Source organism: Kitasatospora sp. NPDC088779, from assembly GCF_040685395.1.
Lineage (GTDB): Bacteria > Actinomycetota > Actinomycetes > Streptomycetales > Streptomycetaceae > Kitasatospora.
The window spans coordinates 56996-114078 of record NZ_JBFBHW010000001.1; the positions used below are offsets into that span (position 1 = coordinate 56996).

The 57083-nt window shown below is 73.2% G+C and carries 50 protein-coding genes (2 of these 50 running past the window's edge); 34 read left to right on the top strand and 16 right to left on the bottom strand.

Annotation, left to right across the window (positions count from 1 at the left end; translation table 11 throughout):
* The 9 genes from tatC to AB0P03_RS00315 form a co-directional block, all read left to right on the top strand.
* Positions 1 to 939: the 3' portion of a twin-arginine translocase subunit TatC gene (tatC, locus tag AB0P03_RS00275; protein ID WP_363618122.1), read on the top strand. The gene continues 3 nt to the left of window position 1, outside the view; the window shows 939 of its 942 coding nt (coding positions 4-942); its start codon lies off the left edge, out of view; the stop codon is at positions 937 to 939.
* Between the two features lie 163 nt (positions 940 to 1102).
* Positions 1103 to 2272, top strand: a complete 1170-nt coding sequence (locus AB0P03_RS00280) for an FAD-dependent oxidoreductase (protein WP_363583884.1) — start codon at positions 1103 to 1105, stop codon at positions 2270 to 2272.
* A 114-nt stretch (positions 2273 to 2386) separates the two neighbouring features.
* Positions 2387 to 2701 carry a (2Fe-2S)-binding protein gene (locus AB0P03_RS00285; protein ID WP_363583882.1) on the top strand — a complete coding sequence of 105 codons (315 nt, stop codon included), beginning with the start codon at positions 2387 to 2389 and terminating at the stop codon, positions 2699 to 2701.
* Positions 2682 to 4136: an NAD(P)/FAD-dependent oxidoreductase gene (locus AB0P03_RS00290; protein ID WP_363627444.1), complete on the top strand. Its 1455-nt coding sequence runs from the start codon at positions 2682 to 2684 to the stop codon at positions 4134 to 4136. The genes AB0P03_RS00285 and AB0P03_RS00290 overlap by 20 nt, the downstream gene beginning before the upstream one ends.
* A 129-nt stretch (positions 4137 to 4265) precedes the next feature.
* Positions 4266 to 5129, top strand: coding sequence for a dihydrodipicolinate synthase family protein (locus AB0P03_RS00295; RefSeq protein ID WP_363627538.1), 864 nt, complete (start codon positions 4266 to 4268; stop codon positions 5127 to 5129).
* Positions 5130 to 5244: 115 nt separating this feature from the next.
* Entirely contained in the window at positions 5245 to 6249 is a 1005-nt protein-coding gene (locus AB0P03_RS00300; protein WP_363627445.1) for a proline racemase family protein, read from the top strand.
* A 75-nt stretch (positions 6250 to 6324) separates the two neighbouring features.
* Entirely contained in the window at positions 6325 to 7695 is a 1371-nt protein-coding gene (locus AB0P03_RS00305) for an aldehyde dehydrogenase family protein (protein ID WP_363627539.1), read from the top strand.
* A complete protein-coding gene (locus AB0P03_RS00310; protein ID WP_363583874.1) occupies positions 7695 to 8723 on the top strand; it encodes a proline racemase family protein in 1029 nt (342 codons plus the stop codon). Before AB0P03_RS00305 ends, AB0P03_RS00310 begins: the two co-directional genes overlap by 1 nt.
* Before the next feature lie 68 nt (positions 8724 to 8791).
* Complete coding sequence (locus AB0P03_RS00315) at positions 8792 to 9721, top strand: ornithine cyclodeaminase family protein (RefSeq protein WP_363627446.1); 930 nt, start codon at positions 8792 to 8794, stop codon at positions 9719 to 9721.
* A gap of 3 nt (positions 9722 to 9724) precedes the next feature.
* On the opposite strand, the gene AB0P03_RS00320 is transcribed toward AB0P03_RS00315, so the two are convergent.
* Positions 9725 to 10009 carry a hypothetical protein gene (locus tag AB0P03_RS00320; protein ID WP_363627447.1) on the bottom strand — a complete coding sequence of 95 codons (285 nt, stop codon included), beginning with the start codon at positions 10007 to 10009 and terminating at the stop codon, positions 9725 to 9727.
* A gap of 263 nt (positions 10010 to 10272) precedes the next feature.
* On the opposite strand from AB0P03_RS00320, the gene AB0P03_RS00325 reads away from it, so the two are divergent.
* Complete coding sequence (locus tag AB0P03_RS00325) at positions 10273 to 10983, top strand: GntR family transcriptional regulator (protein WP_363627448.1); 711 nt, start codon at positions 10273 to 10275, stop codon at positions 10981 to 10983.
* 109 nt (positions 10984 to 11092) lie between these two features.
* On the top strand, positions 11093 to 11689 hold the full coding sequence (locus AB0P03_RS00330; protein WP_363583869.1) for a Uma2 family endonuclease: 597 nt from the start codon (positions 11093 to 11095) through the stop codon (positions 11687 to 11689).
* A 1-nt stretch (position 11690) separates the two neighbouring features.
* On the opposite strand, the gene AB0P03_RS00335 is transcribed toward AB0P03_RS00330, so the two are convergent.
* Together AB0P03_RS00335 and AB0P03_RS00340 are read right to left on the bottom strand one after the other, a co-directional pair.
* A complete protein-coding gene (locus AB0P03_RS00335; RefSeq protein WP_363627449.1) occupies positions 11691 to 12371 on the bottom strand; it encodes an ABC transporter ATP-binding protein in 681 nt (226 codons plus the stop codon).
* The gene (locus AB0P03_RS00340) at positions 12368 to 13444 is read right to left on the bottom strand and encodes an ABC transporter permease (protein ID WP_363627450.1); all 1077 of its coding nucleotides are present in this window, start codon (positions 13442 to 13444) and stop codon (positions 12368 to 12370) included. Before AB0P03_RS00340 ends, AB0P03_RS00335 begins: the two co-directional genes overlap by 4 nt.
* A 164-nt stretch (positions 13445 to 13608) precedes the next feature.
* On the opposite strand from AB0P03_RS00340, the gene AB0P03_RS00345 reads away from it, so the two are divergent.
* Genes AB0P03_RS00345 through AB0P03_RS00355 form a run of 3 tightly spaced genes read left to right on the top strand, consistent with a single transcriptional unit; the run spans position 13609 to position 16604 of the window.
* Entirely contained in the window at positions 13609 to 14808 is a 1200-nt protein-coding gene (locus tag AB0P03_RS00345; RefSeq protein ID WP_363583863.1) for a sensor histidine kinase, read from the top strand.
* 56 nt (positions 14809 to 14864) lie between these two features.
* Positions 14865 to 15530 carry a response regulator transcription factor gene (locus AB0P03_RS00350; RefSeq protein ID WP_363618140.1) on the top strand — a complete coding sequence of 222 codons (666 nt, stop codon included), beginning with the start codon at positions 14865 to 14867 and terminating at the stop codon, positions 15528 to 15530.
* A gap of 48 nt (positions 15531 to 15578) precedes the next feature.
* On the top strand, positions 15579 to 16604 hold the full coding sequence (locus AB0P03_RS00355) for a nitronate monooxygenase (protein WP_363627451.1): 1026 nt from the start codon (positions 15579 to 15581) through the stop codon (positions 16602 to 16604).
* Positions 16605 to 16621: 17 nt separating this feature from the next.
* On the opposite strand, the gene AB0P03_RS00360 is transcribed toward AB0P03_RS00355, so the two are convergent.
* The gene (locus tag AB0P03_RS00360; RefSeq protein ID WP_363627452.1) at positions 16622 to 18091 is read right to left on the bottom strand and encodes an aminopeptidase P family protein; all 1470 of its coding nucleotides are present in this window, start codon (positions 18089 to 18091) and stop codon (positions 16622 to 16624) included.
* A gap of 213 nt (positions 18092 to 18304) precedes the next feature.
* Here AB0P03_RS00360 and AB0P03_RS00365 point away from each other — a divergent pair, with 213 nt between their 5' ends.
* The 5 genes from AB0P03_RS00365 to AB0P03_RS00385 are packed head-to-tail and all read left to right on the top strand — an operon-like array spanning position 18305 to position 23984.
* A complete protein-coding gene (locus AB0P03_RS00365) occupies positions 18305 to 20056 on the top strand; it encodes an ABC transporter substrate-binding protein (RefSeq protein ID WP_363583855.1) in 1752 nt (583 codons plus the stop codon).
* A gap of 13 nt (positions 20057 to 20069) precedes the next feature.
* Positions 20070 to 21029: an ABC transporter permease gene (locus AB0P03_RS00370; protein ID WP_363627453.1), complete on the top strand. Its 960-nt coding sequence runs from the start codon at positions 20070 to 20072 to the stop codon at positions 21027 to 21029.
* On the top strand, positions 21026 to 22012 hold the full coding sequence (locus AB0P03_RS00375; RefSeq protein ID WP_363583851.1) for an ABC transporter permease: 987 nt from the start codon (positions 21026 to 21028) through the stop codon (positions 22010 to 22012). The genes AB0P03_RS00370 and AB0P03_RS00375 overlap by 4 nt, the downstream gene beginning before the upstream one ends.
* Complete coding sequence (locus tag AB0P03_RS00380) at positions 22012 to 23010, top strand: ABC transporter ATP-binding protein (RefSeq protein WP_363583849.1); 999 nt, start codon at positions 22012 to 22014, stop codon at positions 23008 to 23010. The genes AB0P03_RS00375 and AB0P03_RS00380 overlap by 1 nt, the downstream gene beginning before the upstream one ends.
* Complete coding sequence (locus tag AB0P03_RS00385) at positions 23007 to 23984, top strand: oligopeptide/dipeptide ABC transporter ATP-binding protein (RefSeq protein ID WP_363583847.1); 978 nt, start codon at positions 23007 to 23009, stop codon at positions 23982 to 23984. The genes AB0P03_RS00380 and AB0P03_RS00385 overlap by 4 nt, the downstream gene beginning before the upstream one ends.
* 119 nt (positions 23985 to 24103) lie before the next feature.
* Here the strand turns inward: AB0P03_RS00385 and soxR are convergent, their stop codons facing one another.
* The 3 genes from soxR to AB0P03_RS00400 all read right to left on the bottom strand — a co-directional run bounded on the left by soxR (position 24104) and on the right by AB0P03_RS00400 (position 29586).
* Positions 24104 to 24679 (bottom strand): redox-sensitive transcriptional activator SoxR, encoded by a 576-nt coding sequence (soxR, locus tag AB0P03_RS00390; protein WP_363627454.1) that lies wholly within the window; start codon positions 24677 to 24679, stop codon positions 24104 to 24106.
* A gap of 240 nt (positions 24680 to 24919) precedes the next feature.
* Positions 24920 to 27292: an immune inhibitor A domain-containing protein gene (locus tag AB0P03_RS00395; RefSeq protein ID WP_363627455.1), complete on the bottom strand. Its 2373-nt coding sequence runs from the start codon at positions 27290 to 27292 to the stop codon at positions 24920 to 24922.
* Between the two features lie 203 nt (positions 27293 to 27495).
* Complete coding sequence (locus AB0P03_RS00400; RefSeq protein ID WP_363583843.1) at positions 27496 to 29586, bottom strand: prolyl oligopeptidase family serine peptidase; 2091 nt, start codon at positions 29584 to 29586, stop codon at positions 27496 to 27498.
* 82 nt (positions 29587 to 29668) lie between these two features.
* On the opposite strand from AB0P03_RS00400, the gene AB0P03_RS00405 reads away from it, so the two are divergent.
* A complete protein-coding gene (locus tag AB0P03_RS00405) occupies positions 29669 to 30841 on the top strand; it encodes an aminotransferase class V-fold PLP-dependent enzyme (protein WP_363583841.1) in 1173 nt (390 codons plus the stop codon).
* A gap of 56 nt (positions 30842 to 30897) precedes the next feature.
* On the opposite strand, the gene AB0P03_RS00410 is transcribed toward AB0P03_RS00405, so the two are convergent.
* Positions 30898 to 31275, bottom strand: coding sequence for a metalloregulator ArsR/SmtB family transcription factor (locus tag AB0P03_RS00410; RefSeq protein WP_363583839.1), 378 nt, complete (start codon positions 31273 to 31275; stop codon positions 30898 to 30900).
* A 29-nt stretch (positions 31276 to 31304) separates the two neighbouring features.
* Positions 31305 to 31679 (bottom strand): hypothetical protein, encoded by a 375-nt coding sequence (locus AB0P03_RS00415; protein WP_350877952.1) that lies wholly within the window; start codon positions 31677 to 31679, stop codon positions 31305 to 31307.
* Positions 31680 to 32023: 344 nt separating this feature from the next.
* On the opposite strand from AB0P03_RS00415, the gene AB0P03_RS00420 reads away from it, so the two are divergent.
* Positions 32024 to 34876, top strand: a complete 2853-nt coding sequence (locus tag AB0P03_RS00420; RefSeq protein WP_350878048.1) for a DEAD/DEAH box helicase — start codon at positions 32024 to 32026, stop codon at positions 34874 to 34876.
* Positions 34877 to 35292: 416 nt separating this feature from the next.
* Here AB0P03_RS00420 and AB0P03_RS00425 read toward each other — a convergent pair whose 3' ends face one another.
* The 4 genes from AB0P03_RS00425 to AB0P03_RS00440 all read right to left on the bottom strand — a co-directional run bounded on the left by AB0P03_RS00425 (position 35293) and on the right by AB0P03_RS00440 (position 39081).
* Entirely contained in the window at positions 35293 to 35595 is a 303-nt protein-coding gene (locus tag AB0P03_RS00425; protein WP_363583836.1) for a hypothetical protein, read from the bottom strand.
* Between the two features lie 574 nt (positions 35596 to 36169).
* A complete protein-coding gene (locus AB0P03_RS00430) occupies positions 36170 to 37072 on the bottom strand; it encodes a 5'-3' exonuclease H3TH domain-containing protein (protein ID WP_363583963.1) in 903 nt (300 codons plus the stop codon).
* A 58-nt stretch (positions 37073 to 37130) separates the two neighbouring features.
* Entirely contained in the window at positions 37131 to 38198 is a 1068-nt protein-coding gene (locus AB0P03_RS00435; protein ID WP_363583834.1) for a cation diffusion facilitator family transporter, read from the bottom strand.
* Positions 38199 to 38352: 154 nt separating this feature from the next.
* On the bottom strand, positions 38353 to 39081 hold the full coding sequence (locus tag AB0P03_RS00440; protein ID WP_363583832.1) for a gamma-glutamyl-gamma-aminobutyrate hydrolase family protein: 729 nt from the start codon (positions 39079 to 39081) through the stop codon (positions 38353 to 38355).
* Positions 39082 to 39233: 152 nt separating this feature from the next.
* On the opposite strand from AB0P03_RS00440, the gene AB0P03_RS00445 reads away from it, so the two are divergent.
* The 4 genes from AB0P03_RS00445 to AB0P03_RS00460 all read left to right on the top strand — a co-directional run bounded on the left by AB0P03_RS00445 (position 39234) and on the right by AB0P03_RS00460 (position 44112).
* Entirely contained in the window at positions 39234 to 40619 is a 1386-nt protein-coding gene (locus AB0P03_RS00445) for a glutamine synthetase family protein (RefSeq protein ID WP_363583830.1), read from the top strand.
* Between the two features lie 5 nt (positions 40620 to 40624).
* Positions 40625 to 41992 carry an aldehyde dehydrogenase family protein gene (locus AB0P03_RS00450; protein WP_363583828.1) on the top strand — a complete coding sequence of 456 codons (1368 nt, stop codon included), beginning with the start codon at positions 40625 to 40627 and terminating at the stop codon, positions 41990 to 41992.
* A gap of 6 nt (positions 41993 to 41998) precedes the next feature.
* The gene (locus tag AB0P03_RS00455; protein WP_363583826.1) at positions 41999 to 42787 is read left to right on the top strand and encodes a 3-oxoacyl-ACP reductase; all 789 of its coding nucleotides are present in this window, start codon (positions 41999 to 42001) and stop codon (positions 42785 to 42787) included.
* Positions 42788 to 42915: 128 nt separating this feature from the next.
* Positions 42916 to 44112 carry a DUF2510 domain-containing protein gene (locus AB0P03_RS00460; RefSeq protein ID WP_363583824.1) on the top strand — a complete coding sequence of 399 codons (1197 nt, stop codon included), beginning with the start codon at positions 42916 to 42918 and terminating at the stop codon, positions 44110 to 44112.
* Positions 44113 to 44266: 154 nt separating this feature from the next.
* On the opposite strand, the gene AB0P03_RS00465 is transcribed toward AB0P03_RS00460, so the two are convergent.
* Positions 44267 to 45190: a lytic polysaccharide monooxygenase gene (locus tag AB0P03_RS00465; protein WP_363583822.1), complete on the bottom strand. Its 924-nt coding sequence runs from the start codon at positions 45188 to 45190 to the stop codon at positions 44267 to 44269.
* Positions 45191 to 45482: 292 nt separating this feature from the next.
* A complete protein-coding gene (locus AB0P03_RS00470) occupies positions 45483 to 46706 on the bottom strand; it encodes an alanine racemase (protein ID WP_363583820.1) in 1224 nt (407 codons plus the stop codon).
* 91 nt (positions 46707 to 46797) lie between these two features.
* Here AB0P03_RS00470 and AB0P03_RS00475 point away from each other — a divergent pair, with 91 nt between their 5' ends.
* Positions 46798 to 47571 (top strand): SseB family protein, encoded by a 774-nt coding sequence (locus tag AB0P03_RS00475; protein ID WP_363583818.1) that lies wholly within the window; start codon positions 46798 to 46800, stop codon positions 47569 to 47571.
* Between the two features lie 76 nt (positions 47572 to 47647).
* Here AB0P03_RS00475 and AB0P03_RS00480 read toward each other — a convergent pair whose 3' ends face one another.
* Positions 47648 to 48025, bottom strand: coding sequence for a DUF1844 domain-containing protein (locus AB0P03_RS00480; protein ID WP_350877933.1), 378 nt, complete (start codon positions 48023 to 48025; stop codon positions 47648 to 47650).
* Positions 48026 to 48507: 482 nt separating this feature from the next.
* Between AB0P03_RS00480 and infC the strand changes: the two genes are divergently transcribed.
* The 8 genes from infC to AB0P03_RS00520 form a co-directional block, all read left to right on the top strand.
* Positions 48508 to 49269: a translation initiation factor IF-3 gene (gene infC, locus AB0P03_RS00485; RefSeq protein WP_363627540.1), complete on the top strand. Its 762-nt coding sequence runs from the start codon at positions 48508 to 48510 to the stop codon at positions 49267 to 49269.
* Between the two features lie 141 nt (positions 49270 to 49410).
* Positions 49411 to 49605 carry a 50S ribosomal protein L35 gene (rpmI, locus tag AB0P03_RS00490; protein ID WP_030055648.1) on the top strand — a complete coding sequence of 65 codons (195 nt, stop codon included), beginning with the start codon at positions 49411 to 49413 and terminating at the stop codon, positions 49603 to 49605.
* Between the two features lie 109 nt (positions 49606 to 49714).
* Positions 49715 to 50110, top strand: coding sequence for a 50S ribosomal protein L20 (gene rplT / locus AB0P03_RS00495; protein ID WP_030055649.1), 396 nt, complete (start codon positions 49715 to 49717; stop codon positions 50108 to 50110).
* A gap of 104 nt (positions 50111 to 50214) precedes the next feature.
* Complete coding sequence (locus AB0P03_RS00500) at positions 50215 to 51081, top strand: RNA methyltransferase (RefSeq protein ID WP_350877932.1); 867 nt, start codon at positions 50215 to 50217, stop codon at positions 51079 to 51081.
* Positions 51082 to 51191: 110 nt separating this feature from the next.
* Complete coding sequence (locus AB0P03_RS00505; RefSeq protein ID WP_363583816.1) at positions 51192 to 52295, top strand: ATP-binding protein; 1104 nt, start codon at positions 51192 to 51194, stop codon at positions 52293 to 52295.
* Between the two features lie 369 nt (positions 52296 to 52664).
* Entirely contained in the window at positions 52665 to 53786 is a 1122-nt protein-coding gene (gene pheS, locus AB0P03_RS00510; RefSeq protein ID WP_363372880.1) for a phenylalanine--tRNA ligase subunit alpha, read from the top strand.
* On the top strand, positions 53786 to 56287 hold the full coding sequence (gene pheT, locus AB0P03_RS00515) for a phenylalanine--tRNA ligase subunit beta (protein WP_363583814.1): 2502 nt from the start codon (positions 53786 to 53788) through the stop codon (positions 56285 to 56287). The genes pheS and pheT overlap by 1 nt, the downstream gene beginning before the upstream one ends.
* Before the next feature lie 206 nt (positions 56288 to 56493).
* On the top strand, positions 56494 to 57083 hold the 5' portion of the coding sequence (locus AB0P03_RS00520; RefSeq protein WP_363583812.1) for a chitosanase. The gene runs 253 nt beyond the window's last position; the window shows 590 of its 843 coding nt (coding positions 1-590); the start codon lies at positions 56494 to 56496; its stop codon lies beyond the right edge, outside the window.

Consider the following 57083-nt stretch of genomic DNA (forward strand, 5'->3'; position numbering starts at 1 on the left):
AGCAAGCTCTCCAAGGCGTCGAAGGCGTCCAAGGATCCTGAGGGGCGGATGGCCCTCACCGACCACCTGCGGGAACTGCGCAACCGCGTGGTCAAGTCGGTCCTGGCGATCGTGCTGATCACCATCGTGGCGGCGATCTACCACAGGCAGATCGAGAACTTCCTGCTGGAGCCGCTGCCGCGCTGCACCGTGGAGACTGCCGACCACTTCAAGGGCAAGTGCGCCCAGGTCTCCAACATCGGTCTGACCGCCGGTTTCACCTGGATGCTCAAGGTGTCACTGACGGCCGGTGTGGTCGCGACCGTGCCGGTCTGGCTCTACCAGGTCTGGGCCTTCGTGGCACCCGGTCTGCACCGGCACGAGAAGAAGTACGCCGTCATCTTCATGCTGTGCGGGGCGCCGCTCTTCCTGGCCGGCGTGGGCTGCGCCATCCTGGTGCTGCCGACCACCGTCGACGTGCTGATCTCGTTCACCCCGGACAAGACCACGCCGATCCTGCCGCCCGAGGACTACCTCGACATCGCCACCCGGATGGTGCTGGTCTTCGGCCTGGCCTTCGAGTTCCCGCTGCTGCTGGTGATGATGAACATGGTCGGCATGGTCACCGGCAAGCGGCTGCTCGGCTGGTGGCGCGGCATGGTCATGGGCATCACGGTCTTCGCCGCCTTCGCCACCCCGAGCGCCGATCCGGTGAGCATGCTCACGCTGGCCGCGCCGATCTGGGCGCTGTACTTCCTCGCGGTGGGCATCGCGATCTTCAACGACAGGCGCAAGGAGCGCCGCGACCCCGATGCCGGACTGAGCGACGAGGAGGCCTCGGAGCTGGACCTCTCGGTGCAGCCGGTGGCCGGTACGGAGATGGTCCAGGCCTCGGCCGCGCCGACGGCGGGCGCCCCGGTGCCGGCGGCCCGTCACGAGCAGATCGACGACATCACCTGAGCCGGTAGCGCACCCTGAGGCCCCGGCCCGCCGCCCGACGCGGTGGGCCGGGGCCTTTGCGCTGCTCCGGCCCGGTGAGCCCGGGCTTTTGTGCTGCTCCGGCCCGGTGCGGGATTCGGCGGGTGGTCTTGGCAGGGTGGATGGCATGTGACATATTACTGACGTGCTCAAGACCCAGAGACCTCCCCTGGATGTCGTCGTGGTCGGCGCCGGCGTGGTCGGCGCCGCCTGCGCCTACTACGCGGCCCGCGCCGGGCTCACCGTCGCCGTCGTCGACCGCGGGCCGGTGGCCGGCGGCACCACCGGCGCCGGCGAGGGCAACCTGCTGGTCTCCGACAAGGAGCCCGGGCCCGAACTCGACCTCGCCCTGCTCAGCACCCGGCTCTGGCACGACCTCGCCGAACACCTCGGCGCGGCCGTGGAGTACGAGCCCAAGGGCGGCGTGGTGATCGCCTCCACCCCGGCCGGGCAGGACGCCCTGCGGGCCTTCGCCGTCGGCCAGGCCGCCGCCGGCGTCACCGCCGAGGAGATCCCCGCCGAGCGGCTGCACGAGCTGGAGCCGCACCTCGCCCCCGGCCTCGCCGGCGGCTTCCACTACCCGCAGGACGCCCAGGTCCAGCCCGCCCTCGCCGCCGCCCACCTGCTGCGCGAGGCCCGCCGGATGGGCGCCGAGCTGATCACCGGCGAGACCGTGACCGCCGTGCACCGGGGGCCGGACGGCGCCGTACGTGGGGTGCGGACCGACCGCCGCCGACTCGACGCCCCCGCCGTCGTCAACGCGACCGGCACCTGGGGCGGCGAACTGGCCGGGCTGGCCGGGGTGCACCTGCCGGTGATGCCCCGCCGCGGCTTCGTCCTGGTCACCGAGCCGCTGCCGCGGATCGTCCGGCACAAGGTCTACGCCGCCGACTACGTCGCCGACGTCGCCAGCGGCTCGGCCGGGCTCCAGACCTCCGCCGTGGTCGAGGGCACCCCCGGCGGGCCCGTGCTGATCGGCGCCAGCCGCGAACGGGTCGGCTTCGACCGCACCCTCTCCCAGGAGGTGCTGCGGCGGCTCGCCGCCCAGGCCGCGGCGCTCTTCCCGGTGCTCGCGGACGTCACCGTGATGCGCACCTACCGGGGCTTCCGTCCGTACCTGCCGGACCACCTGCCCGCCATCGGCGAGGACCCCAGGGTGCCCGGGCTCTACCACGCCTGCGGGCACGAGGGCGCCGGCATCGGGTTGGCTCCGGCGACCGGCCTGCTGATCAGCGAGCAACTGACCGGCAAGCAGCCGGAACTGGACCTCGCGCCGTTCCGCCCGGACCGCTTCCCGTCGGACGCCGGGGCCTGAGCCCGGGCTCCTCGACCACCGCTGCCCGCCTGCCGACCACGCTCGTTCGTCGACCGCCCCCGCCGTGTCGACCGCCCTCGTTCGTCGACCAACCCCGGAACGGAGAAGCCGCCGATGCGCCGCACCCCCGCCGACCTGGTCCGGGCCGAACCCGGCCCCGCCCACCACATCGAGTTCGACGGCCGACCCGTCCCGGCCCTGCCCGGACAGTCGATCGCCGCCGCGCTCTGGGCCGACGGCGTGCTCGCCTGGCGCACCACCCGGGTCGGCGGCCGGCCGCGGGGGGTGTTCTGCGGCATCGGCGCCTGCTTCGACTGCCTGGCCACCGTCGACGGCCGCCCCAACCAGCGCACCTGCCTGCTCCCCGCCGAACCCGGCACCACCGTCACCACCCAGGAGGGCCACGGCCGTGCCGACCTCGCCGTCTGACAGGGCCGCCGCCGAAGCGGCCCGACGCCCCGACCTCGCGGTGATCGGCGCCGGCCCGGCCGGGCTCGCGGCCGCCGTGACCGCCGCCGACCTCGGGCTGCGCTGCGTCCTGCTGGACGCCGGCCACAGCACCGGCGGGCAGTACTACCGGCACCCCGCCCCCGGCCTCGGCGCCGCCCGCCCGGACCGGCTCCACCACGGCTGGTCCGTCTACACCGGACTGGCCGACCGGCTCGCCGCGCACGAGCGGGCCGGGCGGGTCCGCTTCCTCGGCGGCCACCAGGTGTGGGCGCTGGAGCGGACCGGCGACGGCTTCGCCGTACACGTCACGCGCGGCCCGGAGGCCACCGACCGGGCCACCGTCCCGGCCGCGTCCGTGCTGCTCGCCACCGGTGCGTACGAGCGCCAGCTGCCGTTCCCCGGCTGGACCCTGCCCGGGGTGGTCACCGCGGGCGGCGCGCAGGCGATGCTCAAGGCCGGGCTGGTGCTGCCCGGGAGGCGGATCGTGGTGGCCGGCAGCGGGCCGCTGCTGCTCGCGGCGGCGTCCTCGCTGGTCACCGCCGGGGCCGAGGTGCCCGCGGTCGTCGAGGCCACCGACTACCTCGGCTACGCCCGGCGCCCCGGCGCCCTGGCGGCCGTCCCCGCCAAGCTCGTCGAGGGCGCCGGGCACGGGAGCACGCTGCTGCGGCACGGCGTACGGCTGCGCCCGCGCAGTGCCGTCGTCGAGGCGCACGGGACCGAGCGGGTCACCGCCGTCACGGTGGCCCGGCTGGACACCGACTGGCGGCCGGTGCCCGGCACCGAACGCCGGATCGCCTGCGACGCCGTCGCCGTGGGCCACGGGCTGCTCCCGCAGATCGACCTGGCCACCGAACTGGGCGCGGCCACCAGGACCGCCCCGGACGGCGCCGTCGGGCTCCGGGTCGACGCCCGGCTGCGCACCACCGTGCCCGGCCTCTGGTCGGCGGGGGAGACCAACGGCGTCGGCGGCGCGGACCTCGCGATCGTGGAGGGCGAACTGGCCGCGCACGCCGTGGCCGACCGGGTGCCGAAGCCCGCACTGTTGCGCAGCCGGGCCCGGCTGCGGAACTTCGCCGACCTGATGGCCGCGGCCCACCGGCCCGGCCCCGGCTGGACCGGCTGGCTGCGCCCGGACACCGACGTCTGCCGGTGCGAGGAGGTGCCGGTCTCGGCGATCCGGGAGGCCGTGGACGAGCTGGGCGCGGGCGATCCGCGCACCGTCAAGCTGCTCACCCGGGCCGGGATGGGCTGGTGCCAGGGCCGGATGTGCGGTCCGGCCGTGGCCTGCCTGGCCGGCTCGGGTGAGCCGGTGCCGGACCGGCGGCCGCTGGCCTGCCCGGTGCCGTTGTCGCAGCTGGCGGCCGGGCCGTCCGGGTCGTCCGGGTCGTCCGGTGAGGACGCCGATACGGCCTGAGGTCCGTCGAACATGCGGGCCGGGGACTCTTGTCTCCGGCCCATCTCTTCTAATAAAATGTCACACCTCACCAAGGAGCTCATCGTGCCCAACACCCCACACGACACCGCCCGGCCCTGGCGCGGCATCATGGTCGCCACCACGATCCCGCTGCGCCCGGACCTCTCCGTCGACTACGACGCGTACGCCGAGCACGTCCGCTGGCTGATCGAGTCCGGCTGTGACGGCGTCGTCCCCAACGGCTCGCTGGGCGAGTACCAGACGCTCACCGCCGAGGAGCGCGCCCGCGTCGTCGAGGTGGCCGTCGAGGCGGCCGGCGACGGCTCCCGGGTGATGCCCGGCGTGGCCGCCTACGGCAGCGCCGAGTCCCGCCGCTGGGCCGAGCAGGCCGCCGAGGCCGGCGCCGGCTCCGTGCTCCTGCTGCCGCCGAACGCCTTCCGGGCCGACCACGCGTCCGTCCGGGCGCACTACGCCGACGTGGCCAAGGCCGGACTGCCCGTCGTCGCGTACAACAACCCGATCGACACCAAGGTCGACCTCGTCCCCGCGCTGCTCGCCCAACTGCACGGCGAGGGCTCGATCGTCGCGGTCAAGGAGTTCAGCGGCGACGTCCGCCGGGCCTACGAGATCGCCGAACTGGCCCCCGGGCTGGACCTGCTGATCGGCGCCGACGACGTGCTGCTGGAGCTGGCGCTGGCCGGCGCGGTCGGCTGGATCGCCGGCTACCCGAACGCCCTGCCGGAGGCCAGCGTCGCGCTGTACCGGGCCGCCGTGGCGCAGGAGCTGGACACCGCGCTGCCGCTGTACAAGTCGCTGCACTCGCTGCTGCGCTGGGACTCCAAGACCGAGTTCGTCCAGGCCATCAAGCTGTCCATGGACATCGCCGGGCGCGCCGGCGGCCCGGTCCGCCCGCCGCGGCAGCCGCTGACCCCGGACATCGAGGCGGCCGTCCGCGCGGCCACCGAGAAGGCGCTGGCCGAGGGCCTGGCGTAACCGGGAGACTTCGTCACCAGGCCGGCTGAGGGGGCAGCCGGCCCGGCCCCACCCACCCGATCCCGCGTACGGTCAGCTCCTCCGTACGCCCACTCCGACGGGAGTCGTCAGAGCCATGCGCAGCCGTCACGTGTTCCACGCCGTCGACTCGCACACCGAGGGCATGCCGACCCGGGTCATCACCGGCGGCTTCGGCGTCATTCCCGGCGCCACCATGGCCGAGCGCCGGGTGCACTTCCAGCAGCACCTGGACCACTTCCGCACCCTGCTGATGTACGAGCCGCGCGGCCACGCCGCGATGAGCGGCGCCATCCTCCAGCCGCCGACCCGGCCGGACGCCGACTTCGGCGTGCTCTACATCGAGGTCTCCGGCCTGCTGCCGATGTGCGGGCACGGCACCATCGGCGTCGCCACCGTGCTGGTCGAGACCGGCATGGTGCCGGTGGTCGAGCCGGTCACCACGGTGCGGCTGGACACGCCCGCCGGGCTGGTGATCGCCGAGGTGCGGGTCGAGGACGGCGCCGCCACCGCGGTGACCATCCGCAACGTGCCGTCCTACTCGGCCGCGCTGGACGCCAAGATCGAGGTGCCCGGGTACGGCACGATCGGCTACGACCTGGCGTACGGCGGCAACTTCTACGCCGTCCTGCCGCTCGCCGAGTTCGGGCTGCCCTTCGAGCGCGAGCGCAAGCAGGACATCCTGGAGGCCGGACTGGCCCTGATGGCCGCCATCAACGCGAGCCCCGACCGCCCGGTGCACCCGGAGGACCCGTCCATCCACGGCTGCCACCACGTCCAGCTGCTCGCCCCCGGCTCCACCGCCGAGCACTCCCGGCACGCGATGGCCATCCACCCCGGGTGGTTCGACCGCTCGCCCTGCGGCACCGGCACCTCGGCCCGGATGGCGCAGCTGCACGCGCGCGGCGAACTGCCGCTGGGGCGCGACTTCCGCAACGACTCCTTCATCGGGACGACCTTCATCGGGCGCCTGGTCGAGGAGACCGAGGTGGCCGGTCTGGCCGCCGTGGTGCCCACCGTCACCGGGCGGGCCTGGGTCACCGGCACCGCCCAGTACTTCCTCGACCCGCGCGACCCGTTCCCGGCCGGGTTCCTGTTGTAGAGCTGTTTGAAAGAGGAGCCGGCCTCTGGGGGAGGGGCCCGCTCCGACGTCCGCTGAACCACCTTCGAAGGGCTGCTGGTCGTGACCATCACCTCGTACAACCCCGCCGACCCCGCGGACCTCGTCGTCGCCGTGGAGGAACCCGGCGCCGAAGCCGTCCGGGCCGCCGTCGCCCGGGCCCGGGCAGCCCAGCCCGGCTGGCTCGCGGCCGGCGCGGGCGCCCGGTCCGCGGCGCTCGGCCGGATCGCCGAAGCGGTCGAGGCGCACGCGGACGAGCTGGCCGGGCTGATCGTGCGCGAGGTCGGCAAGCCGCTCGCCGAGGCGCGCGGCGAGGTCGCTCGCACCGCGGCGATCTGGCGCTACTACGCGCAGGCGCCGTTCGCGCCGTCCGGGGCGGTGCACGAGACCGCCGCCGGGCCCGGGCTGCTGCTCACCCGGCGCCGCCCGTACGGCGTCGCCGGGCTGATCGCGCCGTGGAACTTCCCGCTGGCGATCCCCACCTGGAAGGCCGCGCCGGCGCTGGCGGTCGGCAACACCGCGGTGCTCAAGCCGGCGCCCGAGGCGACCGCCTGCGCGCTGCGGCTGGCCGAACTGGCCACCGGGGCCGGGCTGCCGGAGGACGTGTTCACCGTGCTGCCGGGCGGCGCCGAGGAGGGCGCGGCGCTGGTCGACACGGCCGACGTGGTCTCCTTCACCGGCTCGACCGGCGTCGGTCGGGCCGTGGTGCGGGCCGCCACCGAGCGCGGCGTGCCGGTGCAGGCCGAACTCGGCGGGCTGAATGCCGCGCTGGTGCTGCCGGACGCCGACCTCGCGCAGGCCGCCGCCCACCTCGCCGCCGCCATCGCCGGGTACGCGGGGCAGAAGTGCACCGCCACCAGCCGGGTGATCGCGGTCGGCGCCGCGTACGAGCCGCTGCGCGACGCCCTGGTCAAGGCGTTGGAACTGGTCGACGACGCGGCCTGCGGGCCGGTCATCAACGCCGCCGCCCGGGACCGGCTGACGGCCGCCGTCGACTCGGCCGTCGCCGTCGGGGCCACCCTGCTCACCGGCGGCCGGGCACCCGAGCGGGACGGCTGGTACGTCGAACCGGCCCTGCTCACCGACGTGCCGGCCGAACACCCGCTGGCCCGCGAGGAGTTCTTCGGCCCGATCGCGCTGCTGCACGCCGCGGCCGACCTCGACGAGGCGATCGCGCTCGCCAACGACACCCCGCACAGCCTCGCCACCTCGGTGCACACCCGCAGCCTGGACGTGGCGCTCGCCGCTGCCGACCGGCTGGACGCGGGCATGATCCGGGTCAACGCGCCGTCCAGCGGCGTCGACTTCCACCTGCCGTTCGGCGGTGCCAAGGGCGCGAGCCACGGCGAGCGCGAGCAGGGCCAGGCGGCGCTGGACTTCTACACCGTCAGCCGCACCGTCAGCGTCCTGCCGGGCGGTGGCGCGTGATGCCCGTCCGCACCGTCGACTACCACGCGGCCGGCGAGCCGTTCCGGATCGTGCTGGACGGCGTGCCCGCGATCCCCGGCGACAGCGTCGCCGAACGGCGGGCCATCGCCCTCGGCGCCGGCGGCAGCGCGACCGCGCCCCGGCCGAGCGCGCTGGACGACGCCCGGCAGCTGCTCAGCCGCGAACCGCGCGGCCACGCCGGGATGTACGGCGGGTTCCTGGTGCCGCCGGACGACGACGAGGCGCACTTCGGGGTGCTGTTCTGGCACAAGGACGGCTACTCGACGGCCTGCGGGCACGGCACCATCGCGCTCGGCGCCTGGGCGGTGGACTCCGGGCGGGTCGCGGCCCCCGCCGACGGCGTGGCCCGGGTGCGGATCGACGTGCCGTCCGGCCGGGTCACCGCGCTGGTGCACCGGGCCGGCGGGCGGACCACCGGCGTCACCTTCCGCAACGTGCCCACCCGGGTCGCCGCTCTGAAGTTGCCGCTGGCCACTTCACGGGGCACCGTGGAGGTCGCGGTGGCGCACGCGGGCGCCTGCTACGCCTCGGTGCCGGCGGCCGCCCTCGGCCTCGCGGTCGAGCCCGCGCAACTGCCCGAACTCACCGCCGCCGGGCGGGAGATCAGGGAGCTGCTGGCCGGCGCGGCGGCGGTGGCGCACCCGAGCGACCCGCTGCTGTCGGGGGTGTACGGGGTCATCCTGTTCGACGAACTCGTCTCGGAGGACGGCGTGTTGAACCAACGGAACGTCACCGTCTTCGCGGACGGGCAGATCGACCGCTCACCCTGCGGCTCCGGGACCTCCGCCCGGCTCGCCGTCCTCGCCGCCGAGGGCCGGCTCGCGCCGGGGGAGGAGCTGCGGCACGAGTCCGTCATCGGGACGGTCTTCACCGGCCGCGTCCTGCCCGGCGGCGACCCGCTGGACGGCGGCGTCGTCACCGAGGTCACCGGCAGCGCGCACCGCACCGGCGAGCACGCGTTCGTCCTGGAACCGGACGACGACCTGGGCGCGGGGTTCCTCCTGTGACCGCTCCCGCGAACCCTCCCGCGAACCCTCCTGTGGACCCTGCTGCGCCGCCTCCTGCGTCGCCTCTTGTGCCGCCCGGTACGGCGGCTGAGCCGCTCCAGTACGCCGTGCCGGGCGTCGGCGGGGTCGGGCCCGCGGCTGCGGTGGCGGCGATCGAGCGGGTGCTGCTCGACGGGTTCGACCCGGAGTCGGCACCGGCCCGCTCGGCCGTCCCCGTCCCGGCCGGCGAACTGCTGATGATGCCGGCCGCCGCCGGCCCGTACGCCGGGGTGAAGATCGCCGGGGTCGCGCCCGCCAACCCCGGGCGCGGACTGCCCCGGATCACCGGCAGCTACCTGCTGCTCGACGGGCCCACCCTGCAGCCGCTCGCCCTGCTCGACGGCGCCGCGCTCACCGCGCTGCGCACACCCGCCGTCACCGCCGTCGCGCTGCGCCGGCTGGCCGCGCCGGACGCCGAGCACCTGGTGCTGTTCGGCTCCGGGCCGCAGGCGTACGGGCACCTGGACGCGCTGCTGGCCGTTCAGCCGCTGACCCGGCTCACCGTGGTGGCGCGGGACGCCGGACGGGCCGAGGCCCTGGCCGCGTACGGGCGGGGGCTCGGGCTGGCAGCCGGGGTCGGCGAGCCGGGGGCGGTCGCCGGGGCCGACCTGGTGGTCTGCTGCACCACCGCGCGCACGCCGCTGTTCGACGGCGCCCTGGTGCCCGCGCACGCCGCCGTCGCGGCGGTCGGCTCGCACGAGCCGGACGCGCGGGAGGTGGACGAGGTGCTGGTCGGGCGGGCCGAACTGTACGTGGAGGCACGGACGGTGGCGGCCCGCGAGGCCGGCGACCTGATCATGGCGGGCGTGACCGGCCGACAGGTGTGGAACCTGGCCGAGCTGGTGCGCGGCGACGCGCTGGTGCCGGCGGGGCGGCCGCGGTTCTTCAAGAGCGTCGGCATGGCGTGGGAGGACCTGGCGGTCGCGGCGGAGGTGTACCGGAGCACCGGGGCAGGCTGACCTTCAGTCCCCGAGGAAGTGGAGCCAGCTGCCCGGGGTGGCGGCGCAGTGGGCGAGCAGGACGGTGGCCTCCTCGAAGGCGGCGCCGGCGTCCTGCTCGTTGAACCGGGTGTCGCCGTACGGGTCGATCCGGCCGAGCCGTCCGGGCCGGTGGTCGACCGGCCCGGCGTGCGCGGCCAGGGCGGCGGCGAGGGCCGGGCCGTGGTCGACCGAGAGGTGCAGCAGGGTCGGGACGGACCGGCCGCCCTTGTTGGGGTGGTCGTCGTACAGGGCGATCTCGATTCCCAAGTCCGTTGCTCCTGGCGGGTGTCGGGGGCTATGAAGCGGGAGTCGGCCCGGCGGGAAGGGATCCCCTGCCGGGCCGGCTCCGTATGAGCAGGGCGGGCGACAGGTCGTGCGCCGCCGGCCGTTGTCACGGCCGCCGGCCGCTGCCACCATGGGTTTCGGCCGGGGCCTCGGGTGCTGAGGGACCGTTCGAATCGTGGAATGTTGCGCACTCAACGTAACGTGACATTGTACGCTGGTGTTCTGCACCCACCCGGAGGAACACCATGGCCGACCTCAAACCCCGCACCCTGATCTCCGTACAGGAGCGGCTTCGCGACCAGGTCGCCCACGCGCTCCGGGCAGCCCTGATCTCCGGCGAACTGCGCCCCGGCGTCGTCTACTCCGCACCCGCGCTCGCCGCCGACTTCGGCGTCTCCGCCACCCCCGTCCGCGAGGCCATGCTCGACCTCGCCCGCGAAGGCCTCGTCGAGGCCGTCCGCAACAAGGGCTTCCGGGTCACCGAGCTCACCGAGCGTGACCTCGACGACTACACCGAGATCCGCGCCCTGATCGAGGTCCCCACCGTCGGCCGGGTGACGCGCACGGCGACCAAGGAGCAGCTGGAGCGGCTGCGCCCGCAGGCCGAGGAGATCGTCGCGGCCGCGCGCAAGCACGACCTCATCGGGTACCTGGAGGCCGACCGGCAGTTCCACCTGGACCTGCTGGGGCTGGCCGGCAACGCCCGGCTGGTCGACGTCGTCAGCGACCTGCGGAAGCGCTCGCGGCTGTACGGCCTCAACCGGCTCGACGAGCGCGGCGAGCTGACCTCCTCGGCGGAGGAGCACCTGGAACTGCTCGACCTCATGCTGGCCGGCGACGCCGACGCGGCCGAGGCCTGTATGACCCGCCACCTCAGCCACGTCCGTTCGCTGTGGGCGGGGCAGGACGAGGCGGCCGAGGAGGCCCGCCCGGCGCTGAAGCTGCGGGCGCGGTAGGGCTAACCGGGGCTAAACCGCCCGTTCGGGTGAAGACTGGGGATCGGGCGTCGGAATGCGTTCGCGCCCTACGATGATGTTCTCGACATCGGCAGCCAGGAGGAAATCCATGTCCGCCGCAGCAGTGGAAGAGCCCATCGAGCAGCCGACGCTGCTCGAAGTCGCCGAGCTGATCTCCAACCAGTTCGCCGGGCACCGGGTCGAGATCGTCGGGAGCCAGATCACCGTGACGCCGCCGCCGAATGCTTCGCACGGCAAGTCGCTGAGCCGCCTCATGCGTGTGCTGTTCGCCGCCGGCCTCGACGGGGATGAGGTCGACGTCATTCAGGGCGTTGGCATCTGGTTGCCGGACGGGCCGTCGGACTACGCCGTTCCCGACCTGGCGATCGTCGATGCCGACATCGATGACCACTTGATCGAGTACAACTGTTACGACCCGGCGGTCTTCCGGCTCGTGTTGGAGGTCACGTCGTCCAACCTCAGCGACGACCTGAAGCGGAAGCCCTTCGTCTATGCCGCCGCTGGAGTACCCGTCTACGTGATCGTGGACCGGACGAACCAGCGGGTCATGGTGCTCACTGACCCGCAGGACGGCGAGTACCGCGTGCACGCCGTCCACCACCCGGGGCAGTCGTTCACCCTGCCGGAGTCGATCGGGGCGGCGGTGACGCTGTCGGTGGACGACGTGCTGGCGGCGAAGAAGTAGCTCAGGCAGCCGCGGGCACTGTCAGGCGGCCGTCGTGGACTTCGGCGATCTGGTCGACGGCCGTCAGGTGGGTGCGGTCGTGGGTGACCAGGACGGTGGCGGTGGCGCGGCGGTGGGTGAGGTCGGTGATGAGGTCGAGGACGGCGGCGCCGCGTTCGTGGTCGAGGGCGCTGGTGGGTTCGTCGATCAGCAGGACGGTGGGGTCGTTCATCAGCGCGCGGGCGATGTTGACGCGCTGGCGCTGACCGCCGGAGAGCTGGTGCGGGCGGCGGGCGGCCTGGTCGCGCAGGCCGACGGCGGCCAGCAGGTCCAGGGCCCGGGGGAGGGCGGTGCGCGGGGAGCGGCCGTCCAGGTGGGCCATCACCTGGAGCTGTTCGACGGCGGTGAGCGAGGGCAGCAGGTTGGCCTGCTGGAAGACGATGCCGATCCGGGTGCGGCGCAGCGCGGTCAGTTCGGCGCGGCCGAGGCCGGTGGTGTCGGTGCCGTCCAGCACCACCCGGCCGGAGTCCGGGGTGATCAGGGTGGCGGCGACCGCCAGCAGGCTGGACTTGCCGGAGCCGGACGGGCCGACGACGGCCGTGATCGAGCCCTTGGGGACGGTCAGCGACACGTCGTCCAGCGCCGTGAGCCGGCCGTCGCCGTCCGGGTAGGTGAGGGTGATGCGGTCGAGGACGAGGCTCATCGGGCGCTCCCCAGGGCGGTCAGCGGGTCGACGGAGGTGATCCGGCGGATGGACAGGCCCGCGCCGACCGCGCCGAGCGCGATCATGACGGCGGCGGGGAACAGGACGGTCGGGGCGTCCAGGACGAAGGGCACGGTGGAGCCGACCAGGGCCCCGACGCCCGCCGCGAGCGCGGTGCCGGCGGCGGTGCCGAGCACCAGCAGCAGGACGGCCTGGCCGAGGGCGTCGCGCAGCAGGTAGCGGGTGGAGGCGCCGAGCGCCTTCAGCACCGCGATGTCGCCGCTGCGCTGGATCGTCCAGACGGTGAAGAAGGCGCCGATCACCAGGGCCGAGATGGCGAACAGGAAGCCGCGCATCAGCTGGAGCGAGCCGTTCTCGGAGGTGTAGGAGCCGATCGCGGCGAGGGCGTCGTCGCGGGTGCGGGTCTCGGTGCCGTGGCGGGCGTCGGCGCCGTGCAGGTCGGCGCCCTTGGCGGTGGTGAGCGCGATGACGGTCGCGTGGCCGGCGCCGCCGGGGACGGCCTGCTGCCAGTCGGTGAGGCTGGTCCAGATCACCGGGGTGTGGCTGTACGCGGCGTCGCCGTCGACGGCCGCGACCCGGAGGCGGTGCCCGGCCAGGGTGAAGTCGGCGCCGGGGGCGAGGCCGCCCAGGTTCTTGGCGGCGGTCTTCGACAGGACGGCCTGACCGGGGGCGATCCGGGCGCCCTGCGGGGCCAGCGCGGAGCCGTCCGGGACGCCGAAGGCGGACAGCGCCGTGGTGCGGGTCCCGGCGGCGGCCTTGGTGGTGGTGATGCCCAGTGGCTGGGCGGAGGTGACGCCCGGCTCGGCCGCCCAGGCCTGCCACTGCTCGGGGGTGACCTGGGAGTCGGTGAAGGAGAGCTTCTGCCCGTCGGCGGGCTCGCCGAACACCAGGTGGTCGGCGGGCAGGCCGGTGATCGCGGAGATGTTCTGCCGGCCGAGTCCGGCGGTCAGTCCGGACAGCAGGCCGACCAGTACGGTGATCAGCACGATGACGGTCCCCATCAGGGCGAACCGCCCCTTGGCGAACCCCAGATCCCTCCAGGCGACGAACACGGTGGGCCTTCCTGCTGAACGAGTGTTTCCGACGCTTCCACCGTGCCGGAGAAGGGGCCCCGCGGGCATCGCACCGCGGATTGCATCCTCGGCATCAAAGGGCAGAAGCGGAGTTCAACCTTTTGATTGATGCCGGGGCCCGGTTCGGAACCTAGGCTGGACGGATGGCGACCGAACGATCCCGCACCACCCCCGTCGCCCGCGTCCTCCAGGTCTGCCTGCACCTGCTCGTGGCGGGCCTGCTCGCCCTGGCCGTCGCCCGTGCCGCCGTCGGCCGGGACGGCGACCCGGTGCCCGTCGCCGCCGCGGCCACCGCGATGGCCGCCGTGTACGCCGTCGGCCCCCGGCTGGCCGCCGTCCGCCGCTCGCGCCGGGCCGCCGCGCTCTGGCTGGCGCTGCTCGGCGTCACCTGGGTGGGCGTGCTGATCGCCACCCAGGACGGGGTGTGGCTGGCGTTCCCGCTGTACTTCCTGGAACTGCACCTGCTCGGGCGGCGCGGCGGCCTCACCGCCGTCGGGCTGACCGCCGCCACCGCCATCGCGGCCTGGTCCTGGCACCAGCACACCTTCAGCCTGCCCGCCGCGATCGGACCCGCGCTCGGCGCGGCCGTCGCCACCGCCACCGTGCTCGGCTACCAGGCGCTGTACCGGGAGAGCGAGGAGCGCCGCCGGCTGATCGACGAACTCACCGCCGCCCGCGCCGACGCCGCGGCCGCCCACCACACCGCCGGGGTGCTCGCCGAACGCGAGCGCCTCGCCCGGGAGATCCACGACACCCTCGCGCAGAGCCTCAGCTCCATCCAGCTGCTGCTGCGGGCCGCCCAGCGGGCCCTGCCGGAACGCACCGAGGCGGCCTCCGGGTACGTCGAGCAGGCCCGGCAGGCCGCCCAGGACAACCTGGACGAGGCCCGGCGGTTCGTCCGCGCGCTCACCCCGCCCGCGCTCGACGGAGACCCGCTGCCGGTCGCGCTGGAACGGCTGTGCGCCACCACGGCGGCGCACAGCGGCCTGCCGGTGAAACTGCACGTCTCCGGGGACCCGGTACGGCTGCCGGTGCCGCAGGAGGTCGCGCTGCTGCGGATCGCGCAGTCCGCGCTCGGCAACACCGTCCGGCACGCGCACGCCTCGCACGCCGAGGTGACGCTCAGCTACATGGAGGGCGAGGTGGCGTTGGACGTGTTCGACGACGGGGCCGGATTCGATCCGGCGGCGGTCGCCGGGCGCAGCGGAGGGGACGGCGGGTTCGGGCTGCCGTCGATGCGGGCCCGGGCGCGGGCGCTCGGCGGCACCTTCACGGTGGAGTCGGCGCCCGGCGGGGGCACGGCGCTCGCGGTGCAGCTGCCGGTGACGGAGGGCGGGGCGTGAACGGGCGGAGCGACGGCGTACGGGGCGTGAACGGACGGAGTGACGGAGGTCAGGGCGTGAACGAGCGCAGTGACGGCGGGCGCGGGAGCGGCGCGGTGATCCGGCTGCTGCTGGCGGACGACCACCCGGTGGTGCGGGCCGGGCTGCGGGCCGTCCTGGAGGGCGAGCCGGACTTCACCATCGCCGCCGAGGCCGCGACCGCCGAACGGGCCGTCGAACTGGCCGCGGCGGGCGGGGTCGACGTGGTGCTGATGGACCTCCAGTTCGGGCCCGGCTCGGCCATGAACGGCGCCCAGGCGACCGCCGCGATCACCGCCCGGCCGGGCGCGCCCCGGGTCCTCGTCGTCACCACCTACGAAACCGACGCCGACACCCTGCCCGCGCTGGAGGCCGGCGCCACCGGCTACCTGCTCAAGGACGCCCCGCCGGAGGAACTGGCCCAGGCCGTCCGGGCAGCCGCCGCGGGCCGCTCGGCGCTGGCACCGAGCGTCGCCGACCGGCTGCTGGAACGGATGCGGACGCCGGCGGCGGCGCTCAGCGCGCGGGAGACCGAGGTGCTGGGGCTGGTCGCGGACGGGCTGACCAACCAGCAGATCAGCCAGCGGCTGCACCTGAGCCAGGCCACGGTGAAGTCCCATCTGGTGCACGTCTACACCAAGTTGGCGGTGGACTCGCGGACGGCGGCGGTGCGGGCGGCGCGCGGGCGGGGACTGATCCGCTGAGCGTAGGGTGGGCCGGGTCCGAACCGTTGCCCGGAGTGGAGGACCCCGATGGCCGTGCGTCTCGATGAACTTTCCGTGCCGGTGATCGGCGCGCCGATGGCGGGCGGGGCGTCCACCCCGGAGCTGGTGGCGGCGGTGAACCGGGCCGGCGGGCTGGGTTTCCTCGCCGCCGGGTACCGGAGCGCCGCCGCGATGGCCGAACAGGTCGCGCTGGTCAGGGAGTTGACCGGTGGGCCGTTCGGCGTGAACCTGTTCGTCCCGGCCCCGCCCGGCGATCCGGCGGCCGTCGCCGCCTACCGGGAGCGGCTGCGGCCCGAGGCCGAGCGGTGGGGCGTGGCGCTGCCCGAGGAGATCGGGCCGGACCGGGACGACTGGGAGGCCAAGCTCGCCGTGCTGCTGGCGGACCCGGTCCCGGTGGTCTCGTACACCTTCGGCCTGCCGACGCCGCAGGAGGCGGCGGCGGTCCGCGCGGCCGGGTCGTTCCAGGTCGGCACCGTCACCACGCCCGCGGAGGCGCGGGCGGCGGAGGCGGTCGGGATGGACGCGCTGTGCGTGCAGGGCCCGGAGGCCGGCGGGCACCGCGCCACCCACCGGATCGGGGACGAGCCCGGTGACGTCCCGCTGCTGGAGCTGCTGCCCGCCGTCCGGGCGGTGACGGCGCTGCCGCTGATCGCGGCCGGCGGGCTGGGCGACGGTCCGGCGGTGGCGGCGGCGCTGCGGGCCGGGGCGGCGGCGGTGCAACTGGGGACGGCCCTGCTGCGCGCCGACGAGGCCGGCACCTCGGCCGCGCACCGGGCGGCGCTCACCGAACTCCCGGAGACGGCCGTCACCCGGGCCTTCACCGGCCGCCCGGCCCGCGGTCTGCGCAACGCCTTCATCGACCGCCACGGCCCGTACGCCCCGCCCGCCTACCCCGAGGTGCACCACCTCACCCAGCCGCTGCGCGCCGCCGCGACCCGCCGCGCCGACCTCCAGTCCATGCACCTCTGGGCCGGCACCGCCCACCACCTGGCCCGCACGGGCCCGGCGGCCGACCTGATCGCGGAGCTCTGGGCGGCGGCACGGGCGGTGTGAGCGGCCGCTCCCCGGGCTCAGCCGAGGAGGTCGGCCATCCAGGATTCGATGGCGGGGGCGGTGCGGGGGAGGGCGTGGGACATGAGGTGGGCGCCGTCGGGGGTGATGACGAGGTCGTCCTCGATGCGGATGCCGAGGCCGCGGAGTTCGAGGGGGAGGGTTTCGTCGTCGGGCTGGAGGTAGAGGCCGGGTTCGACGGTGAGGACCATGCCGGCTTCCAGGGTGCCGTCGAGGTAGCGGTCGGCGCGGGCCCTGGCGCAGTCGTGGTAGTCGAGGCCGAGCATGTGGCCGCTGCCGCAGAGGGTGTAGCGGCGGTGGAGGCCGTTGTCCTCGGCGAGGGACTGTTCGGCGGGGATGCGTAGGACGCCCCAGTCGGCGAGGCCTTCGGCGATGACCCGCATGGCGGCGTGGTGGAAGTCGCGGAAGCGGGCGCCGGGGCGCAGCGCGGCGATGCCGGCGCTCTGGGCGGCGAGGACGAGGTCGTAGGCCTGCCGCTGGACGGGGGTGAAGGTGCCGCTGAGCGGGAGGGTGCGGGTGATGTCGGCGGCGTAGAGGGTGTCGGTTTCGACGCCGGCGTCCAGCAGGAGCAGGGAGTTCGGGTCGAGGGCGCCGTCGTTGCGGATCCAGTGCAGGACGCAGGCGTGGGCGCCGGAGGCGGCGATGGTGGTGTAGCTGGTGCCGTTGCCTTCGGCGCGGGCGCGCAGGTCGAAGACGCCCTCGATCCAGCGTTCGCCGCGGGGGTGGCGCAGGGCGGTGGGCAGGGCGCGGACGACGTCCTGGAAGCCGGTGACGGTGTGGTCGACGGCGAGTTGGAGCTGGCCGATCTCCCAGGTGTCCTTGACCAGGCGCAACTCGGCGAGGACGGCGTCGAGTTCGCCGTCCCGCGTGGTGTGGGCGCCGGGGCGTCCGGTGCATTCGTCGACGAGGGGGTCGGTGCCGGCGAGGACGCGGGTGGGCGGCTGGGGGCCGGCGAGGAGTTTGTCGAGGTCGTCGAGGTGTTCGGTGCGCAGTCCGGTGAGCGCGGCGGCTTCGGCGAGGTCGGGGCGGCGGCCGACCCAGAACTCGCCGTAGCGGCGGTCGCGGTAGAACTCGGTGCCGTTGGCGTGCTGCCGGCCGCGGGGGGAGCGGGGGCGCAGGTACAGGACCGGCTCGTGGCCGTGGGGGCCGGTCGGTTCGAGGACGAGGACGTGGTCGGCCTGGTCCTCGCCGGTGAGGCCGGTGAGCCAGGCGTAGGCGCTGTGCGGGCGGAAGCGGTGGTCGAGGTCGTTGCAGCGGACCTTCAGCCGGCCGGCGGGGACGATCAGCCGCTCGCCGGGGAAGGCGGCGGAGAGGCGGGCGTGGCGGCCGGGGAGGCGGTCGTGGCCGGGGACTCGTTGGTCGGCGGGGAGGGGGGTGGCGGCCCAGCGGGTGCCCATGAAGGCGTCGAGGGCGGGGGAGACGGGGAGGTCGTGGCTCCCGGTGTTGAGGCCGGTCTGTCGGAGGGGCACCGGTGAACTCCTAGGTGGGGAGGGGGTGGTGTGGCCCGGACACAGCTCGGTAACGGGGGGCGTCACCTCTTGTGCAGTGCAATTTCACATTACTATGTTACGGGTCACACCGCGGAGCGGCCAGACCTCGAAGGTCGCCTCCCGGTCGGGCCCCGGATCACCTCCCGGGGCGGACACGGGCTTCACGGCAGGCCCCCCACAGCGGAGTTGCACATGACCAGGCGCACCCACGCCGCCCTCGCGGCGGTCCTCGCGGCGACCCTCACCCTCGGCCTCGGGGCCTGCAAGAACGACAAGAGCGACAGCGGAAGTGACGCCGCGCCTTCCAACGGCCAGGGCCCGGGCGCCGCGTCCGGTTCGGTCATCGGCGGCACCCCGGTCAAGGGTGGCACCCTCAACGTCCTGACGAACCAGGACTTCGCCCACCTCGATCCGGCCCGCAACTGGACCGTGCCGCACATGGACTTCGGCACCCGGCTGATCTACCGCACCCTGACCACCTTCAAGTCCGAGCCGGGTGCGGCGGGCAGCGAGATCGTCCCGGACCTCGCCACCGACCTCGGCAAGTCCAGCGAGGGCGGCAAGGTGTGGACCTTCACCCTGAAGGACGGCCTCAAGTACGAGGACGGCACGCCGATCAAGTCCGCCGACATCAAGTACAACGTCGAGCGGTCCTTCTCCCCGGACCTCACCGGCGGCCCCGACTACGCCGTCCAGTACCTGGCCGGCGGCGAGAACTACAAGGGCCCGCTCACTGGCGAGCACCTGGCGAGCATCGAGACCCCGGACGACAGGACCATCGTCTTCCACCTGAAGCGCCCGGTCGCCGAGTTCTCGGACACCGTCACCCTCCCGACCTTCTCCCCGGTGCCGCAGTCTCAGGAGAAGGGCACCCAGTACGACTCGCGGCCGTTCTCCTCCGGCCCCTACAAGATCGACACGTACGACCGGGGCAAGCAGCTGACGCTGGTCCGCAACACCAACTGGGACCAGTCCACCGACACCGTCCGCAAGGCGTACCCCGACAAGATCGTGGTCACCCAGGGCATCAAGGGCGGCCAGGCCGACGACCGGATCATCGCCAGCGACGGCGCCGACGCCAACGCGATCGAGATGCCGTGGATGGCCCACGAGTCCGTCTCCAAGGTGCTGACCAAGCCGGACGTCAAGGCCCGCATGGCGGCCGAGCAGACCGGCTGTACGGACATGCTGTACCTGAACACCGCCAAGGCGCCCTTCGACGACCCGAAGGTGCGCGAGGCGATGATGTGGGCGGTCGACCGCGAGGCGCAGGTGACGGCCTTCGGCGGCCCGGCGATGGCCGACGTGGCCACCTCCTACCTCCCGCCGTCGCTGACCGGCGGCGCCAAGGCGGACCCGCTGAAGATCCCGGCCGCCGGCGACCCGGAGAAGGCCAAGGCGATGCTCAAGGACGCGGGCAAGACCGACCTCAAGGTGTCGATCACCGTCTCCCTGGGCGACAAGACCCGCGCCGAGACGATCCAGCAGTCGCTGGCCAAGGCCGGTGTTCAGGTCACCGTGAACACCGTCGACCCGTCCGCCTTCACCGACACGCTCGGCGACACCAAGAACGCCCCCGAGCTGACCATCAACGGCTGGTGCCCGGACTACCCGTCCGGCGCGACCTTCCTCCCGTTCATCTTCGACGGACGGACCATCAAGGAGAAGGGCAACCAGGGTAACTACAGCCAGTTCAAGGACCAGGCCACGATGGACCGGATGGACCAGATCGCGGCCATGACGGACGTCAACGAGGCCAACAAGGCCTGGCAGCAACTGGACGAGGACCTGCTGAAGAAGGCCCCGGCCGTCCCGTTGATGTGGCAGCGCCGCCCGCTGCTGGCCGGCACCAACGTGGCCGGCGCGTTCGGGAACTCCGGCTACGCCGGCATGATCGACCTGGCCGTGGTCGGCCTCAAGGACCCCGCCAAGGGCAAGGGCTGAGGGGCCGTCGGCGATGAGTACAACCACTGAGCCCGTCGCCGTGGACTCCACGGCGACGGGCCCCGCGAAGGCCACCGGGCGCGGCCCGTGGCGGCTGGTCTGGGACCAGCTGTGGGCCAAGGGATCGGCCCGCTTCGGCCTGATCACGGTCGGCGCCTTGCTGCTGCTGGCCGCCCTGGCCGGCCCGCTGAGCTCGCTCGGCGGCTGGTCCCCCGAGGAGTTCGACAAGCGCGCCATCGACCCGTACCTGGGCGGCATGCCTCGGGGCGACTTCGGCGGCATCAGCGCCCGGCACTGGCTGGGCGTCGAGCCGATCACCGGGCGCGACCTGTTCGCCCGGGTCCTGCACGGCGGGCAGGTCTCGCTGCTGATCGCGTTCACCGCGACCGCCGTCGTCGTCATCACCGGCACCCTGGCCGGCATCGCGGCCGGCTACTTCGGCGGCCGGACGGACACGCTGCTGTCCCGGCTGATGGACCTCACCATGTCCTTCCCCTCGCTGATCTTCATGATCGCGATGATGTCGGTGGCCAAGGACGTCAACCGGATCCTGCTGATCACCCTGGTGATCGGCCTGTTCACCTGGCCCGGCATCGCCCGCGTCGTGCGCGGCCAGACCCTCTCGCTCAAGCACCGCGAGTACGTCGAGGCCGCCAAGGTCGGCGGGGCGCGCTCCTGGCGCATCCTCACCCGGGAGATCCTGCCGAACGTCTCCGGCCCGATCATCGCCTACACCACCCTGCTCATCCCCGGCATGATCGCCACCGAGGCCGCGCTCAGCTACCTCGGTGTGGGCGTCCGCCCGCCGACCTCGTCCTGGGGCCAGATGATCGCGGAGAGCATCGTCCACTACGAGACCGACCCGACGTACTTCCTGATCCCGACGGCTTTCCTGTTCGTCGCCGTGCTCGCGTTCACCCTGCTCGGGGACGCGCTGCGCGACATCCTCGACCCCCGGGGAGGCCGGTCGTGATCCTCTACCTCGGCCGCCGACTGCTCGGCGTGGCGGGCATCCTGCTCGCCATCTGCGCCATCACCTTCACCATCTTCTACCTGCTGCCGAACGACCCGGCGGCGGCGGCCTGCGGCAAGACCTGCAGCCCGGAGCGGCTCGCCGACGTCAAGGCGGCGATGGGCCTGAACAAGCCGATCTGGGAACAGTTCCTCGCCTACCTGGGCGGCATCTTCGCCGGTCGCGACTACGGCAGCGGCCCGAGCGCCGTGCACTGCGGCTTCCCCTGCCTCGGCTACTCGTACGAGTACGGGCTGCCGGTCTGGGACCTGCTCGTCGACCGGCTGCCGGTGTCCATCTCGCTCGCCGTCGGCGCGGCGGTGCTCTGGCTGGTCCTCGGCCTCGGCGCGGGCGTCACCTCGGCGCTGCGCAAGGGCAAGGCCTCCGACAAGACGCTGATGGTGCTCTCGGTCGGCACCGCCTCGTTGCCGGTCTACTTCACCTCGATCATGCTGATCTGGGGTGTCGTCCGTACGGCCGGGCTGCTGCCCTACCCGGCGTACCACAAGTTCACCGAGAACCCCTTCGAGTGGGCCTCCAACCTGCTGCTGCCGTGGATCGCCCTGGCCCTGCTGTACGCGGCCATGTACGCCCGGCAGAGCCGCAACTCGATGATCGAGGCGATGGCCGAGCCGTACATCCGCACCGCCCGGGCCAAGGGCCTGCCGTCGCGGACGGTCACGGTCAAGCACGGGCTGCGCGCCGGGGTGACGCCGATCCTCACCATCTTCGGCATGGACCTCGGCGGCCTTCTGGCCGGTGCGGTCATCACCGAGTCCATCTTCGGCCTGCCCGGCGTCGGCCGGCTGTTCTACGACGGTCTGGGCCGCTCCGACCAGCCCGTGATCCTCGGCGTCACCCTGCTCGCGGCCTTCTTCATCGTCGCGGCGAACCTGCTGGTCGACCTGCTCTACGCGTTCGTCGACCCACGAGTGAGGTACTGATGACTCTCTTGGAGGTCGAGGACCTCAAGGTCTCCTTCGACACGCCCCGCGGCACCGTCCGGGCGGTGGACGGCATCTCCTTCGCCGTCGACGCCGGGCGGACCCTCGGCCTGGTCGGCGAGTCCGGCAGCGGCAAGTCCGTCACCTCGCTCGCCGTCATGGGCCTGCACCGCGGCGCCGCCGTCACCGGCTCGATCCGGCTCGACGGGATGGAGCTCAACGGGCTCGGCGAACGGGAGCTGGGCACCGTCCGGGGCCGCCGGATCGCGATGATCTTCCAGGACCCGCTGTCCAGCCTGCACCCCTTCTACACCGTCGGCGAGCAGATCGCCGAGCACTACCGGGTGCACTTCAAGGCCAACCGCAGGGCGGGCCGCGCGCGGGCGGTCGAGATGCTGGCCGAGGTCGGCATCCCGGAGCCGGCCCGGCGGGTCGACGAGTACCCGCACCAGTTCTCCGGCGGCATGCGCCAGCGCGTCATGATCGCCATGGCGCTCGCCTGCGAACCCGAACTGCTGATCGCCGACGAGCCCACCACGGCCCTCGACGTCACCGTCCAGGCGCAGATCCTCGACCTGATCGCCCGCATCCAGCAGGAGCGCGGCCTCGGCGTCGTCATGATCACCCACGACCTCGGGGTGGTCGCCCGGGTCGCCCACGAGGTGCTGGTCATGTACGGCGGCCGGGCCGCCGAACAGGCCCCGGTGGACCGGCTGTTCGCCACCCCCGGGCACCCGTACACCCGCGGCCTGCTGGACTCGCTGCCGCGCCTGGACGACACCGACGACGCCCCGCTGCGGGCCATCCCCGGCAGCCCGCCGTCGCTGATCGCCCCCGCCCCCGGCTGCTCCTTCGCGCCGCGCTGCGCCCGCACCAGCACCGCCACCGCCGAGGAACACGCCCGCTGCCTGGCCGACCGACCCGAGCTCGGCCCGCTCGGCCCCGGCCACCAGGCCGCCTGCCACCTGCCGCTGGTACCGGAAGGAGCCCGGCCATGACCGAGAACCTGCTGTCCGTACGGGACCTGGTGAAGACCTTCCCCGGCCGACGGAGCCGCACCGGCCGGCCCGGCGCCCCGGTCCGCGCCGTCGACGGCGTCAGCTTCGACGTCGGCAAGGGCGAGACGCTCGGCCTGGTCGGCGAGTCCGGCTGCGGCAAGTCCACCACCGGGCGGATGATCGTCCGGCTGCTCGACCCGACCTCGGGCACCGTCACCTTCGACGGCACCGAGATCGGCGGGCTCTCCCAGGCCCGGCTGCGGCCGCACCGGCGGCACCTGCAGATGGTCTTCCAGGACCCGTACTCCTCGCTCAACCCCCGGCAGACGGTGGCCCGGATCATCTCCGAGCCGCTGCTGCTCCAGGGGTCGAGCGCGGCCGACGCGCGCCGGCGGGCCGGCGAGCTGATGGAACTGGTCGGGCTGATCCCCGAGCAGATCGACCGCTACCCGCACGAGTTCTCCGGCGGCCAGGCGCAGCGCATCGGCATCGCCCGCTCGCTCGCCACCTCGCCGAAGCTGGTCATCGCCGACGAGCCGGTCTCCGCGCTCGACGTCTCCATCCAGGCCCAGGTGGTCAACCTGATGGAGCGGCTCCAGCAGGAGCTCGGCCTGGCGTACGTGTTCATCGCGCACGACCTCTCGGTGGTCAAGCGGGTCTGCGACCGGGTGGCGGTGATGTACCTCGGGCGGATCGTCGAGATCGGCGACAAGGCCGAGGTGTACGGCAGCCCGGCGCACCCGTACACCAAGGCGCTGCTGTCCGCCGTCCCGCTGCCCGACCCGGCGGCGGAGCGCGCGCGGGAGCGGATCGTGCTGCTCGGCGACCCGCCGAGCCCGGCGAACCCGCCGTCCGGTTGCACCTTCCACCCGCGCTGCCCCAAGGCGCAGGAGATCTGCCGCACGGACCGTCCGCTGCTGCAGATCGCCGGGGCGGGTAGCCGGCAGGCGGCCTGCCACTTCCCGGAGGCCTGAGGCCGACCACATAGAGCCGCCGTACCGCCCAGTTGCCCCCACGCCGGGCGGTACGGCACCCAACGGGCGAGGGACGCGATCCCTCGCCGCAGACGCCCGGTCGGGCGCGGCGGGGAACCTCACGAGGGCCGCGTCCGACCGGGTTCCACCGTTTTCACGGTCCGGTTCACGGTCCGGTTCATGGTCCTGCCGTTCTCATGCTCCGGCCTTTCTCGCGGTCCGGACGGCCCGCCCGCCTCGCCCGCCGTGCCCGGCAGCAGCCGGCGCGGGCCGGGCCCCTCGGCGGCCAGTTCGTCCCCGGGGTTGAGCACCCGGCAGCGGCGCAGCGACACGCAGCCGCAGCCGATGCAGCCGGTCAGCTCCTCCTCCAGCCGCTCCAACTCGGCCCGCCGGGCGCGCAGTTGTTCGGCCCAGCGCCGCGAGATGCGGTCCCAGTCGTGCTTGCCCGGCATCCGGTCCTCGGGGAGCCCGGTGAACACCTCGGCCACCTCGGAGAGCGGGATGCCGAGCCGTTTGGCGACCAGGATGAGCGAGATCCGGCGCAGCACGTGCCGCCGGTAGCGGCGTTGGTTGCCCGGCGACCGCTCGGAGGAGATCAGCCCCTGGTCCTCGTAGAAGCGCACCGCCGAGGTGGCGATCCCGGCCCGCCGGGCCACCTCGCCGACGCTCAGCAGGTCGACCGGTGCGGTGTCCATGCCTGCTCCTCGACTCCTTGACTTCAAGTCCTGTTGAAGATCTAGCGTACCGGACGTGGTCGGATCGTTCGCTGCGCAGAGCATTACTGCCGTTGCCGAGCAGGACAGTTGTCCCCTGGAGTCGGCGCCGAACGGCCCCGCCCGAGGTCGGCGTGAACCGTTCGCCGGGCGCGGTGAGACCCACGAGCCGGCCCCGGGTCCCTTTTCGTCGGGGGGACCCGGGGCCTTCGCTGTGGGTTCCTACGAGGCCGGGCCGACCCGGACGGTGGTGATCCGCCCGCCCTGGGACTCCCGGACGACCTCGATCCTGGTGTTGGTGTCCGGGACCTTCACCGCGAGCTGCGGGAGGGCCGGGTCGGTGTACGTGCCGGTGTGGTCGTTGAAGACCGGGACGGCCGGCTCGGACGGGATCCGCACCGCGACGCCGCCCTTGTGCAGCGTGAACGCCGTGGTCGGCCTGAGCGAGAACGGCGCGTCGTAGGTCTGCGCCCGCCCGTTGACCAGGGTGCCGTCGGCGAAGCGGACCGCCGCCGGGTGGGCGTCGATCGGCAGGATCAGCCCGCCGCCGGGGTGGTCCTTGGTGTTGTTGTCGCCGTACGCGGTGTCCCACAGCCAGAGCAGGACGCCCTCCTGGTACGGGTAGGTGTCGACGACGTCGGCCTTGCCCGCGACGCCGGTGTACCCGAAGTTGTACGGGCCGGTCTTCAGGAACGCGCCGTAGCCGGTGTAGCGGCGGTTCTCGGCGAGGTAGGCGCGCGGGTGCTGCTTGACGGCGGTGCGGCCGGTGATGACGGTGAAGCCGGTGGCGGTCCAGCCGTTGGCGCCGTTCTCGGCGCCGTCGGCGAAGAGCTCGGTGCCGCCGGCGGTGATCCTCACGGCGTCGACGAGCACGCCCCGGCCGTGGGTGTTGCCGTCCGAGGTGGCGTGGAAGCGCAGCCGGACCTGCTGGCCGAGGTAGCTGTCCAGCGGGAGGTGCAGCTTCCGGTAGGTGCCCGAACTGCCGCTGAGCCCGGGGGTGTTGGCGTTGGTGTTGCCGATCGGTGCGCCGTCGACGGTGCCGCCCAGGGCCGTCCAGTGCTTGCCCTGGTCGGTGGAGGCCTCGACGGTGAGGAAGTCGTAGTCCTGCTCGGTGTCGTACCAGGCGGCGGCGTCCAGGGCGGCCGGGCCGGTGGCGGTGCGCAGGTCGACGTCCCGGCTGAGCGAGTTGTCGAGGTTGTCGCCGGTGTCGCTCCACCACTGCCTGGCGCCCTCGTACGGGTCGGCGAGGTCGGTGCTGGTGGTGCTGTCCGGCAGGTGGACGAGCAGCGCCTGGGCCTGGTCGGTGTTGTAGCCGCTCACCCCGAGGGCGTGGCTGGACCGGGTGGCGGCCTGCGCCTCGTCGTAGTCGAGCCAGCCGAACTGGAGCTTGCTCCAGGCGTCGAGGTCGCCGGGGTAGCCGCCGGTGGTGTTCGGCCCCTTGCCGAGGTAGGAGCCGGAGGACATCAGCGACCAGAAGTTGACGCTGTTGTCGCCGCCGTTGGTGCTGTACAGGTCGGGCAGACCGAGGTTGTGGCCGTACTCGTGGGCGAACAGGCCGACGCCGCTGTTCTCGCCGGCCTGGACGTAGTCGTAGACGTAGAGGCCGGTGTCGCCGACCGGCGCGCCGCCGATCTTGTTGCCCTCCGGGCCGGTCCGGCCGGTCGCGTCGGGGAAGGTCCAACTGCGGTGCGCCCACAGCGCGTCGGCCCCCTGGGCGCCGCCGCCCCAGGTCTCGTCGACGCCGGCGTGCACCACGATGACGTTGTCGAGGTAGCCGTCGGGCTGGTTGAACTCGCCGGTCCTGGTGTGGTCGTAGCGGTCGTAGACGTCGTACTGGGCGAGCTGCGCCTTGATGTCGGCCACGCTGCGGCCCTTGGCGATCTCGCCGTCGTACCAGGCCTTGACGGCGTCCCGGATGAACTCCTGGCCCTGGGTCCAGGCGCCGGAGCCCTGCGGGCCCTTGTTGCTGCCGTAGCGGGCCTCGTTGTACGGGACGGTGACCCAGTCGCTGACGGTGCCCTGGACGTCGTAGCGGCCGGAGGACTGGGTGCGGTAGTAGTTGCGCATGGACACGGCGCCGGGCGTGTCGTCGAAGAACATCTTCTGGTAGTAGCCGCGGTCGAAGTCCGGCTCCCACAGCGTGTGGTTGTCGCCCTTGCCCGGCTTGGGGATCTGGTCGTGGCGCGGGCCGGGGGTGCCGCCGTAGCGGGGCTGGCCGTTGTACTGGGTGGTGTTGTCGACCTCGTCGCCGAACTGGGCGAGGATCACGAAGACCTTGTCGGTGCGCTGGTGCGCCAGTTGGACGTAGTCGTTGCCGACCTTCACCTTGGCGGGGGCCCGCTTGCCGGCGGTCTTGGCGACGGCGCCCTGGTTGAGCTGCTCCAGGGCCTTGGTGCGGAGCGCCTGGCGCTCGCGCTCCTGGGGGGCGAGCGGCGCGGGCGGGGCTTCGGCGCCCTGCTCCGCCGGGGCGGCGGCGATCGTGGCGGGGGCGGTCGTGGCGGTGAGGGGAGCGGCCTGGGCGGGGGTGCCCAGCAGGGTGGCGGCTATCGCGCTCGTGGTGAGCGCGGCCGCGAGTGCGGCGGACAGTCTGCGCAACTGACCGGTCCTTTCCGGGGGATGGGGGTCCCGGGCTTCCGGGCGGTCCGGGCTTCCGGGCGCCCCGGGTGGTCCGGGTGGGAGTAATCGTTCGGTGAAGCGCAGGTAATATTTCACATGTCACGGGTCACGTGGAAGAGGTGAGGGCAAGGCGAAGGGCGCCGCACCACCGGTGCGACGCCCCTGCCCGTGAATCCGGAGGCTCAGCCCAAGGACGCCCGCAGGAAGGCGAGTTCGGCCTGGGTGACCTGCTCGTTCACTCCGCCCGGGGTCATGTGGGTGACGCCCGGCAGCGGCAGCACGCTGTGCGGCCGGCCGGCCTTGGTGAGCGCCTCGGAGAGCAGCAGGGTGTGCGAGGGGTGGACGTTGTCGTCGGCCAGCCCGTGGATCAGCAGCAGCGGCCGGGTCAGCCCGGGCGCGTCGGTGACCAGGCAGTCGTCGGCGTAGCCCTCCGGGTTGTCCTGCGGCAGCGCGAGGTAGCGCTCGGTGTACGCGGTGTCGTAGTGCCGGAAGTCGGTGGGCGGGGCGCCCGCGCAGGCGGCGTGGAAGACGTCCGGGCGGCGCAGCACGGCGAGCGCCGCGAAGTACCCGCCGTACGACCAGCCGCGCACGCCGACCCGGCCGAGGTCGAGGTCGGGGTGCTGCCCGGCGAGCGCCCGCAGGGCGTTCACCTGGTCGTCCAGCGCCACCTGGGAGAAGCGGCGGAAGATCGCCCGGGTGAACTCCGGCGAGACGAACGGGGTGCCGCGGTTGTCGGTGGTGACGACGGCGAAGCCCTGGTCGGCCCACCACTGGCGGAGCTGCCAGCGGCGCGGCTCGGCCGCCACGGCCTGGAAGCCGGGCCCGCCGTAGACGTCCAGCAGCACCGGCAGCCGGCGGCCGGGGACGTGGTCGCGCGGGTACACCACGGCGGTGGGCAGGCCGAGTTCGGTGACCCGGGCGAGCCGTGGCCGCACCCGGTAGGGCAGGGTGGCGCTCAGGTCGGTGAGCGGCAGTGCGGGGCCGTCGAGCGAGGCGTCGAGCGAGCCGTCGCGCAGCAGTCGGCGCCGGATGCCGTCGGCGTCGGCGGTGGTGAGCAGCAGGGTGCGGCCGGCGGCGAGTGCGGAGTGCACGCCGGGGCCGGTGGTGACGGGTTCGGGTGCGCCGCCGTCCGGGTCGACCAGGTGGACGTACTGGTCGGCCGGGTCGCCCTGGCCGGTCTCGCAGAGCAGCCGGTCGTCCAGGTGCCCGACCACCCGGCGGATCTGGAGCCCGGTGGTGTCCAGCGGCTTGCCGTCCAGGGCGAGGCCGCGGGCCTGCGGGGTGTCGTGGGCGGTGAGCAGCCGGCCGTCGGTCAGCCGGGCGGGGGTGCCGGGCAGGTCGTCGACCCAGAACTCGTCGGTGGTGCGGGAGAGTTCGCGGGTCTCGCCGGTGGTCGGGTCGGCGGTCAGCAGCAGGACGTGCTGCTGGAGCCGGTCGGCGACGGTGAGCAGCAGCTCCTGGTCGGAGGCCCAGGTGGCGGCGCAGAGGTAGGGGAACGCGGCGGCGTCCCAGCGGAGCCGTACCCGGCTGCGGTCGAGGCCGAGCACCCAGAGCTGGACGTCCGCGTTGGGGCCGCCGGCCTGCGGGTAGGCGAAGTCCTCGGCGGGCTCGCCGGGGTGGGCGGGGTCGGCGAAGTAGCGCCGGGGGAGGGCGGATTCGTCCACCCGGGCGGCCAGCAGCGCGCCGCCGTCGGGGCGCCACCAGTGGCCGCGGGAGCGGCCGAGCTCCTCGGCGGCGGCGAACTCGGCGACGCCCCAGCGGGCGCCGTCGGCGGGGGAGAGCGGTTCGAGGCCGGGGGTGACGTACAGGGCGTCGTCGGCGACGTAGGCGACGCGTTCGCCGGCGGCGTCCGGCCGGGGGTCGAACGCGGGCCCGGCGACGGGCAGTTCGGTGCCGGTGCCGGTGGCGGTGTCGATCCGGAACAGCCGGCCGTCGAGGACGAGGACGGCGGTCGCGAGGTCGGCGGTGGCCGCGTACGTGCCGATGCCGGCGGCGACCAGGCGGGTGCGTTCGCGCAGCCGTCGTTCGACGGCGGGCAGGTCGTCGCGGCGGCCGGCGCGCCCGGGGGCGAGGACGGCCGGGTCGGCGACCAGTCGTTCCTCGCCGGTGGCGGTGTCGAGCAGGTGCAGGCGGTCGACCGGATCCTCGGAACCGGTCGAGCGGAGCAGCAGCAGCCGGGTACCGTCCTCGGCGAGGGTGAACGCGCGCGGCGCACCGAAGGTGAACCGGCCGGTGCGGGCGCTGAGCGACAGGAAGGGGTCGGTGATGGTCACGGCCCGATCGTCGTCTCGGGACACGCCACCCGACCAGTACCCTGTCATGTGAAATGTCACACATCACAATGCGGAGGATGCCGTGATCGAGGACCTGTGGACCGCCGAACCCCCGGCCCCGCTGCCCGCGGCCGACGGGCTGTTCGGCGTCTCACCGGACGCGGCGCACCTGAACCACGGTTCGTTCGGCGCGGTGCCCGTCCCCGTGCAGCGGGCGCAGCAGCGGCTGCGCGCCGAACACGAGCTGGACCCGGACGGCTTCTTCGCCGACCTGCCGGCCCGGGTCGGCGCGGCGCGGACCAGGATCGCCGCCGACCTGGCCGTCGACCCGGGCCGGCTCGCCCTGGTCTCCAACGTCACCGAGGCGGTCGCGATCGCCCTGGACACCATCCCGTTCGCGCCCGGCGACCGGATCCTGGTCACCGACCACGGCTACGGGGTGGTCACCCGGGCCGCCGCCCGCCGGGCCGCCGAGACCGGCGCCGAGGTGGTCGAGGTCGAACTGCCGCTGGACACCCCCGACGAGCAGGCCGTCCGGGAGGCGGTGCTCGCCGCCGTCGACGAGCGCGTCACCGTCGCGGTGCTGGACCAGATCACCTCGCCCACCGCCCGCCTGATCGCCGGAGCGGGCCTGCTCGCCGACCTGCGCGAGCGCGGTGTGACCACCGTCGTGGACGGCGCCCACGCCCCCGGCATGCTGCCCGCCCCGGTCGACCCGAACGCCGACTTCTGGTTCGGCAACCTGCACAAGTGGGCCTTCGCCCCGCGCGGCACCGGCGTGCTCGCCGTCCGCCCGGAGTGGGTGGACCGGGTGCGCCCGCTCACCTTCTCCTGGGAGCACGACCGGGGCTTCCCGTGGAACGTCGAATGGCGCGGCACCTGCGACTACACGGGCTGGCTGGCCGCCCCGGCGGGGTTCGAGCTGCTGCGCGAGCTCGGCCCCGAGGCGGTGGCCGCGCACAACGCCGCGCTCGCCGGGTACGGCCAGCGGGTGCTCGCCGAGCGGGCCGGCCTGTCGCCGCTGCCCGCGACGCCCGGGGTCTCGATGCGCTCGGTCCGGCTGCCGGCCGGGTGCGTCGAGGCGGAGCAGGACGTGAGACCGCTGCGGGACGAGGTGTGGCAGCGGCTCGGCACCCGGATCGCGATCCGCCCGTGGGCCGGCGGCGGGGTGCTGCGGGTCAGCGCGCAGCTGTACAACCGGCCGCGGGAGTACGAGCGGCTGGCGGACGGGCTGGCCGACCTGCTGAAGGGCTGACCGGCTCGCGGGGGCCGGCCTCCGCGCGTGGCTGGTCCGGGCCGGTCCGCGCGTGGCTAGTCCGGGCCGGCCCGCTCGGAGCTGCCTCGTTCGGAGCCGGCCCGGTCGGAGCTGGCCCGCAGCTCGGCGAGCAGCAGGTTCTGGTCGGCGAGCAGCCCGGTGAGGATCCGCCGGGCCGCTCGCAGCAGGTCGGCGACGTCGCCGCCGGCCAGTGTGTACACCACCGTGCTGCCCTCCCGGGTGGCGGTGACGATGCCGGACCGGCGCAGCACCGCGAGCTGCTGGGAGAGGCTGGAGGGTTCGACCTCCAGCTCGGCGAGCAGCCCGCGGACGGGCGTCGGTCCGGCCTGGAGCAGTTCCAGCACCCGGATCCGGACGGGATGGCCGAGCATCCGGAAGAACTCGGCCTTGGCCTGGTAGAGCGCTACCGCCACGAGTCCCCCCTTCCCTGGTGTCGGTCCGCTCAGATCTCCAGCGAGAGTTCGATCCGCTTGAGCTGGTGGCGGGCCATCGCGAGGTTGGAGCGGCCGCGGTTGAGCGCCAGGAAGAGGAAGAGGCCGCGTCCGGTGGGCGTGGTGATCGGTCGGACCATGTGGTACTGGTTGGTGAGGCTGATCAGGATGTCCTCGATCTCGTTGTCGTGCAGGTTGAGCATCTCCATCGCCCGCATCTTGGCGCGGACCACGTCGGTGTTCCCGGCGGCGGCGACGTTGAGGTCCAGTTCGCCGCCGTCGCCGAGGCTGCCGAGCGCCATGCCGCTGCCGTAGTCGACCAGGGCGACGCCGATCGCGCCGTCGATCCCCATGGCCTCTTTGAGGGACGTCTCCAGGTTCGCCATCGTCGGTGTCCTCCCGTGAGTTGGTGGCGGTCGCTCCGCCGTGGCAACGACGGTAGGGAGACCGGCGGCGGTCCACCGGGGATGACCGGAGACGTCCGAAGCTGGTCGGACTCCGATCACTTGAAGATGTTTGCAACTATGGATGTGAGAGGGAAGCGATCCCGGAATGATCCCGCGGCCGATCCCGCCGTGCGGAAGCCCTACGGAGGCCGCACGGAAGCCGCGGGGAAAGCCGTACGGAAGCCGCACGGAAAGTCGCACGGAAAAACGGTGCTATCGATGTCAGTGCCGCCGGGTAACCTCTCGCTGAGATGCGAGATCACACCAACCACACCCGGACGGCGATGAACACCCCTGAGCCCCAGCCCCACGACGACCAGGAGCTCAGCCCCGCCGAGGCGTACGCGGCCAGCCGCCGCCGGGCCAAGGAACAGGCGACCGCGCTCCACGGCTTCCAGCAGCTGTACGACTTCCCGCTGGACGACTTCCAGCTGGAGGCCTGCGAGGCGCTGGAGGCCGGCTCGGGCGTCCTGGTCGCCGCGCCCACCGGCTCGGGCAAGACCATCGTCGGCGAGTTCGCCGTGCACCTGGCCCTCCTGGGCGGCCGCAAGTGCTTCTACACCACGCCCATCAAGGCGCTGTCCAACCAGAAGTACGGCGACCTGGTCAAGCGCTACGGCGCCGCCAAGGTCGGCCTGCTCACCGGTGACAACACCGTCAACGGCGACGCCCCCGTGGTGGTCATGACCACCGAGGTGCTGCGCAACATGCTCTACGCGGGCTCCAGCACTCTCGACGGCCTCGGCTACGTCGTCATGGACGAGGTGCACTACCTCGCCGACCGCTTCCGCGGCGCCGTCTGGGAGGAGGTCATCATCCACCTCCCCGAGTCGGTCACCCTCGTCTCGCTCTCCGCGACCGTCTCCAACGCCGAGGAGTTCGGCGACTGGCTGGACACCGTGCGCGGCGGCACCCGGGTGATCGTCTCCGAGACCAGGCCCGTGCCGCTGTGGCAGCACGTGATGGCCGGCAACCGGATGTACGACCTGTTCGCCAACCCCGACCGGGACGGCCGCCCCAAGGACGGCCCGCGCAACCCCGGCAAGGCCGTCAACCCCGAGCTGGTCCGGCTCGCCCGCTCCGAGCTGGACCGCAACCCGCGCGACCGGTTCGGCCGCGGCCGGGGCCGCAGCATGCCCAACGGGCGCCCCGGCCGGGTCTGGACGCCGGGCCGGGTGGACGTCATCGACCGGCTCGACGCCGAGGGGCTGCTGCCCGCGATCACCTTCATCTTCAGCCGGGCCGGCTGCGAGGCCGCCGTCCAGCAGTGCCTCAGCTCCGGCCTGCGGCTCAACAAGGACGCCGACCGCGCCCTCGTCCGGGCCTTCGTCGAGGAGCGCTGCGCCGACATCCCCGACGAGGACCTGCACGTCCTCGGCTACTTCGAGTGGCTGGACGGGCTGGAGCGCGGCATCGCCGCCCACCACGCCGGGATGCTGCCGCGGTTCAAGGAGGTGGTCGAGGAGCTGTTCGTGAAGGGCCTGGTCAAGGCCGTCTTCGCGACCGAGACCCTCGCGCTCGGCATCAACATGCCCGCCCGCTCGGTGGTCATGGAGAAGCTGGTCAAGTGGAACGGCGAGACCCACGCCGACATCACCCCCGGCGAGTACACCCAGCTCACCGGCCGGGCCGGGCGCCGAGGCATCGACGTCGAGGGCCACGCCGTGGTGCTCTGGCAGCGCGGCCTCGACCCGGAGGCGCTGGCCGGCCTGGCCGGCACCCGCACCTACCCGCTCAAGTCCTCGTTCCGGCCGTCCTACAACATGGCCGTCAACCTGGTCTCCCAGTTCGGCCGGCACCGCTCGCGCGAACTGCTGGAAACCTCCTTCGCCCAGTTCCAGGCCGACCGCTCGGTGGTCGGCATCGCCCGCCAGGTCCAGCGCAACGAGGAGGGGCTGGAGGGCTACCGCGAGTCGATGACCTGCCACCTCGGCGACTTCGACGCGTACATGGACCTGCGTCGCCGGCTCAAGGACCGGGAGAACGAACTCGCCCGCGAGGGCAGCAGCCAGCGCCGCGCGGCCGCCGTCGAGTCGATCGAGCACCTCAAGCCGGGCGACGTCATCCACGTCCCCACCGGCAAGTTCGCCGGCCTCGCCCTCGTCCTCGACCCGGGCCTGCCGCCGGTCAGCCGCAACGGCCGGGTCGGCCGCCACCCCGACTTCCAGGACGGGCCCCGCCCGGTGGTGCTCACCGCCGAGCGGCAGGTCAAGCGGCTCGCCATGATCGACTTCCCGTACCCGGTCGCCGCCGTCGAGCGGGTGCGCATCCCCAAGTCCTTCAACCCGCGCAGCCCGCAGTCCCGCCGGGACCTCGCCTCCGCGCTGCGCACCAAGGCCGGCCACCTCGAACCCGAGCGGTTCCGCCGGGGCCGCGCGGCCGCCGCCGACGACCAGGAGATCACCCGGCTGCGCACCGAACTGCGCCAGCATCCCTGCCACGGCTGCGACGAGCGCGAGGACCACGCCCGCTGGGCCGAGCGCTACCACCGCCTGCACCGCGACACCGAGGTACTGGAACGCCGGATGCGCTCCCGCACCCACACCATCGCCCGCACCTTCGACCGGGTCTGCGGGCTGCTCACCGACCTCGGCTACCTCAGCGGCGACACCGTCACCGACGACGGCAAGCGCCTCGGCCGGCTCTACGGCGAACTCGACCTGCTCGCCTCCGAGTGCATCCGCGAAGGCGTCTGGAGCGGCCTGGACGCCGCCGAACTCGCCGCCTGCGCCTCGGCGTTGGTCTACGAGGCGCGCCAGTCCGACGACGCCACCGCCCCCCGGGTGCCGGAGGGCGCGGCCAAGGAGGCGCTCGGCCAGATGGTCCGGATCTGGGGCCACCTGGACGCCCTGGAGGAGCAGCACCGGATCAACACCGCCGAGGGCGTCGGCCAGCGCGAGCCCGACCTCGGCTTCGCCTGGGCCGCCCACCGCTGGGCCCTCGGCCACAGCCTGGACCAGGTGCTGCGCGACGCCGACATGCCGGCCGGCGACTTCGTCCGCTGGACCAAGCAACTGATCGACGTCCTCGGCCAGATCCAGGACGCGGCCGGCGAGGACGCCGAACTGCGCCGGACGGCCCGCAAGGCCGTCGACGGCCTGCGCCGCGGCATCATCGCCTACTCCTCGGTGGGCTGACCGCCGAACGCAAGGGGCCCGCCCGTTCACCCCGAACGTGCGGGCCCCTGGCGTGCCCGGCGGCTTCCGTCCCCCACCCCCGTGCGGCTTCGGCTTCGCCTCGCCGCTGGGGCTTCCTGCGCAGAGGAAATGCCTCTGCCCCCGCCGATGACAGGGGCAGAGGCATTCTGATGACAGAAGCGAGATTCCAAGCCGGTGCCGCTTCGGCGGGGCCGAAGCGGCACCGGAATTGTGAGCGGTTGCACGGGAAGTCGATCAGGTCGACTTCTCGTGGAGAAGAGGCAGCCGAAACGAGCGAGGCGACGCCGATGGTCAGGGTGTGGGAAGCGCCGGGGCGAAGTAGTCGCGGAGCATCTCCGTGGTCCATGCGGGTTGGCGCACTTCTCCGCGCGGGCCGAACTCCTCGAACCAGGGCTTCACTTCGATGACCGGCGTGCCCGAAGGAGTGCGGCGTTCGCCTCGGCGGCGCGCCCCGCAGCGGCGAGAGCGCGTGCGTGGACGACGCCGAGCAGAGACCGTTCGCGAGGGCTGGCGAGCCGGAATCGGTCGCCGACCATCGACGCCTCGGCGACCCTGACAGCATGGTGCGGCTTCCGGAGGTCGACCGCCTGGTGGGCCATGGCGCGCAGGACGTGGCCGGCCATCGCGGGGTCGTCAGCCTCGGCCGCCAGCTTCACGGCGACGGTGTAGTAGTGCTGGGGGATGTTCCCGGAGAGCATGACGCCTTGGCGGCCCCACTGAGTGACGGATGCCCGGCTCGGTCGTGCCGGATCGTTGTGACTGGCCGCAACGGCGCACAAGGCCCGGGCGAGGGCTTCGTTCGGTCGGCCTGTTTCCCGGATGAGCCGGCCCAGCCGCGGCCATCGCGCATCTCTCACTCAACGAGCATGCCTACTCGCTACTCGGAGAGTTGCGCGATGGCTCCCTTATGACCAGGGGTTACACCAAGATCCCTGCTACACCACTCGTCGGGACGCCATCCGTCAACCACTGCGATCTCGTGATCATCACTCAACTCCCGTGCCGATCAAAGCCATCGGCAGGACGTTAAGCGGTCGAGATTCGCCGGCGGGATCGTGATTCTCGTATATTCCGGCTCGGGCGGCTGGGGTTCGTGGGAATTCTCAGGCAGAACCGAGTGCCCTGCGGCACCGCGTGATGATGCGGTGGGCGTCAGGCCTCCTCCTGCGGAAGGCCCAGGCGTTCGGCGTCGGCCCGCCAGAGGTACCGGATGACTTCGCCGACGGCATTGTTTCGCCTGGGGCGGCGGAAAGAGGCCCCTCTGCCGGGGGCTCAGCGGGTGGCGAGGGACTCCAGGAGGCGGTCGAGGGAACTGCCGAGGCCCCAGCGGGTGGAGAGTTCCTCCAGGGTCATCGGGTCGAGCGGTTCGTGGGGGAGGGCCGGGTCGAAGGCGGGGAGCGGGGCGTCGGGGGCGACGCGGACGACGGTCGGGGCGACGTCGAGGTAGGGGGCGCCTTCGACGAGGTTGCGGCGGCGGGCCGGGGTGAGCTTGGAGGAGAGGTCGAGGGCGGCGGCGCGGATGGTGGTGAGGTCGCCGTACTCGTTGATGAGCTGGGCGGCGGTCTTCTCGCCGATGCCCTTGACGCCGGGCAGGCCGTCGCTCGGGTCCCCGCGCAGGGCGGCCATGTCGGCGTACTGGGCGCCGCGCACGCCGTACTTCTCCAGGAGCAGCGCGTCGTCGGTGACCTGGAGGTTGCCCATGCCCTTGACCGGGTAGAGCACGGTGATCCCGCGGGCGTCGTCGACCAGTTGGAACAGGTCGCGGTCGCCGGTGACGATCTGCACCGGGCCCTTGGCGTGGGCGGTCAGGGTGCCGATGACGTCGTCGGCCTCGTAGCCGGGGGAGCCGACCCGGGCGATGCCGAGCGCGTCCAGCACCTGTTCGATCACCGGGACCTGCGGGGCGAGCGTGTCCGGCACCTCCTCCTCGCCGTCCTCGGCGGCCTCGGCGACGCGGTGGGTCTTGTACGAGGGGAGGAGGTCCACCCGCCACTGCGGGCGCCAGTCGGCGTCCATGCAGGCGACGAGCTGGTCGGGGCGGTGGTCGTGGACCAGCCGGGCGATGAAGTCCAGCAGGCCGCGGACGGCGTTGACCGGTTCGCCCTGCGGGGAGCGCAGGGTGTCCGGCACGCCGTAGTAGGCCCGGAAGTACAGGCTGGCGGAGTCGAGGAGCATCAGTCGCGGTGCGGTCACGTGTCAGATCATGCCGCACCGCGACGACAGGAGGGCGGCTTCAGTGTTCGTGCGGGCCGGCGCGGTGGACCGGGCCGTGCGCGTCGGCGCAGTGTTCGGCGGGTTGTTCGCCCGGGGCGGCGATCTGGAGCAGGGCGCCGGCCGCGTCCTCGCCGACGTGGTCGACCTGGAGCGTGCTGTGGGTGATGCCGTACTCGTCGGCCAGTCCGCGCTGGAGCTCGCGCCGGACGGCGTGGCAGTCGCCGCCGGGGGTGACCAGGATGTGCGCGGACAGGGCCGGCTGGTTGGAGGTGATCTCCCAGATGTGCAGGTCGTGGATCTCCTCGACCAGCGGCTGGGCGACCATCCGGTCGGCCACCGCGTCCGGGTCGATGCCGGCCGGGGCGGCCTCCAGGAAGATCCGCCCGGAGTCGCGGACCAGGCCGATGCCGGCCTTGAGCATCAGCGCGACCACGATCAGCGAGGCGATCGCGTCGGCCCGGACGAAGCCGGTGGTCAGCATGACGGCGCCGGCGACGGCGGTGGCGATGAACGCGTACAGGTCGGTGAGCACGTGCTGGAAGGCGCCCTCGACGTTCAGCGAGCTGCGGTTGGCCTTCGACATGCACCAGGCGGCGGCCAGGTTGACCACGATCCCGATCAGCGCGGTGACCAGCACCAGCGAGCCGGCGACCTCCGGCGGCTCGAACAGCCGGGTGACGGCCTCGTAGCCCAGCCAGGCGGACAGCACCAGCAGGGTGACGCCGTTGGCCTGGGCGGACAGGATCTCGGCGCGCTTGAGGCCGTACGTGTAGCCGCCGCGGGCCGGGCGGGCGGCGAGGCGCATCGCGACCAGCGCGAGGACGATCGAGGCGGCGTCGGTGAGCATGTGCGCCGCGTCGGAGATCAGGGCCAGGGACTTCGCGGCGAAGCCGACCACGACCTCGCCGGCCATGAAGACGACGATGAGCGTGAGGGCGCCGAGCAGCCAGCGGCGGTCGGCGTCGGCGGCGACACCGTGCGAGTGGCCGCTGTGCCCGCCGTGTCCGCCGTGCCGGTGTCCGCCGTGGTCGTGCGCGTGCTTGTGGTCATGCGCATGATCAGTGTGGGAATGCTCGTGCCCGGCCATCGAAGTCCTCTCTGGACGCACGGGTGGGGAGGGGAGGGGCGCGATCGCCCTGCACCCGAAGTGAACCGCAGAACGGACAAAGATCCAAAGGCTGTACTGGTGACCGTTGTCGTTGCCGTTGAGCGGTCGTTCCGAGGGGGCGGGCGCGCCTCGGCTACCCGATCAGCGCGGTGTCCAACTGCGCCGCGGTGGCCGCCCGCACCAGGGCCCGCATCACCCGCAGGTCGTCCCCCTGTTCCGGGTGCCACTGCACGCCCAGGGTGAATCCCGGGCCCTCGACCGCCTCGACCGTCCCGTCCGGCGAGTGGGCCGAGACCCGCAGGCCCGCCCCGATCCGGTCGACGGCCTGGTGGTGGAAGGTCGGCACCTCCACCTCGCTCTCCGGCAGCAGCCCGCCGAGCAGCGTCCCCGGCACCGGCCGCACCAGGTGCGTTCCGTAGCCGCCGTCCGCGCCGCCGTGGACGTCCACCGGCACGACGTCCGGCAGGTGCTGGACGAGGGTCCCGCCGCAGACGACGTTGAGCACCTGCATGCCCCGGCAGATCCCCAGCAGCGGCATCCCGGCCGCCAGGGCCGCCCGCAGCAGGGCCGACTCCCACCGGTCCCGTTCGGGGGAGTCGACCTCGGTGCGGGGGTGGGCGGGCTGGCCGTAGTAGGCGGGGTCGATGTCGGGCCCGCCCGCGATGACGAGGGCGTCGAGCCGGGCGAGCACCTCGGGTGCGCGGTCGGGGGAGTCGGGCGGGAGCAGCACCGCGATCCCGCCGGACTCCTGGACGTACGCGGTGTACCGCTCGGGCACCAGGGCCACCCGGCGGCCCTGCCAGTTGCTCCAACTCGCGTCGACCAGGTAGGTGCTGACGCCGATGAAAGGCCTGCGATCCATGGCGGGCATTCTCCACCCGCACCGCCTGATCCCCCGTCAACCACGCATGTCGGCGCGCCACACCTGCCCGCCCTCTTCCGCGCCGTCCGCCGCAGGCCGTACGGTTCGCTGTGACCGCTTGAACTCGAAGAGTGATCGTGGAGGGTTCCGTCATGCCCGAGAACGCCGCCGCGGGCGTGCCGCCCCGGGCGCCGCTGACCCTGGACGAACTGCGCATGCTGGTGGACACCGGCGAGGTCCACACCGTGGCGCTGGCGTTCACGGACATGCAGGGGCGCTTGCAGGGCAAGCGCTTCGCCGCCCGCTTCTTCCTGGACGAGGTGGTCGAGCACGGCGCCGAGGCCTGCGACTACCTGCTCGCCGTGGACGTCGACCTGAACACCGTCGACGGCTACGCCTTCTCCTCCTGGGCCACCGGCTACGGCGACTTCGCGATGCGCCCCGACCTCGGCACCCTGCGGCTGACCCCCTGGCAGCCGGGCACCGCGCAGGTGACCGCGGACCTGGCCCGGCACGGCGGCCACCCGGTGGACGCGGCCCCCCGCCAGCTGCTGCGCCGCCAGATCGCGCGCCTGGCGGAGTACGGGCTGGCCGCCGACATCGGGACCGAGCTGGAGTTCCTGGTGTTCCGGGACACCTACGAGCAGGCCTGGCTGGGCGGTTACCGCGGCCTGACGCCGGCGAACCTGTACAACGTGGACTACTCGATGCTGGGCACCGCCCGGGTCGAGCCGCTGCTGTCCCGGATCCGCAACGAGATGGCGGGCGCCGGGCTCGTGGTGGAGTCGGCCAAGGGCGAGTGCAACCTCGGCCAGCACGAGATCGCCTTCCGCTACGCGGACGCGCTGACCACCTGCGACCAGCACAGCGTCTACAAGACGGGCGCGAAGGAGATCGCCGCGCAGCAGGGGTGCGCGCTGACCTTCATGGCCAAGTACAACGAGCGCGAGGGCAACAGCTGCCACATCCACCTGTCGCTGCGCGACGCGGTGGGCGCGCCGGCCTTCGCCGACCGGGACGGCCGGATGACCGACACCATGCGGCACTTCCTGGCCGGCCAGCTGACGGCGCTGCGCGAGTTCAGCCTGCTGTACGCGCCGAACATCAACTCCTACAAGCGTTACCGCCAGGGCTCGTTCGCCCCGACGGCGGTGGCCTGGGGCCGGGACAACCGGACCTGCGCCTACCGGGTGGTCGGCCACGGCCCGGGCCTGCGGATGGAGAACCGGGTGCCGGGCGGGGACGTCAACCCGTACCTGGCGGTGGCCGGGATGATCGCGGCCGGCCTGCACGGGCTGCAACGGAAGCTGGAGCTGCCGGCGCCGTGCCTGGGCAACGCCTACGCCGTCGAGGAGTACGCCCGGGTGCCCGGTTCGCTGCGCGAGGCCGCGGAGTTGTGGGCCGACAGCGAGCTGGCCCGGGTGGCCTTCGGCGACGACGTGGTCGAGCACTACCTCAACATGGCCCGGGTGGAGCAGTGCGCCTTCGACGGCACCGTCACCGACTGGGAGCGCTACCGATCCTTCGAACGGATGTGAGGCCGATGACCGACCCCACCGTCAGCACCGTCCGCAATCCCGCCACCGGCGAGGTGCTCGCCACCGTCCCGGACACCACCGCAGGGCAGGTGGACGCGGCGGTCCAGCGCGCGTCCAAGGCCCAGCCGGCCTGGGCGGCGCTGGCACCGGGCGAACGGGCCCGGCTGCTGCGCCGGTTCGCCGACCAGGTCGAGGTGCACGTGCCGGAACTGGCCGCACTGGAGGTGCGCGAGGCCGGCCACACCGTGGGCAACGCCCGCTGGGAGGCCGGCAACGTCCGGGACCTGCTGGAGTACGCGGCCGGGGGAGTGGAACGCCTGACCGGCCGCCAGATCCCGGTGGCCGGCGGCCTGGACGTGACCTTCCACGAGCCGGTCGGCGTGGTCGGGGTGATCGCGCCGTGGAACTTCCCGATGCCGATCGCCGCCTGGGGCTTCGCGCCGGCCCTGGCGGCGGGCAACGCCGTCCTGCTCAAGCCCGCCGAGGCGACCCCGCTCACCGCACTGCGGCTGGCCGAACTCGCCCTGGCGGCAGGGCTGCCGGAGGGCCTGTTCCAGGTGCTGCCGGGCCCGGGCGGGACGACCGGCCGGGCCCTGGTGGACCACCCGGCGGTCCGCAAGATCGTCTTCACCGGCTCGACCGTGGTCGGCAAGGAGGTGGCCGCCCGCTGCGCGGCCCGGGCCAAGCGGGTCACCCTGGAGCTGGGCGGCAAGAGCCCCAGCATCGTCTTCGCCGACGCCGACCTGGCCCGCGCCGCGGACCCGATGTCCTTCGCCGACAACAGCGGCCAGGACTGCTGCGCCCGCAGCCGGATCCTGGTCCAGCGGGAGGCGTACGACGACTTCCTGGCGCTGCTGCTGCCCGCCGTCGAGGCGCTGCGCACCGGTGACCCGGCGGACCCGGAGACCCGGCTGGGCCCGCTGATCTCGGCCGCCCAGGTGCGCCGGGTCGCCTCCTACGTCACCCCGGACCTGCCGGTGCTGGCCCGCGGCGCGGTGCCGGACGGGCCCGGCTACTGGTACCCGCCGACGGTGATCGCGCCGACCGACCCGGAGGTGCCGGCGGTCACCGAGGAGATCTTCGGCCCGGTCGCCGCCGTGCTGCCGTTCACCGACGAGGCGGACGCGCTGCGGCTGGCCAACGCCACCCGCTACGGCCTGTCCGGCTCGATCTGGACCAGGGACCTCGGCCGGGCGCTGCGGTTGGCCCGCGGCGTCGCGGCGGGCAACCTGTCGGTCAACTCGCACTCCTCGGTGCGGTACTGGACGCCGTTCGGCGGTTACGGCGAGTCCGGGGTCGGCCGGGAGCTGGGGCCGGACGCGCTGCGCCACTTCACCGAGACCAAGAACGTCTTCATCCACAGCGAGGAGTAGCAGCCGATGACGGAGAACGACGCACCGGTGTGCCGCCGCCTGGTCGGCCGCACCGCCGTGATCACCGGCGCCGGCAGCGGGATCGGCCTGGCGGCGGCCCGCCGGCTCGCCTCGGAGGGCGCGAAGGTGGTCTGCGCGGACGTGGACGAGCAGTCCGGGCGGGCGGCCGCGAAGGAGGTCGGCGGCCTGTTCGTGCACACCGACGTCACCGACCCGTACATGGTCGAGGCGCTGTTCGACGAGGCGTACGAGACGTACGGGAGCGTGGACGTCGCGTTCAACAACGCGGGCATCTCGCCGCCGGAGGACGACTCGATCCTGACCACCGGCCTGGACGCCTGGCGCAAGGTCCAGGAGGTCAACCTGACCTCGGTGTTCCTGTGCTGCAAGGCCGCGCTGCCCTACATGCGGCGGCACGGGCGGGGCTCGATCATCAACACGGCCAGCTTCGTGGCCCGGATGGGCGCGGCCACCTCGCAGATCTCGTACACCGCCTCCAAGGGCGGGGTGCTGGCGATGTCCCGGGAACTGGGCGTGCAGTTCGCCCGGGAGGGGATCCGGGTGAACGCGCTGTCACCGGGGCCGGTGGACACCCCGCTGCTGCGGGAGCTGTTCGCCACGGACCCGGAGCGGGCGGCCCGCCGGCTGGTGCACATCCCGCTGGGCCGGTTCGCCCGGGCCGAGGAGATCGCCGCCGCGGTGGCCTTCCTGGCGAGCGACGACTCGTCCTTCATCACGGCGAGCGAGTTCCTGGTGGACGGCGGCATCTCGGGCGCCTACGTGACCCCGCTGTAGCCCCGGGCGGGCGCGACGGTCCTGAGCGTGCCCGACGCACCCCTTCTCACCGTAATCTCATCGAAAACCACCGGAATTCGAGGCCGCGCTGATTTCGCGTTTATCCGCGTGCCTTTAGATTCTCTGTTGTGAGCGAGCAGATTCCCGCCGGGTGGTACCCGGACCCGAAGGACACCGGCGGCGACCCGAGGCCGCAGCGCTGGTGGGACGGCAGGGGTTGGACGGCCAGCACCCGGCCCGCACCCTCGGACGCCCCGGAGCCGGTACCCCCGGCGGCCGGGGCTCCGGGGCCGGGGCCGGCCGACGAGCCCACGGTGCTGCAGGGCGAGGTGCTGGACAGCGGGCCGACCGTCCGCTACCCGGAGCCGCCGCCCTTCGGCACCGCCTACGGCTCCGAGGCACCGCCGCCGCGCAAGCCCCGGCGCCGGCCGTCCCCGATGGTGATCGCCGCCACCGTCGCGGCGCTGCTCGGCCTGGGCACCGGCTCCGGGATCACCTACCTGGCGATGGACGGCCACAGCGACAACCGCCCGCAGCGCAGTGCCCGGCAGGCCGTGCCGAACGGCGAGAACGGCCCCTGGAACGGCTTCCCGGGCCTCGGCGGCAACGGGAACGGCGGGAACGGGAACGGGAACGGCAACAACGGGAACGGTGGCAACAACGGCGGCAGCGGCGACGGCAGCAACGGAACCGGTGGCAACGGCGGGCCCGGTGGCAACGGCGGGCCTGGTGGGAACGGCGGGAACGGCGGCAGCGGCAAGACCAGGCCCGGCGGCGGGAACGCGATCGACCTGGTGAACGGGCTCACCCTGCCCGTCCCCTCCGGCTGGCAGGGCGGCTACACCAGCGACGGCTACGCCGCGCTCACGGTCGGCGCCTACACCTGCCCGGACGGCAGCGAATCGTGCACCCTCGGCGGGGTGACCACCGGCCGGATCGACGGCGGCGGCACCGACGCCCAGGCCGCCGCCAAGGCCGACATCGAGAAGGCGGCCAAGGACTCGTACGGCGCCATCACCGGGCACCAGGAGCTGAAGTCCGAGGCGGTCAAGGTCAACGGCCAGGACGGCTACCTGGTCCGCTGGAAGGTCGACGCTCCCAAGGGCAACAACGGCTACGTGCAGACGGTGGTCTTCCCGTCCACCGACGGCAAGACGCTGATCTCCGTGCACTTCGGCTTCGACATCGCCGACAAGGCGCCGGACCTCGGCCTGATGGACACCATCGTCAACGGCATCGCCGACTTCAAGGGCAAGCTGCCGTCCATCCCGGGCGGCGGGCTTCCCGGCGGCGCCACCGGTGGCACCGGCGGCACCAGCACCTGAGCGGCACCAGCACCTGGGCCACCCGCTCCTCACACGGCGGCGGCCCACCCGGAGAGCACTCTCCGGGTGGGCCGCCGCCGTTCGTTCCGGACGGGGTGGAGCCGCGGAACCGGGCCGGACGGGGGTTTTGGCCGCCCCGGCCCCGCGTCCGGCGTCAGGAGTCGCGTCGAACAGCCTCGATGCGACGGCGCCGGAGCACCATGCCGGCCCAGCCGACGCTGATCGCGGCGGCGCCGGCCAGCAGCAGCGGGCCGGTGGCCGACGTGCCGACGGCCGCGGCGGCGGTCGGGATCACGGCGCCGGCCGGGGAGTTGGGGTCGCCGCCGTGGCCGTGGTGGGCGACCGTGGACTTGGGCGCGTCGGCCGCGATCTGCGCGTCGCTGGGCGCGGCCGGGGCCTGCGCGGCGAGCGCCGGAACCGCCGGGGCACCGGCCGCGGTGGCCGCGCCGAAGTCGACGTCGGAGCAGCTGTAGAACGCCTCCGGGCTGTCGCTGCGCTGCCAGACCGTGTACAGCAGTTGGCGGCCGGTGCGCTGCGGCAGGGTGCCGGCGTAGGTGTAGAAGCCGTTGGTGGCGGTGCGGTCGACCTGCACCTGGGCGACCGGCGTCGGGTCGAGGTCCGACCACTTCAGCGGCTTGGTGGCGTCGTAGCCCGGCTTGGTGATGTAGACGGTCTGGGTGCCCACGTGCGGCGCGGTGGTGCGGAACTGGAAGGTGAAGGCGCCCGCCTTGACCGCGGTGGCCGGCCAGTCGGTGCGCGGCCAGTCCAGGGCCTGGTACTTGTCGCGGTTGGCCGAGCAGAGCTTGCCGTCCGGGATCAGCGACTGGTGGTTGCCGGCCGCGTTGGCGATGTTCACCTCGTTCCAGTCGTACAGCGGCTGGGTGCCGCTCGCGGCGACGAGGTCCTTGCAGATCTGGGACACCGGGTGCTCGGGGCCCTCGGCGTAGCAGGCGGCGACCCGGCTGACCGGGTTGGTCATGGTGCCGTGGGCGCTGGCGGTGCCTGCGGTGGAAACGGCCACCGCGAGGGCCGCGGCGCCGACCGCGCCGACGGACAGGGCACTTCGCTTGATGGACATGGGGTGGGGACTCCTTGACCGTCGTTCCGGGCGAGTGTGGGGGGAGCGGACACGCCTGCCCGTTCGGGGGCCGCCGGCCCGGACCGCGGACCCCTGGCCAGAGCGTATGATTGGTCTGGACCAGCTGGCAATAGTCGCGCGTGCCACGCTTTCTGACGGACTGTAGGCCCCCGAACAGGGCAAAGGCCCGACGGAACGGCCGGGTTAGGCGTTCCATCGGGCCCGCTTAAGGCTCCGGAAAGGTCGTCGGACGGCCGTTCGGACGGTCAGGCCGCCGCCGGCCGCCGACCGGTCACAGGAACGCCTTCCCCTCGCCCCGGTACGTCGGGACGGTCCGGACGATCCGATCGCCCTCGATCAGGTGCAGTTCGGCGAAGCGCTCGCACAGTTCGCCCGCCTTGGCGTGCCGGAACCAGACCCGGTCGCCGATCAGCAGGTCGTCCGCGGGCGCGCCGAGCAGCGGGGTCTGCACCTCCCCGGCGCCCTCCATCGGGTCGTAGCGCAGCCCCTGCGGCAGGTACGGCACCGGCGAGCGGTCCGGGCCGGCCGCGCCGGAGGCGGGGTAGCCGCCGCCGAGCACCGTCACCACGCCGACGCCGGGGCGGCGCACCACCGGCTGGCCGAACAGCGCGGCCGGACGGCCGTGGAACGAGCGGTAGTTGTCGAACAGCCGGGGCAGGTAGAGCCCGGAGCCGGCCGCGACCTCGGTGACCGCGCGCTCGGCCACGGTGGACTCCACGCTGCCGGTGCCGCCGCCGTTGACGAACTCCAGCTCGGCCACCCGCCGCAGCCGCCGGACCGCGGCCGCCCGCCGCTCGGCCAGTTCGGTCCTGGCCCTGGCCTGCATCAGCCGGATCAGCTGCGAGCGCAGCGGCCGGCCGGGCACCTGGTCGCCCACCCCGGCGACGTGCCCCTCGTAGGCCATCAGGCCGACCACCCGGAAGCCCCGGCGGTACTGGACGAGTTCGGCGAAGGCGCCGAGGTCCTCGGGGGTGCGCAGCGGGGAGCGCCGGGCGCCCACCCGGACCCGCCCGCCGAGCAGGTGCAGCGCGGTGTCCAGCTCCAGGCAGACCCGCACCTCGGCGTCGCCGCCGCGGGCCTTGTCGATCAGGTCCAGCTGGGCGGGGTCGTCGAGGACGACGGTGACCTCGCGGGCGAGCGCCGGATCGGCGGTCAGCTCGGTGTACCCGGCCCGGTCGGCGGAGGGGTAGGCGAGCAGGACGTCGCGCACGCCGGTGCGGGCCAGCCAGAGCGACTCGTCGAGGGTGTAGCTCATCACCCCGGCGAAGCCGTCCACGGCCAGCGCGCGTTCCAGCAGCGCCCGGCAGCGCACCGACTTGCTGGCCACCCGGATCGGCTTGCCGGCGGCCCGGCGCACCAGGTCGGCGGCGTTGGCGTCGAAGGCGGCGAGGTCGACGACGGCCACCGGACCGTCCAGGTGCGCGGTGGCCCGGTCGTACCGGAGGCGGTCGGAGACCGGAGCGGGAGCGGTCGCGGGTGCGTCGAGGATCACCATGGGCGCAGGGTGCCACACCGCACTACCGGTGGGTAGCCCCCGCGTGCGGGGAAATGGGGCGGCTCGCGCGCGGTGGCATAGGGTCGGGCGGGTGGACCGCAAAGACTTCTCCAACCCGGCGTTCGTCGGCAAGGGCATCCCGAACCCAGGCTTCTCCGACGACGACGGCACCGCAGACCCGGCGCTCGCCGAGGCCCTCGCCCGCTGGTCGCAGGACCGCGCGGCCGAGCCGGAGGTGCTGGCGGCGCTGACCCCCACCCGGCTGATGGTCCCGATCGTCGCGATCCTCGGCGAGGTCGAGGTGGACGAGCACGGGCACCAGCACGAGAAGACCAGCGACATGGCCGTCCCGGTGCTGGAGGCCCCGGACGGGCGCCGCGCGCTGCCGGCCTTCACCTCGCTCGACTCGCTCGCCCGCTGGCGTGCCGACGCCCGCCCGGCGCCGACGGCGGCCCCGCAGGCCGCGATGGTGGCCTTCTCCGAGCGCGCCGACACCCTGCTGGTCGACCCGGCCGGGCCGGTGCCCTTCCAGCTGAGCGGCGCCCGGCTGCGGGCGCTCGCGGAGAACCGCCCGTTCCTGCCGCCGGTCCGGGACCCGGAGGTGCGCGAGGCGGTCCGCGGGCTGCTGGCGGCCGAGCCGCAGGTGCTCACCGGGCTGCTGGCGGCCTCGGAGGGCTCGGACGGGGTGCTCGCGGTGGTGTTCGACCCGGCGCTGGAGCAGGACGGGCTGCAGGCGGCCGTGCAGCGGGTCGGGCGGGCGGTGGCCGCCGACCCGGTGCTGCGGGTGCGGCTGGACCGGGGGCTGGACCTCGCGGTGCTGCCGGCGAGCGCGGAGCTGCCGGGGGAGCCGCTCTACAGGCGGTAGGGAGCGGTGGGGAGCCGTAGGAAGTGCGTCGGGGGCGGTGCGTCGCGTGACGCACCGCCCCCGAGTCGCGTCCGGGTCAGGAGTAGACCGGCCCGGTGAACTTCTCGCCCGGGCCCGTGCCCGGCGCGTCCGGGACGATGGAGGCCTCGCGGAAGGCCAGCTGCAGCGAGCGCAGGCCGTCCCGCAGGGGCGCCGCGTGGAAGTTGCTGATCTCCGGGGCGCCGGCGGTGACCAGTCCGGCCAGCGCGGTGATCAGCTTGCGGGCCTCGTCGAGGTCCTTGTCCTTGTCCCCGCCCTCGGCCAGGCCGCACTTGACCGCGGCGGCGCTCATCAGGTGCACCGCGACGGTGGTGATCACCTCGACGGCCGGGACCTCGGCGATGTCCCGGGTGAGGTCGTCGAAGCCGATCGCGTCGTCGTCCGCGCCGGGGGTCTTGGTGGGCTCGCTACTCAAGGGGGGCTCGTTCCGTCGTGCCGGTGTCCGTACCCCTGGAGCGTACAAGGGCCCTTCCGGAGGCGGACAAAGGTGGTGAGGTGGGGCGGAATAGCGTTCGACTCCGCAGCGCTGTATGCTTCGAGACTGACCGGCCGGGATCCCGTATGGGCACCTGGCCAGCAAGAGGAGGCTCCACCCAGGAGGCCCGAGAGGGCAACCGCGAAAGTCTCCCACCTGGTCGACCTCAGGGTCGACGGGTCCCGGTCCGCGACGGGCGCCACGGCGCCGAGTCGCAGCAGCGCTCCTCACCAGGGTGTTGCCCCCGGATTGTGTGGAGCCCCGCTTGTACCGAGCGGGGCTTTTTTCGTGTCGCGGTGCACACGGTGCCGAACAGGTGCCGGGCAGCGCAGCACGAATGAAGCCCCGCCCAGTGGTCGAGTCCACTACGTGCGTCCGCCGTCCGACGGCCGCATCGCAGAAGGTGCAACCGAGGAGGCCCCATCAGCACCGAGCCCCGCATCAACGACCGGATTCGCGTCCCGGAGGTGCGACTCGTCGGTCCCAGCGGCGAGCAGGTCGGCATCGTGCCGCTTGCCAAGGCGCTGGAGCTCGCGCAGGAGTACGACCTTGACCTGGTCGAGGTCGCGGCGACCGCCCGGCCGCCGGTGTGCAAGCTCATGGACTACGGCAAGTTCAAGTACGAGTCGGCCATGAAGGCCCGTGAGGCGCGCAAGAACCAGGCGCACACGGTCATCAAGGAGATGAAGCTCCGGCCGAAGATCGACCCGCACGACTATGACACCAAGAAGGGTCACGTCGTCCGGTTCCTCAAGCAGGGCGACAAGGTCAAGATCACGATCATGTTCCGTGGTCGTGAGCAGTCCCGCCCCGAGCTGGGCTTCCGCCTGCTGCAGCGGCTCGCCGACGACGTCCAGGACCTGGGCTTCATCGAGTCGTCGCCGAAGCAGGACGGCCGAAACATGATCATGGTTCTTGGCCCGCACAAGAAGAAGACCGAGGCGATGGCCGAGGCCCGCGCCCTCGCCGACGCCCGCAAGGCCGAGCGTCAGGGCCGTACCCCCGGCTCCGACGCCGCCGCGGACGACGACCTGGTGGACGACGACCTGCTGGTCGACGACGAGGTCGCCGACGACGAGGTCGCCGACGGCGAGGCGACCGAGGCAGAGGACGCCCCGGCCGAGGCACCGGCCGTCGAGGCCGACGCTCCGGTCGAGCAGCCGGCCGCCTCCCAGGGCGCCTGAGCCTTCACCGGCCAGGGCGGCCCGGGAGACCGGCCCCAAGGTGACGGGGCGCCCCGCCCGGTCACACAGATCCATCCAGTTCACGCCCGCGTGGCGCAGGCCGCGCGGGCGCGGACGGGACCGACGAGGAGATACGGCGAAATGCCGAAGCAGAAGACGCACAGTGGCGCCAGCAAGCGCTTCAAGATCAGTGGCTCTGGCAAGGTGCTCCGCGAGCGCGCCGGCCGCCGCCACCTCCTGGAGCACAAGCCCTCGACGCTGACCCGCAAGCTGGCCGGGACCGTCGAGCTGGCCCCCGCTGACGCCAAGAAGATCAAGAAGCTTCTCGGCAAGTGATCGCCCTCCCGCCCGGTGCGAGCCGTGAGCGGGGCAGCTGATCCTTCCCGACCCATTCGAATGACGGACCACGTGAAGTAGTCCGTGGTCCAACCCAAGGAGTAATCAAGTGGCACGCGTCAAGCGGGCAGTCAACGCCCACAAGAAGCGCCGGGTCATCCTGGAGCGCGCCAGCGGCTACCGTGGCCAGCGCTCGCGCCTGTACCGCAAGGCCAAGGAGCAGGTCACCCACTCGCTGGTCTACAACTTCAACGACCGCAAGAAGCGCAAGGGCGACTTCCGTCAGCTGTGGATCCAGCGCATCAACGCTGCGGCCCGTGCCAACGGCATCACCTACAACCGCTTCGTGCAGGGCCTGAAGGCCGCCAGCGTCGAGATCGACCGCAAGATGCTGGCCGACCTGGCCGTCAACGACCCGGGCGCGTTCGCGTCGCTGGTCGAGGTCGCCCAGAAGGCGCTGCCGGCCGACGTGAACGCCCCCAAGGCTGCCGCCGACGCCGCCTGATCTTCCGAGATCAGTCGAGCTCTGACCGGACCCGCAGGCTCCCTGCGGGTCCGGTTCTGCGTTTCCCCGGATCTTCAGCGCCGCCCGCCACAGAGAACGAGACCATGCCGAGCACCGACACCCCCCTGCTCACCTCCCTGCGCTCGCCGCGCGTCGTCGCCGCCCGCCGGCTCGCCAAGCGGAACCAGCGCACCAAGGAACGCCGCTTCCTGGTCGAGGGCCCGCAGGCCGTCCGGGAGGCCGTCGCCTTCGGCCAGCTGCCGGGCTCGGCCGAGCACGCCGTGGTCGAGGTGTACGTGACCCCGGAGGCCGCCGAGCGGCACGCCGCCATCGTCGAGGCGACGCTGGCCGAGGGGCTGCCGGTGCTGACCGCCACCGACGAGGTGATCGCCGACATCTGCGACACGGTGACCCCGCAGGGCATCGTGGCGCTCTGCCGCTTCATCGACACCCCGTTCGCCGAGGTGCTCAAGGCCCGCCCCAAGCTCGTCGCGGTCCTCGCCCACGTCCGCGACCCCGGCAACGCCGGCACCGTGCTGCGCACCGCCGACGCGGCCGGCGCGGACGCCGTGGTGCTCACCGACGCCTCGGTGGACCTGTACAACCCGAAGGCCGTCCGGGCCTCCGTCGGCAGCCTGTTCCACCTGCCGGTGGCGGTCGGCGTACCGGTCGAGGAGGCCGTCGCGCAGCTGCGCGCGGCCGGGGTCCGGGTGCTCGCCGCGGACGGCGCGGGGGAGCGCGACCTGGACCAGGAGCTCGACGAGGGCACCCTGGGCGCGCCCGGCGCGTGGGTGTTCGGCAACGAGGCCTGGGGGCTTCCGGAGGAGACCCGCGCGCTGGCCGACGAGGTCGTGCGCGTCCCGATCCACGGGCACGCCGAGAGCCTCAACCTGGCCACCGCCGCGGCCGTCTGCCTGTACGCCTCGGCCCGGGCGCAGCGCTCGCCCGGCGGCTGCCGCTCGAACGCCTGACCCGCACGCTCCCGGCGCCACCGGCCGAGGGCCTACTACAGGGGGCTGCGAGGCGCTAGGGTCTGCCTCTGTGGGGGGAACGGCACGGTGGGTAATCGGGGAGGACACCCATGGTCGGCAGCGGGCCAGAGCTCGACCCGGACGACCTACCGGACGGCCTGGTGGTCGCCGATGCGCTGGGCCGGGTGGTCTGCTTCAACCGGGCCGCGGCCCGGCTCACCGGCCTGCCCCCGGAGGCCGCGCTCGGTAGCGGGCTGGAGGACGTCCTCCCGCTGGAGGACCTGGACGGCCGCCGCTGGTGGCAGCTGACCGACCCGTACGGCGGCCTGGCCACCCGCACCGGCCAGCCGGAGCGCAACCTGCTGCTGCCCGGCGGCCGCGAGGTGCTGGTCTCCGCCCGGTACGTCCGGGACGTGCCGCTGGGGCCGCCGCAGCGGGTGGTGATCGCGCTGCGCGGCACCGAGGCCCGGCGCCGCACCGAGCGCAGCCACGCCGAGCTGATCGCCACCGTCGCCCACGAGCTGCGCTCGCCGCTCACCAGCGTCAAGGGCTTCACGGCGACGCTGCTGGCCAAGTGGGAGCGGTTCACCGACGGGCAGAAGCGGCTGATGCTGGAGACGGTGGACGCCGACGCCGACCGGGTCACCCGGCTGATCGCCGAACTGCTGGACATCTCCCGGATCGACGCCGGCCGGCTGGAACTGCGCAAGCAGGTGGTCGACCTGGCCGCCGCGGTGCGCCGGCACGTCGAGCGCAAGGTCGCCACCGGCATCCCCGAGGAGCGCTTCGACGTCCGGATCAGCGAGTCGCTGACCGTCCTGTGGGCCGACCCGGACAAGGTCGACCAGGTGCTGGCCAACCTGCTGGAAAACGCGGTGCGCCACGGCGAGGGAACTGTCACGATCGAGGTGGCACCGGCCAAGGAGGTCGTCGAGGCGCCCCTCTGGGAGCGCTCGGGCACCCCTCCCCGCATCGTGGAAGGAACCGCGGTCACCGTGAGCGACGAAGGAAGCGGCATCCCCGAGGAGTCGATGCCGCGCGTCTTCACCCGCTTCTGGCGCGGTTCCAAGCGCGGCGGCACCGGCCTGGGCCTGTACATCGTCAAGGGCATCGTGGAGGCCCACGGCGGCTCGATCCGGGTCGACCGGGCCCCCTGCGGCGGCGCCCGGTTCCGATTTATCCTGCCCGCCAGCGTTCCGGACTTCATGCTCTGAAGGAGCATGAACGACAAGCAGAGCATGCTCTGAAGGAGCATGAACGACAAGCAGAGCATGCTCTGAAGGAGCATGAACGACAAGCAGAGCATGCTCTGAAGGAGCATGAACGACGAGCGGGGCATGCTCTGAAAGAGCATGAACGCATGCTCCGCGGTCCCGCTGGACGGGCTTCCAGGCAGCCGCGCTACGCGCTGCGACTACACTCGACCTTTGGCGTTGTGGGACGCCCTGTGCGGCTGAGCCGCGGACACCCCTCTTCCCCGTCGTACGGAGAACGGCTGCCCGTGCCCCGGCCACGCCGGGCGTACCGCAGGGGAGAGCCACCCTTACCTGAGCACGGACGAGCAGGAGCACGGGAAGATAGAGATGTCGGCACCCAACAAGTCGTACGACCCGGTCGAGGTCGAGGCCCTCAAGCCCGAGGTGGTGGAGCAGGCGCGGGACGAGGCCGTCGCCGCCTTCGCCGCCGCCAGCACGCTCGACGAGCTGAAGGAGGCCAAGGTCGCCCACACCGGCGACCGTTCCGCGCTCTCCCTCGCCAACCGCGAGATCGGCGCCCTGCCCCCGCACGCCAAGGCCGCCGCCGGCAAGCTGATCGGCCAGGCCCGCGGCGCCGTCAACAAGGCCCTCGCCAAGCGGCAGGCCGAGCTGGAGGCGGAGCGCGACGCCCGCGTGCTGGTCGAGGAGGCGGTGGACGTCACGCTGCCGTACGACCGTGCCCCGCGCGGCGCCCGGCACCCGCTGACCACCCTGGCCGAGCGCATCGAGGACACCTTCGTCGCGATGGGCTACCAGGTCGCCGAGGGCCCCGAGGCCGAGGCCGAGTGGCTGAACTTCGACGCCCTCAACCTGGGCCCGGACCACCCGGCCCGCTCGATGCAGGACACCTTCTTCGTACAGGCCCCGGACGGCTCCGCCGACTCCGGCGTGGTGATGCGCACCCAGACCTCCCCGGTCCAGGCCCGCACCCTGCTCGACCGCGAGCCCCCGGTCTACGTGGTCTGCCCCGGCCGCGTCTACCGCACCGACGAGCTGGACGCCACGCACACCCCGGTGTTCCGCCAGGTCGAGGGCCTCGCGGTGGACGAGGGCATCACCTTCGCCGACCTCAAGGGCACCATCGAGGTGCTGGTCGAGAAGCTGATCGGCGGCGGCCTGGAGCTGCGCTGGCGCCCCTCGTACTTCCCGTTCACCGAGCCGAGCGCCGAGATCGACCTGCAGTGCTTCGTGTGCCGCGGCGAGAGCGTCGGCAACCCGGACCGCCCCTGCCGGACCTGCTCCTCCGAGGGCTGGATCGAGCTCGGCGGCTGCGGCGTGGTCAACCCGCGCGTGCTGGTCGCCTGCGGCGTCGACCCCAACCGCTACAGCGGGTTCGCCTTCGGCCTGGGCCTGGAGCGGATCCTGATGAATCGTCACAACGTCGCCGACATGCGCGACATGGTCGAGGGTGACGTGCGCTTCACCCTCCCGTTCGGGATGGAGATCTGATGCGCGTCCCGCTTTCCTGGCTGCGTGAGTACGTCGACCTGCCGGCCGGCGAGACCGGCCGTGACGTGGCGGAGCGCCTGGTCCGGGCCGGCCTGGAGGTCGAGACCGTCGAGCAGCTCGGCGGCGACCTCAAGGGCCCGCTGGTCGTCGGCGAGGTGCTCTCCATCGAGCAGCTGACCGGCTTCAAGAAGCCGATCCGGCACTGCCTCGTCAACGTCGGCGACGCCAACGGCACCGGCGAGCCGCAGGAGATCGTCTGCGGCGCCACCAACTTCGCCGTCGGCGACAAGGTCGTCGTGGTGCTCCCGGGGGCCGTGCTGCCCGGGCCCTTCCCGATCGCGGCCCGCCAGACCTACGGCCGCACCTCGGCCGGCATGATCTGCTCGGCCCGCGAGCTCGGCATGGGCGACGACCACGACGGCATCATCGTGCTCCCGCCGGAGTTCGAGCCCGGCACCGACGCGATCGAGCTGCTCCAGCTGGTCGACGAGGTGCTGGACATCGCCGTCACCCCGGACCGCGGCTACTGCCTGTCGCTGCGCGGCGTCGCCCGCGAGGCCGCCGCCGCGTACGGGCTGCCGCTGGCCGACCCGGCGCTGCTCGACGTGCCGCCGGCCAACTCCTTCGGCTACCTGGTCAAGGTCAACGACCCGGCCGGGTGCGACCGTTTCGTGGCCCGCACGGTCGTCGGCATCGACCCGACCGCCAAGTCCCCGATCTGGCTGCAGCGCCGCCTCCAGAAGGCCGGCATCCGCCCGATCTCGCTGACCGTCGACATCACCAACTACGTGATGCTGGAGGTCGGCCAGCCGCTGCACGCCTACGACAAGCAGCGCGTGAGCGGCCCGATCACGGTCCGCCGGGCGGAGCAGGGCGAGAGCCTCACCACCCTCGACGGCGTGCAGCGCAAGCTCTCCGCCGAGGACCTGCTGATCTGCGACAACAGCGGCCCGATCGGCCTGGCCGGCGTCATGGGCGGTGCCTCCACCGAGATCCTCGACCCGGCCGCCGGCCCGGGCACCACCGAGGTGATCATCGAGGCGGCGCACTTCGAGCCGGTCGCCGTCGCCCGCGCCGCCAAGCGGCACAAGCTGCCCTCCGAGGCGTCCAAGCGCTTCGAGCGCGGCGTCGACCCGGAGGCCGCCCGCGCCGCCGCCCAGCGCGCCGTCGACCTGCTGGTCCTGATCGCCGGCGGCACCGCCGAGGCCGGGGTCACCGACATCGCCGCCCCGCACCCGGTGCGCACCATCACCATCTCCGCCGACCTGCCCGACCGGGTCGCCGGCACCGCGTACGGCCGCGAGACCGTGACCCGGCGCCTGCAGGAGATCGGCTGCTCGGTCGCCGGCGCCGACGTCCTGGAGGTCACCCCGCCGACCTGGCGCCCCGACCTCACCGACCCGTACGACCTCGCGGAGGAGGTCATCCGGCTGGAGGGCTACGACAACGTCCCCGCCCGGATGCCCAACGTGCCCCCGGGCAAGGGCCTGACCGAGGCCCAGCGCGTCCACCGCCGGATCGGCGTCGCGCTGGCCGGGGCCGGTTACGTCGAGGTCAACAACTACCCGTTCCTCGGCGAGAGCGCCTTCGAGGCGCTCGGCCTGGAGCCGGACGACCGGCGTCGGCGCACCGTCAAGCTGGTCAACCCGCTCAACGACGAGGAGCCGGCGCTGCGCACCACGTTGCTGCCGGGCCTGCTCGGCTCGCTGCGCCGCAACGTCGGCCGCGGCAACACCGACCTGGCGATCTACGAGACCGGCACCGTCTTCCTGCCCAAGGACGAGCTGTCCGTGGCCCCGCGTCCGGCCGTCGACCGCCGGCCGAGCGCCGAGGAGCTGGCCGCGCTGGACGCCGCGCTGCCGGACCAGCCGCGCCGGGTCGCCGTCGCCCTCGCGGGTGAGCGGCTGCCGTCCGGCTGGTGGGGCCAGGGCGCCGTGGCGTCCTGGGCGGACGCCGTCGAGGCGGCCCGTACGGTGGCCCGCGCGGCCGGCGTCGAGCTGACCGTCCGGCAGGGGCAGCGGGCGCCGTGGCACCCGGGCCGCTGCGCCGAGCTGGTCGTCACCGGCACCGACCGGGTGGTCGGCCACGCCGGTGAGCTGCACCCGCGCGTCGTCAAGGCGCTCGGCCTGCCGGCCCGCACCAGCGCGATGGAGATCGACGTCGACCTGCTCACCGCGGACGGCGCCGAGAAGGTCAACGGCCCTGCGGTCTCCGGCTTCCCGGTGGCCACCCAGGACGTCGCGCTGATCGTCGACGCCGCCGTTCCGGCCGCCGACGTGGAGGCCGCGCTGCGCTCCGGCGCGGGCGAACTGCTGGAGGCCATCCGGCTGTTCGACGTCTTCACCGGCGAGCAGGTCGGCGAGGGCCGCAAGTCGCTGGCGTACGCGCTGCGCTTCCGCGCCGCGGACCGCACGCTGACCGCCGACGAGGCGACCGCCGCCCGCGAGGCGGCCGTCGCCGAGGCCGTCGCCCGCACCGGCGCGGTGCTGCGCGGCGCCTGATCCCGTCAGGCCCCAGGGCCCCGTCCGGACCTCGGTCCGGACGGGGCCCTTCGCGTTGCCCGGAGCCCGCCCCTGGGCCTGTGGTCTGACCTGCGCCTTTGAAGAGCCTTGAAGAGACTTTGTCAAAACCCTTGCGGGGACAGGGAAGGAGGGCCTTAATTCTCGTTAGGAAAGTTTCCTAACCCCCCGAGGAAACGGAGCATCGTATGCGTCCCCAGCACCACCATGCCCTCCGCATCGCCCTCGCCGCCGCCCTGGTGGCCGCCCCCCTCACGGTCGCGGCCGCCGGCGCCGCCACCGCCGCGCCGCCGTCCGCGACGTCCGTCCAGCTCAAGGGAGTCGGGCTGGACGACCCGCACAAGAAGGACATCGCGATGCAGCTGGTGTCCAGCGCGGAGAACTCCTCGCTGGACTGGAAGGCCCAGTACAAGTACATCGAGGACATCGGCGACGGGCGCGGCTACACCGGCGGCATCATCGGCTTCTGCTCCGGCACCGGCGACATGCTGGACCTCGTCCAGCACTACACCGACCTCAAGCCGGGCAACGTCCTCGCCAAGTACCTGCCGGCCCTGAAGAAGGTCAACGGCAGCGCCTCGCACGCCGGCCTCGGCACCCCCTTCGTCAACGACTGGGCCGCCGCCGCCAAGGACACGGTCTTCCAGCAGGCCCAGAACGACGAGCGCGACCGGGTGTACTTCAACCCCGCCGTCAACCAGGCCAAGTCCGACGGCCTGCGCGCGCTCGGCCAGTTCGCCTACTACGACGCCATCGTCATGCACGGCCCCGGCAACAG

Excerpts from the sequence above, each read along its gene's own strand:
- AB0P03_RS00450 (WP_363583828.1), top strand. The coding sequence starts at position 40,625 with ATGACCGACCCCACCGTCAGCACCGTCCGCAATCCCGCCACCGGCGAG.
- AB0P03_RS00385 (WP_363583847.1), top strand. The coding sequence starts at position 23,007 with ATGACCGAGAACCTGCTGTCCGTACGGGACCTGGTGAAGACCTTCCCC.
- AB0P03_RS00335 (WP_363627449.1), bottom strand. The coding sequence starts at position 12,371 with ATGAGCCTCGTCCTCGACCGCATCACCCTCACCTACCCGGACGGCGAC.
- AB0P03_RS00295 (WP_363627538.1), top strand. The coding sequence starts at position 4,266 with ATGGTCGCCACCACGATCCCGCTGCGCCCGGACCTCTCCGTCGACTAC.
- AB0P03_RS00380 (WP_363583849.1), top strand. The coding sequence starts at position 22,012 with ATGACTCTCTTGGAGGTCGAGGACCTCAAGGTCTCCTTCGACACGCCC.
- AB0P03_RS00365 (WP_363583855.1), top strand. The coding sequence starts at position 18,305 with ATGACCAGGCGCACCCACGCCGCCCTCGCGGCGGTCCTCGCGGCGACC.
- AB0P03_RS00430 (WP_363583963.1), bottom strand. The coding sequence starts at position 37,072 with ATGCTCCTCGACTCCGCCAGCCTGTACTTCCGGGCCTACTACGGCGTG.
- AB0P03_RS00470 (WP_363583820.1), bottom strand. The coding sequence starts at position 46,706 with ATGGTGATCCTCGACGCACCCGCGACCGCTCCCGCTCCGGTCTCCGAC.
- soxR (WP_363627454.1), bottom strand. The coding sequence starts at position 24,679 with ATGGACACCGCACCGGTCGACCTGCTGAGCGTCGGCGAGGTGGCCCGG.
- AB0P03_RS00355 (WP_363627451.1), top strand. The coding sequence starts at position 15,579 with ATGGCCGTGCGTCTCGATGAACTTTCCGTGCCGGTGATCGGCGCGCCG.
- AB0P03_RS00420 (WP_350878048.1), top strand. The coding sequence starts at position 32,024 with ATGAACACCCCTGAGCCCCAGCCCCACGACGACCAGGAGCTCAGCCCC.
- AB0P03_RS00505 (WP_363583816.1), top strand. The coding sequence starts at position 51,192 with ATGGTCGGCAGCGGGCCAGAGCTCGACCCGGACGACCTACCGGACGGC.
- AB0P03_RS00425 (WP_363583836.1), bottom strand. The coding sequence starts at position 35,595 with ATGCTCTCCGGGAACATCCCCCAGCACTACTACACCGTCGCCGTGAAG.
- AB0P03_RS00285 (WP_363583882.1), top strand. The coding sequence starts at position 2,387 with ATGCGCCGCACCCCCGCCGACCTGGTCCGGGCCGAACCCGGCCCCGCC.
- AB0P03_RS00435 (WP_363583834.1), bottom strand. The coding sequence starts at position 38,198 with ATGGCCGGGCACGAGCATTCCCACACTGATCATGCGCATGACCACAAG.
- AB0P03_RS00370 (WP_363627453.1), top strand. The coding sequence starts at position 20,070 with ATGAGTACAACCACTGAGCCCGTCGCCGTGGACTCCACGGCGACGGGC.
- AB0P03_RS00440 (WP_363583832.1), bottom strand. The coding sequence starts at position 39,081 with ATGGATCGCAGGCCTTTCATCGGCGTCAGCACCTACCTGGTCGACGCG.
- AB0P03_RS00310 (WP_363583874.1), top strand. The coding sequence starts at position 7,695 with ATGCCCGTCCGCACCGTCGACTACCACGCGGCCGGCGAGCCGTTCCGG.
- AB0P03_RS00445 (WP_363583830.1), top strand. The coding sequence starts at position 39,234 with ATGCCCGAGAACGCCGCCGCGGGCGTGCCGCCCCGGGCGCCGCTGACC.
- AB0P03_RS00415 (WP_350877952.1), bottom strand. The coding sequence starts at position 31,679 with ATGGCGAACCTGGAGACGTCCCTCAAAGAGGCCATGGGGATCGACGGC.
- AB0P03_RS00325 (WP_363627448.1), top strand. The coding sequence starts at position 10,273 with ATGGCCGACCTCAAACCCCGCACCCTGATCTCCGTACAGGAGCGGCTT.
- pheT (WP_363583814.1), top strand. The coding sequence starts at position 53,786 with ATGCGCGTCCCGCTTTCCTGGCTGCGTGAGTACGTCGACCTGCCGGCC.
- pheS (WP_363372880.1), top strand. The coding sequence starts at position 52,665 with ATGTCGGCACCCAACAAGTCGTACGACCCGGTCGAGGTCGAGGCCCTC.
- rpmI (WP_030055648.1), top strand. The coding sequence starts at position 49,411 with ATGCCGAAGCAGAAGACGCACAGTGGCGCCAGCAAGCGCTTCAAGATC.
- AB0P03_RS00345 (WP_363583863.1), top strand. The coding sequence starts at position 13,609 with ATGGCGACCGAACGATCCCGCACCACCCCCGTCGCCCGCGTCCTCCAG.
- AB0P03_RS00330 (WP_363583869.1), top strand. The coding sequence starts at position 11,093 with ATGTCCGCCGCAGCAGTGGAAGAGCCCATCGAGCAGCCGACGCTGCTC.
- AB0P03_RS00455 (WP_363583826.1), top strand. The coding sequence starts at position 41,999 with ATGACGGAGAACGACGCACCGGTGTGCCGCCGCCTGGTCGGCCGCACC.
- AB0P03_RS00500 (WP_350877932.1), top strand. The coding sequence starts at position 50,215 with ATGCCGAGCACCGACACCCCCCTGCTCACCTCCCTGCGCTCGCCGCGC.
- AB0P03_RS00300 (WP_363627445.1), top strand. The coding sequence starts at position 5,245 with ATGCGCAGCCGTCACGTGTTCCACGCCGTCGACTCGCACACCGAGGGC.
- AB0P03_RS00465 (WP_363583822.1), bottom strand. The coding sequence starts at position 45,190 with ATGTCCATCAAGCGAAGTGCCCTGTCCGTCGGCGCGGTCGGCGCCGCG.